The sequence below is a fragment of the Nonomuraea cavernae genome (assembly GCF_040655715.1).
Taxonomy (GTDB): domain Bacteria; phylum Actinomycetota; class Actinomycetes; order Streptosporangiales; family Streptosporangiaceae; genus Nonomuraea; species Nonomuraea cavernae_A.
The window spans coordinates 1-56,357 of the sequence record NZ_JBFAKL010000022.1 but is presented as its reverse complement, the minus strand read 5'-3'; the positions used below and the strand labels follow the sequence as shown (position 1 = coordinate 56,357).

Annotated in this window: 49 protein-coding genes, 1 tRNA gene and 2 pseudogenes (1 of these 52 running past the window's edge); 19 read left to right on the top strand and 33 right to left on the bottom strand. The window is 70.8% G+C overall.

Annotated elements, in window-relative coordinates:
* The 5 genes from AB0I38_RS28320 to AB0I38_RS28300 all read right to left on the bottom strand — a co-directional run.
* A protein-coding gene (locus AB0I38_RS28320) for a metal-dependent hydrolase (protein ID WP_358480384.1) crosses the window boundary here: on the bottom strand, window positions 1-747 show its 5' portion. 87 nt of this gene lie to the left of the window's left edge; 747 of the gene's 834 nt are visible here — the first part of the coding sequence; it begins with the start codon at window positions 745-747; its stop codon lies off the left edge, out of view.
* Window positions 744-1,961: an MFS transporter gene (locus AB0I38_RS28315; protein ID WP_358480377.1), complete on the bottom strand. Its 1,218-nt coding sequence runs from the start codon at window positions 1,959-1,961 to the stop codon at window positions 744-746. The genes AB0I38_RS28320 and AB0I38_RS28315 overlap by 4 nt, the downstream gene beginning before the upstream one ends.
* A gap of 129 nt (window positions 1,962-2,090) precedes the next feature.
* Window positions 2,091-2,705: an SRPBCC family protein gene (locus AB0I38_RS28310; RefSeq protein ID WP_358480368.1), complete on the bottom strand. Its 615-nt coding sequence runs from the start codon at window positions 2,703-2,705 to the stop codon at window positions 2,091-2,093.
* 31 nt (window positions 2,706-2,736) lie between these two features.
* Window positions 2,737-3,117 carry a hypothetical protein gene (locus tag AB0I38_RS28305; protein ID WP_358480359.1) on the bottom strand — a complete coding sequence of 127 codons (381 nt, stop codon included), beginning with the start codon at window positions 3,115-3,117 and terminating at the stop codon, window positions 2,737-2,739.
* The gene (locus tag AB0I38_RS28300) at window positions 3,114-3,479 is read right to left on the bottom strand and encodes a hypothetical protein (protein ID WP_358480355.1); all 366 of its coding nucleotides are present in this window, start codon (window positions 3,477-3,479) and stop codon (window positions 3,114-3,116) included. The genes AB0I38_RS28305 and AB0I38_RS28300 overlap by 4 nt, the downstream gene beginning before the upstream one ends.
* Before the next feature lie 116 nt (window positions 3,480-3,595).
* Here AB0I38_RS28300 and AB0I38_RS28295 point away from each other — a divergent pair.
* The 3 genes and pseudogenes from AB0I38_RS28295 to AB0I38_RS28285 form a co-directional block, all read left to right on the top strand.
* Window positions 3,596-4,790 (top strand): annotated as a pseudogene (locus tag AB0I38_RS28295) (RNA-guided endonuclease InsQ/TnpB family protein); the annotation flags it as partial.
* A 143-nt stretch (window positions 4,791-4,933) separates the two neighbouring features.
* On the top strand, window positions 4,934-5,428 hold the full coding sequence (locus AB0I38_RS28290) for a DUF523 domain-containing protein (RefSeq protein WP_358480351.1): 495 nt from the start codon (window positions 4,934-4,936) through the stop codon (window positions 5,426-5,428).
* A gap of 78 nt (window positions 5,429-5,506) precedes the next feature.
* Window positions 5,507-6,496: a helix-turn-helix transcriptional regulator gene (locus AB0I38_RS28285; protein WP_358480344.1), complete on the top strand. Its 990-nt coding sequence runs from the start codon at window positions 5,507-5,509 to the stop codon at window positions 6,494-6,496.
* Window positions 6,497-6,503: 7 nt separating this feature from the next.
* On the opposite strand, the gene AB0I38_RS28280 is transcribed toward AB0I38_RS28285, so the two are convergent.
* Complete coding sequence (locus AB0I38_RS28280) at window positions 6,504-10,118, bottom strand: S8 family peptidase (protein ID WP_358480337.1); 3,615 nt, start codon at window positions 10,116-10,118, stop codon at window positions 6,504-6,506.
* 192 nt (window positions 10,119-10,310) lie between these two features.
* The gene (locus tag AB0I38_RS28275; RefSeq protein ID WP_358480321.1) at window positions 10,311-11,153 is read right to left on the bottom strand and encodes an SDR family NAD(P)-dependent oxidoreductase; all 843 of its coding nucleotides are present in this window, start codon (window positions 11,151-11,153) and stop codon (window positions 10,311-10,313) included.
* 96 nt (window positions 11,154-11,249) lie between these two features.
* Here AB0I38_RS28275 and AB0I38_RS28270 point away from each other — a divergent pair, with 96 nt between their 5' ends.
* A complete protein-coding gene (locus AB0I38_RS28270; RefSeq protein WP_358480315.1) occupies window positions 11,250-11,831 on the top strand; it encodes a TetR family transcriptional regulator in 582 nt (193 codons plus the stop codon).
* A gap of 13 nt (window positions 11,832-11,844) precedes the next feature.
* On the opposite strand, the gene AB0I38_RS28265 is transcribed toward AB0I38_RS28270, so the two are convergent.
* Window positions 11,845-13,389, bottom strand: coding sequence for a M28 family peptidase (locus AB0I38_RS28265; protein ID WP_358480309.1), 1,545 nt, complete (start codon window positions 13,387-13,389; stop codon window positions 11,845-11,847).
* 219 nt (window positions 13,390-13,608) lie between these two features.
* Here AB0I38_RS28265 and nhaA point away from each other — a divergent pair, with 219 nt between their 5' ends.
* On the top strand, window positions 13,609-15,438 hold the full coding sequence (nhaA, locus tag AB0I38_RS28260) for a Na+/H+ antiporter NhaA (protein ID WP_358480305.1): 1,830 nt from the start codon (window positions 13,609-13,611) through the stop codon (window positions 15,436-15,438).
* Window positions 15,439-15,523: 85 nt separating this feature from the next.
* Window positions 15,524-16,282 carry a hypothetical protein gene (locus AB0I38_RS28255; RefSeq protein WP_358480300.1) on the top strand — a complete coding sequence of 253 codons (759 nt, stop codon included), beginning with the start codon at window positions 15,524-15,526 and terminating at the stop codon, window positions 16,280-16,282.
* On the opposite strand, the gene AB0I38_RS28250 is transcribed toward AB0I38_RS28255, so the two are convergent.
* Window positions 16,260-16,712, bottom strand: a complete 453-nt coding sequence (locus AB0I38_RS28250; protein WP_358480296.1) for a hypothetical protein — start codon at window positions 16,710-16,712, stop codon at window positions 16,260-16,262. The genes AB0I38_RS28255 and AB0I38_RS28250 overlap by 23 nt on opposite strands.
* 46 nt (window positions 16,713-16,758) lie before the next feature.
* Between AB0I38_RS28250 and AB0I38_RS28245 the strand changes: the two genes are divergently transcribed.
* From AB0I38_RS28245 to AB0I38_RS28190, 12 genes are all read left to right on the top strand, one after another.
* On the top strand, window positions 16,759-17,736 hold the full coding sequence (locus AB0I38_RS28245) for a helix-turn-helix transcriptional regulator (protein WP_358480295.1): 978 nt from the start codon (window positions 16,759-16,761) through the stop codon (window positions 17,734-17,736).
* Window positions 17,737-17,884: 148 nt separating this feature from the next.
* On the top strand, window positions 17,885-19,027 hold the full coding sequence (locus AB0I38_RS28240) for an ABC transporter permease (protein WP_358480290.1): 1,143 nt from the start codon (window positions 17,885-17,887) through the stop codon (window positions 19,025-19,027).
* Window positions 19,024-19,749 carry an ABC transporter ATP-binding protein gene (locus AB0I38_RS28235; protein WP_358480278.1) on the top strand — a complete coding sequence of 242 codons (726 nt, stop codon included), beginning with the start codon at window positions 19,024-19,026 and terminating at the stop codon, window positions 19,747-19,749. The genes AB0I38_RS28240 and AB0I38_RS28235 overlap by 4 nt, the downstream gene beginning before the upstream one ends.
* Before the next feature lie 24 nt (window positions 19,750-19,773).
* Window positions 19,774-20,364, top strand: coding sequence for a TetR/AcrR family transcriptional regulator (locus AB0I38_RS28230; RefSeq protein WP_358480257.1), 591 nt, complete (start codon window positions 19,774-19,776; stop codon window positions 20,362-20,364).
* 167 nt (window positions 20,365-20,531) lie between these two features.
* Window positions 20,532-21,419, top strand: a complete 888-nt coding sequence (locus AB0I38_RS28225; protein WP_358480240.1) for a dimethylsulfonioproprionate lyase family protein — start codon at window positions 20,532-20,534, stop codon at window positions 21,417-21,419.
* Window positions 21,419-22,654 carry a metal-dependent hydrolase family protein gene (locus AB0I38_RS28220; protein WP_358480234.1) on the top strand — a complete coding sequence of 412 codons (1,236 nt, stop codon included), beginning with the start codon at window positions 21,419-21,421 and terminating at the stop codon, window positions 22,652-22,654. The genes AB0I38_RS28225 and AB0I38_RS28220 overlap by 1 nt, the downstream gene beginning before the upstream one ends.
* Entirely contained in the window at window positions 22,654-23,763 is a 1,110-nt protein-coding gene (locus AB0I38_RS28215) for an L-2-amino-thiazoline-4-carboxylic acid hydrolase (protein WP_358480230.1), read from the top strand. Before AB0I38_RS28220 ends, AB0I38_RS28215 begins: the two co-directional genes overlap by 1 nt.
* 57 nt (window positions 23,764-23,820) lie before the next feature.
* Window positions 23,821-25,116 carry a PucR family transcriptional regulator gene (locus tag AB0I38_RS28210; RefSeq protein ID WP_358480220.1) on the top strand — a complete coding sequence of 432 codons (1,296 nt, stop codon included), beginning with the start codon at window positions 23,821-23,823 and terminating at the stop codon, window positions 25,114-25,116.
* A 258-nt stretch (window positions 25,117-25,374) separates the two neighbouring features.
* Window positions 25,375-26,280, top strand: a complete 906-nt coding sequence (locus tag AB0I38_RS28205) for an ABC transporter substrate-binding protein (RefSeq protein WP_358480216.1) — start codon at window positions 25,375-25,377, stop codon at window positions 26,278-26,280.
* Window positions 26,267-27,238, top strand: a complete 972-nt coding sequence (locus AB0I38_RS28200; protein ID WP_358480210.1) for an amino acid ABC transporter permease — start codon at window positions 26,267-26,269, stop codon at window positions 27,236-27,238. The genes AB0I38_RS28205 and AB0I38_RS28200 overlap by 14 nt, the downstream gene beginning before the upstream one ends.
* Window positions 27,235-28,020 carry an amino acid ABC transporter ATP-binding protein gene (locus AB0I38_RS28195; RefSeq protein ID WP_358480197.1) on the top strand — a complete coding sequence of 262 codons (786 nt, stop codon included), beginning with the start codon at window positions 27,235-27,237 and terminating at the stop codon, window positions 28,018-28,020. Before AB0I38_RS28200 ends, AB0I38_RS28195 begins: the two co-directional genes overlap by 4 nt.
* Before the next feature lie 23 nt (window positions 28,021-28,043).
* Entirely contained in the window at window positions 28,044-29,090 is a 1,047-nt protein-coding gene (locus AB0I38_RS28190; protein ID WP_358480186.1) for an agmatinase family protein, read from the top strand.
* 15 nt (window positions 29,091-29,105) lie between these two features.
* Here AB0I38_RS28190 and AB0I38_RS28185 read toward each other — a convergent pair.
* From AB0I38_RS28185 to nadD, 5 genes and pseudogenes are all read right to left on the bottom strand, one after another.
* Window positions 29,106-29,590, bottom strand: a pseudogene (locus AB0I38_RS28185) (ATP-binding cassette domain-containing protein).
* A 4-nt stretch (window positions 29,591-29,594) separates the two neighbouring features.
* Window positions 29,595-29,667, bottom strand: a tRNA-Ala gene (locus tag AB0I38_RS28180).
* A 112-nt stretch (window positions 29,668-29,779) separates the two neighbouring features.
* Entirely contained in the window at window positions 29,780-30,409 is a 630-nt protein-coding gene (locus AB0I38_RS28175) for a histidine phosphatase family protein (RefSeq protein WP_358480179.1), read from the bottom strand.
* On the bottom strand, window positions 30,406-30,801 hold the full coding sequence (rsfS, locus tag AB0I38_RS28170) for a ribosome silencing factor (RefSeq protein WP_189128907.1): 396 nt from the start codon (window positions 30,799-30,801) through the stop codon (window positions 30,406-30,408). The genes AB0I38_RS28175 and rsfS overlap by 4 nt, the downstream gene beginning before the upstream one ends.
* Before the next feature lie 90 nt (window positions 30,802-30,891).
* Window positions 30,892-31,512: a nicotinate-nucleotide adenylyltransferase gene (gene nadD / locus AB0I38_RS28165; RefSeq protein ID WP_358480145.1), complete on the bottom strand. Its 621-nt coding sequence runs from the start codon at window positions 31,510-31,512 to the stop codon at window positions 30,892-30,894.
* Between the two features lie 87 nt (window positions 31,513-31,599).
* Here nadD and AB0I38_RS28160 point away from each other — a divergent pair, with 87 nt between their 5' ends.
* Window positions 31,600-32,631, top strand: a complete 1,032-nt coding sequence (locus AB0I38_RS28160; protein ID WP_358480136.1) for a M48 family metallopeptidase — start codon at window positions 31,600-31,602, stop codon at window positions 32,629-32,631.
* 4 nt (window positions 32,632-32,635) lie between these two features.
* Here the strand turns inward: AB0I38_RS28160 and AB0I38_RS28155 are convergent, their stop codons facing one another.
* The 19 genes from AB0I38_RS28155 to AB0I38_RS28065 all read right to left on the bottom strand — a co-directional run bounded on the left by AB0I38_RS28155 (window position 32,636) and on the right by AB0I38_RS28065 (window position 55,907).
* Window positions 32,636-34,588, bottom strand: a complete 1,953-nt coding sequence (locus AB0I38_RS28155; RefSeq protein ID WP_358480118.1) for a serine/threonine-protein kinase — start codon at window positions 34,586-34,588, stop codon at window positions 32,636-32,638.
* A gap of 81 nt (window positions 34,589-34,669) precedes the next feature.
* Entirely contained in the window at window positions 34,670-34,846 is a 177-nt protein-coding gene (locus tag AB0I38_RS28150; RefSeq protein WP_358480105.1) for a hypothetical protein, read from the bottom strand.
* A gap of 66 nt (window positions 34,847-34,912) precedes the next feature.
* On the bottom strand, window positions 34,913-36,193 hold the full coding sequence (locus AB0I38_RS28145; RefSeq protein WP_358480099.1) for a glutamate-5-semialdehyde dehydrogenase: 1,281 nt from the start codon (window positions 36,191-36,193) through the stop codon (window positions 34,913-34,915).
* Window positions 36,194-36,322: 129 nt separating this feature from the next.
* Window positions 36,323-37,441: a glutamate 5-kinase gene (gene proB / locus AB0I38_RS28140; RefSeq protein ID WP_358480081.1), complete on the bottom strand. Its 1,119-nt coding sequence runs from the start codon at window positions 37,439-37,441 to the stop codon at window positions 36,323-36,325.
* A gap of 30 nt (window positions 37,442-37,471) precedes the next feature.
* Window positions 37,472-38,824, bottom strand: coding sequence for a GTPase ObgE (gene obgE / locus AB0I38_RS28135; protein WP_358480065.1), 1,353 nt, complete (start codon window positions 38,822-38,824; stop codon window positions 37,472-37,474).
* A gap of 174 nt (window positions 38,825-38,998) precedes the next feature.
* Window positions 38,999-39,256 (bottom strand): 50S ribosomal protein L27, encoded by a 258-nt coding sequence (gene rpmA, locus AB0I38_RS28130; RefSeq protein ID WP_012893687.1) that lies wholly within the window; start codon window positions 39,254-39,256, stop codon window positions 38,999-39,001.
* 15 nt (window positions 39,257-39,271) lie between these two features.
* Window positions 39,272-39,574, bottom strand: a complete 303-nt coding sequence (gene rplU, locus AB0I38_RS28125) for a 50S ribosomal protein L21 (RefSeq protein WP_049575732.1) — start codon at window positions 39,572-39,574, stop codon at window positions 39,272-39,274.
* Window positions 39,575-39,801: 227 nt separating this feature from the next.
* Complete coding sequence (locus AB0I38_RS28120; protein WP_358480058.1) at window positions 39,802-42,480, bottom strand: Rne/Rng family ribonuclease; 2,679 nt, start codon at window positions 42,478-42,480, stop codon at window positions 39,802-39,804.
* Between the two features lie 143 nt (window positions 42,481-42,623).
* Window positions 42,624-43,400, bottom strand: coding sequence for a TIGR03936 family radical SAM-associated protein (locus AB0I38_RS28115; RefSeq protein WP_358481678.1), 777 nt, complete (start codon window positions 43,398-43,400; stop codon window positions 42,624-42,626).
* Between the two features lie 151 nt (window positions 43,401-43,551).
* Window positions 43,552-45,462, bottom strand: coding sequence for a TIGR03960 family B12-binding radical SAM protein (locus AB0I38_RS28110; protein ID WP_358480055.1), 1,911 nt, complete (start codon window positions 45,460-45,462; stop codon window positions 43,552-43,554).
* Between the two features lie 54 nt (window positions 45,463-45,516).
* Window positions 45,517-46,683, bottom strand: coding sequence for a rod shape-determining protein RodA (gene rodA / locus AB0I38_RS28105; RefSeq protein WP_358480047.1), 1,167 nt, complete (start codon window positions 46,681-46,683; stop codon window positions 45,517-45,519).
* On the bottom strand, window positions 46,680-48,725 hold the full coding sequence (mrdA, locus tag AB0I38_RS28100) for a penicillin-binding protein 2 (RefSeq protein WP_358480040.1): 2,046 nt from the start codon (window positions 48,723-48,725) through the stop codon (window positions 46,680-46,682). The genes rodA and mrdA overlap by 4 nt, the downstream gene beginning before the upstream one ends.
* Window positions 48,722-49,186 carry a rod shape-determining protein MreD gene (gene mreD, locus AB0I38_RS28095; protein ID WP_358480029.1) on the bottom strand — a complete coding sequence of 155 codons (465 nt, stop codon included), beginning with the start codon at window positions 49,184-49,186 and terminating at the stop codon, window positions 48,722-48,724. Before mreD ends, mrdA begins: the two co-directional genes overlap by 4 nt.
* Complete coding sequence (gene mreC, locus AB0I38_RS28090; protein ID WP_358480018.1) at window positions 49,183-50,070, bottom strand: rod shape-determining protein MreC; 888 nt, start codon at window positions 50,068-50,070, stop codon at window positions 49,183-49,185. The genes mreD and mreC overlap by 4 nt, the downstream gene beginning before the upstream one ends.
* Entirely contained in the window at window positions 50,070-51,101 is a 1,032-nt protein-coding gene (locus AB0I38_RS28085) for a rod shape-determining protein (protein WP_358480002.1), read from the bottom strand. Before AB0I38_RS28085 ends, mreC begins: the two co-directional genes overlap by 1 nt.
* A 257-nt stretch (window positions 51,102-51,358) precedes the next feature.
* Window positions 51,359-51,769, bottom strand: a complete 411-nt coding sequence (ndk, locus tag AB0I38_RS28080) for a nucleoside-diphosphate kinase (protein WP_189129154.1) — start codon at window positions 51,767-51,769, stop codon at window positions 51,359-51,361.
* A 270-nt stretch (window positions 51,770-52,039) separates the two neighbouring features.
* Window positions 52,040-54,202 carry a hypothetical protein gene (locus AB0I38_RS28075; RefSeq protein ID WP_358479989.1) on the bottom strand — a complete coding sequence of 721 codons (2,163 nt, stop codon included), beginning with the start codon at window positions 54,200-54,202 and terminating at the stop codon, window positions 52,040-52,042.
* Between the two features lie 74 nt (window positions 54,203-54,276).
* Window positions 54,277-54,621: a DUF4233 domain-containing protein gene (locus tag AB0I38_RS28070; protein ID WP_358479985.1), complete on the bottom strand. Its 345-nt coding sequence runs from the start codon at window positions 54,619-54,621 to the stop codon at window positions 54,277-54,279.
* On the bottom strand, window positions 54,618-55,907 hold the full coding sequence (locus AB0I38_RS28065) for a bifunctional folylpolyglutamate synthase/dihydrofolate synthase (protein WP_358481666.1): 1,290 nt from the start codon (window positions 55,905-55,907) through the stop codon (window positions 54,618-54,620). The genes AB0I38_RS28070 and AB0I38_RS28065 overlap by 4 nt, the downstream gene beginning before the upstream one ends.
* Window positions 55,908-56,357: the final 450 nt, after the last annotated feature.

The window sequence follows — 56,357 nt, the reverse complement described above, 5'->3', positions numbered from 1 at the left end:
GCGCGTGACGTGGGTGCCGCCGCACGGGATCGACGCAGCCCCCTCGGGCAGCGAGCAGTGCCAGGTGCGGCGAGCGGTCAGCTCGGGCCCCGGCACGTCGAGCCGGACCGGCGCGTCGGCCGCCACCCAGGCCTTGAGCCGGTCGTTGGCCTCGCCGGCGATCTCGTCGAGGGCCCGGTCGAGGCCCTCGGCCGAGAAACCCTTCTTGCGCAGCGACTTGCCGAGCCGGTAGACGTCCACGCTGCCGTTGGGCGAGATCCGCGAGGAGGTGATCGCCGCCTGGTCGAAGTCGGGACGGCCGAGCCCGTCGAGCGCCACCTCCTTGCGCCAGCGGCCGGCGAGGGCGTGGTTGAGCGCGAGGGCGGCCAGGTGGCAGGCGGTGTGGCCGGCCGACAGGGCGGCCCGGTGGCCCGCGTCCACCTCCAGTTCGACGGTCGCGCCGACGGGCAGCGGGGTGTCGGTCACGTGCACGACGAGCCACTGCCAGCCCTCGGCGCCGCGCCGCGCCGGGATGTCCTCGCCCAGGTGGAGGCTGCCGGCCGACCAGGCGCCCGTGACGCAGTCGACGACCGGGAGACCGCCGATGGTGCCGCGGTCGGCGGGCTGGTCGGGCCAGGTGTGGTCGAGCGGGTGGAACGGGGTCTCGGCTACGACGAGGCCGTGCCGCACCCCCGCCGGCACGGCCCCGACGATCTCAGAGCGCCCGCTGATCCGGCCGTCCGGGAAGGTGACGATGGTCGACTTCATCCGGCCAGTCTGGCAGGCGCGAGCTCGTCCTCGAGGTAGCGGTCGCGGCCCGCGTACAGGCCGGCGAGCAGTTGCGCGCCGAGGACGGCGAAGATCAGCAGGTACGGGAGCGACCAGCCGCCGGCGGCCTCGTGCAGCACGCCCACGAGGAGCGGCCCGCCGCCCGCGATGAGGTAGCCGGCGCTCTGCCCGAAGGCCGACAGTGAGGAGGTCGCCTCCGCGGTGCGGGTGCGCAGGGCCAGCATCATGAGCGCCAGCGGGAACGACCCCATGCCCATCCCCACGAACACCACCCAGACCAGCGCGGTCGAGGCGGGCGCGAACCACAGGCCGAGGAAGCCGACCACGTAGCAGGCGATGAGGCCGACCACCACGGGCCGCTGGTCGCGGAAGCGCGAGGTGATCAAGGGCACCAGGATGGAGACGGGGATGCTCAGGGCAGTGAAGACGCCCAGGATGAGTCCCGCCTCGGCGGTGGTGTAGCCGCCGTCGGTGAGGATCGTGGCGAGCCAGCCGAACAGGATGTACGCGATCATCGCCTGAGTGCCGAAGTACACGGCGACGGTCCAGGCCAGCTTGCTCTTCAGCAGCTCAACGCCGCCGGACCGGCCGGTGCCCCGCTCCGGCTCGCTGCGCAGCAGCGCGAGCCACGGCAGTGTGGCCAGGGCGGCCAGCGCCGCCCATACGCCGAGCGCGACGTGCCAGTCTCCCGACGCGCGCTCGATCGGCACCGTGGCCGCGGCGGCGAGCATGGTGCCGGCGGCCAGCGACGTGGTGTAGACGGTGGTCATGATCCCGGTGCGGGCCGGGAAGTGACGCTTGATCAGCGCCGGGATGAGCACGTTGCCGACGGCACCGCCCGACAGTGCGACCGCGCTGCTCAGCAGGAACACCGGTGCCGATCCGGCCAGCGACCGGACGAGCAGACCGGCGCCGAGCGTGACGAGCGCGAGCAGCAGCAGCCGGTGCTCGCCTACGCGCCTGGCCAGCGTGGGGGTGATGGACCCGACCGTGGCGAACGCCAGGACCGGGAGCGTGGTGAGCAGGCCGGCGGTCACGCTCGACATGCCGAGCGCTCGGGAGAGCTCGTCGAGCAGCGGGCCGACGCTGGTGACGGCGGTGCGCAGGTTGAGCGCCGCGAGGACGATTCCCAGCACGAGCAGCCAGGCGAGGGGCGCGGCCCGGTCTCGGGACGCTCCGGCGAGCACACTCATACGGGGGCCAGTCCTCCATTCATCAAGTCATGGGATGAATCGCCATCCTAACAGCCGCAAAACTGGTCTTTGATCCTGCTTCCATGACAAAGCCCCCGATAACGGGGGCTTTGGGGGATGAAACCCTGCTTACAGGACGGGACGCGGCCCCTGAGGCGGGTCGTCGCGTGTGGGGAACGGCCCGGGAGGCGGGAGCGTGGAACCGGGGCCGGACGGCGGGTAGTCGGCACCGCCCACCGTGCCGGGGGGCACGGGCTGGTCGCCCGCGTCGTAGCCGGAGCCCTGCTGGTGCGGGCCGGGCACGTCGCCGCGCCACGCGCCGGTCTCGCCGCCGCGTGACTCGATGAACGACTTGAAGCGTTCCATGTCGTTCCTGATCCGGAGCCGGACGACCTGGAGCCAGTCACCGACGGTCTCGACCAAGCCCTCGGGGTCGTACTCCATCTGGAGCGTGACCCGGGTGGTGTCGCCGTTGAGCCGGTGGAACGTCACCACACCGGCCTGCCGGGGCCTGTCGACCGACTGCCAGGCGATGCGCTCGTCGGGGTGCTGCTCCGTGATCTCCGCGTCGAACTCGCGCTTCACACCCGCGATCTCACTGATCCAGTGCGTACGCGTGTCGGTGAGCTGTTTGACGGACTCGACTCCCTCCATGAACTCGGGGAAGCTCTCGAACTGGGTCCACTGGTTGTAGGCGACCCGTACGGGAACCCTGACGTCTACGGCGTGTTCGATGGCGCTCATGACGTCCGCCCCTGCCCCGGCGTCCGCGTCGTTAACGCCTGCGCAGCAGCCAGTAGAGGCCCACCAGGGGCAGCACCAGAGGGATGAACAGGTAACCCTTGCCGTAGACCGACCAGACGGTGGCCTCGGGAAAAGCCGCCGGATCGAGCACGCTGGCCGTGCCGATGACGAGGACGCCCGCCAGCTCGACGCCGAGCGCCACCAGCGCGAGCCGGCGCGCGCCCCGCACCAGGGCGACGGCGAGCAGCAGGTAGACCAGCGCGGCGAAGGCGGACAGCGAGTAGGCCAGAGGCGCCTCGTCGAACCGGGTGAGGATCTGCACGGTGGCTCGCGCCCCGGCCGCCAGGGCGAACAGCCCGTAGAGGGCGATCAACGCGCGGCCGGGGCCGGTGCCGAGCGAGGTGGCGGTCATGCGGCGCCCTGCCAGACCTGGAGCAGCCGCCCCGTCATGACCGCGATCGCGAACCCGGCCACGACGAGGATCCCCGAGCCCCAGCGGCTCCGCTCGGCCAGCGCCAGGAACACCCCGGCGGGCGGGATGACGGCCTGACCGCCGAGGTAGCCGTACAGGGTGCCCTTCGGGACGTGCGCGCCCTCACCGCCCACGACGGCCGCGATCACCATGCCCGCCTGGACCAGCACGGCCACCTCGAGCACGGCGAAGCCGATGAGCAGGACCATGCCCATGGGCCGGTTTCGGATCGCCACGATCAGGCTCGCCAGCGCGAGCAGCAGGGACCCGGCGATGACGATCGTCGCAACGGTGGTGTTCATCGAATCTCCTCAAGGCTGGAGACCCCGTCCTTCAGTGCGGGGAGGAAAGCCGGAACAATGCCATCAAATCGAACACATGTACGAGACTTGGCTGATCTTGCAGTAGGTTGTGCGGCGTGGCGCAGATCGTGAAGCGGGCCTACAAGTACCGCTTCCACCCGACCCCCGAGCAGGCAGTGGAGCTTGCCCGGACGTTCGGCTGCGTCCGCCTGGTCTACAACAAGGCGCTGGAGGAGCGGACCCGGGCTTATCGGCTGGAGGGCCGCGGCGTCTCCTATGAGGAGTCCTCGGCGGCGCTGACGACCTGGAAACGCACCGAGGAGTTGAGCTTTCTCGCCGAGGTGTCCTGTGTCCCGTTGCAGCAGGCGTTGCGTCATCTTCAGGCGGCGTTCGCCGGCTTCTTCGCCAAGCGGGCCGGATACCCGGTGTTCAAGTCCCGTAAGAAGTCGCGTCTGAGCGCGGAGTACACCCGGTCGGCGTTTCGCTGGCGTGAGGGCCGGTTGACGTTGGCGAAGATGGGCGAGCCTTTGGACATCGTGTGGTCGCGGCCCTTGCCTGAGGGAGCTGAGCCGTCCACGGTGACCGTGAGCAAGGACGCGGCCGGACGCTGGTTCGTGTCCATCCTGGTCGAGGAGAAGATCTCCCCACTGCCCCCGGTCACGCAGGTGGTGGGGGTGGACGCGGGCATCACCGCCCTGCTCACGCTCTCGACCGGCGAGAAGATCGCCAACCCGCGCCACGAACGGGCCGACCGGCGCAAACTGGCCCGTGCTCAGCGGGCGCTGGCCCGTAAACAGAAGGGATCGGCCAACCGGGCCAAGGCCCGGCTGCAGGTGGCCCGCGTGCACGCGCGGATCGCCGACCGCAGACGTGACTTCCTGCACAAGGTCAGCACCCGGCTTGTTCACGAGAACCAAGTGATCGCCGTGGAAGACCTGACCGTTCGCAACATGATCCGTAACCGTTCGCTGGCGCGCGCCATCTCGGACGCGTCCTGGCGGGAGCTGCGCGGCATGCTGGAGTACAAAAGCCGCTGGTACGGGCGCGAGCTCGTGGTCGTGGACCGCTGGTTCCCGTCCTCCAGGCTGTGCTCGGCGTGCGGGACACTCCAACCGTCCATGCCGCTGAACGTCCGGACCTGGGTATGCGCCTGCGGCGCATCTCACGACCGCGACGTCAACGCGGCCAGGAACATCCTCGCCGCCGGGCTGGCGGAGAGCTGAAACGCCTGCGGAGCCGATGTAAGACCTCAAGGGAAGTTCCTTTCCTGGCGGGCGACCGGCGATGAAACAGGAACCCTCACGGGCGACCGTGGGAATCCCCCTCGTTCACCAGGGGGAGGAGGTCAACGTGGGAAAGGCTATCGCCCGGCCGGGTCGCCCTCGATTCCGTCCGGCCCCACGTGACACCGGCCGCCGGCTCGCCGTGGCCGGCCACGCTCGTAGGATCGAAGGGTGGAGAGGATCCTCGTCAGCGCGTGCCTGATGGGCCGGCGGGTGCGCTACGACGGCGGTGCCAAGACCAGCTCCGACGCCGTGCTGGCCGCCTGGCGGCGCGAGGGCCGGCTGGTGCCGTTCTGCCCTGAGGTGGAGGGCGGGCTGGCGGTCCCGCGGCCGGCCGCGGAGATCGAGGGCGGTCTCGGGGGCGCCGCGGCCCTCGCGGGCGACGCCCGCGTGCTCACCGCCGACGGGTCCGACGTCACGGCGCGGTTCCTGGCGGGCGCGCGGGCCGCGCTCGACGCCGCCCGAGCGCGGGGGGTGCGGCTCGCGGTGCTGAAGGAGGGCAGCCCGTCGTGCGGCGCGCTGGCCGTCTACGACGGCACGTTCAGCGGACGGCGCGTCCCCGGCCGGGGCGTCACCACCGCCCTGCTGGAGCGCCATGGCGTCCGCGTGTTCACCGAGGACCATCTCGACGAGGCCGCCGCCTACCTGCGCACCCTGGAGCCGTAGCCGGCGCACCGGACCGGCCCCATATGTGCCGTTATATGCAGCATTTATCCCCTTTTTGGGCCATGCCATCATGGGGGGATGCTGAAGGTCGCCGGGCTGGACGAGGTGGAGGAGCGGGCGTACCGGTTACTGGTGCGGGCCGGTGAGGCTGATCTGACCGGGCTAGCCGAGGAGCTGGGCGTCACACCGGAGGCCGCGGCCACCGCGCTGGCGTCCATGGTGGGCATGGAGCTCGTCCGTGAGGTCGCGGACAGCGGGAGCCGCAGGTTCGCGCCGGTGGCGCCGGAGGTGGCTCTCGGGCCGCGGCTGGCGCGGCAGCAGGAGACGATCGACTGGGCGCGGCAGGCGGTCGACCAGCTCGCCGAGGAATACCGCGCCAGTTTGCGCCGCAGGGACGCCGACCGGCTGATCGAGGTGCTGCCGAGCGGGGCCGCGCTGCGCGAGCAGGTCCGCCATCTCCAGGACAGCGCCCGCGAGGAGGTCATGTACTTCTGCCGGGCCGGGCACGTGGTGATGCCGTCCACGGACAACACCGAGGAGCTCGAGGCGCTCGGCCGCGGGGTGGCCTACCGGGTCATCTACGAGCGGGCCCTGCTGGAGGAGCCCGGGATGGTGGCCAACGTGGCGTTCGGCATCAAACTGGGCGAACAGGCACGGGCCGTGCGGTCGCTGCCCGTGCGGATGATGATCGCCGACCGGTCCATCGCGCTGCTGCCGCTGGTGCAGTACGCCGGCCGGACGACCGAGCCGACGGCCGCGCTGGTGCGCGAGAGCAGCCTGCTGGAGGCGCTGATCGCGCTGTTCGAGGCCCAGTGGGAGCGGGCCACGCCGATCAGGTTCCTGGAGGACGGGCAGGTCATCGACACCGCGCCCGGCTGCCCGCTGGACGCCGACGAGCTCTACCTGCTCTCGCTGCTGGTCGCCGGGGTGCCGGAGAAGTCGATCGCCAGCCAGCTCGGGATCAGTCTGCGTACGGTGCAGCGCCGCGTCTACCACCTGATGCGGCTCGCGGGCGCGCAGACCAGGATGCAACTTGCCTGGCATGCGGCCCGCGAGCGCTGGTTGTAGCGTCGCGCTACTTGACCCCGTACGCCCGGGTGACGGTCTGCTCGAACCGCTCGCCCGAGGCGCCGGTCGCGGTGACCCGCAGGGTCACCCCGGTGTCGGTCACGCGGTGCGAGACCACCGCCTTGTACCGGCCCCGCCCCTGCGGGAGGAGCGTCAGCCGCTGCCAGCTCCTGCCGTCGTCGTAGGACATCTCGGCGGTCAGCTTCTTCGCGTCCCGCGCGGTGAAGCCCAGCGCGACTGGCAGCGTCCGGCGCACCTTCCCTTCCAGGTCGGCGGGCACGTCGTAGTCCACGCCGAGCAGCGGCAGCGGCTTGGTGCCCGCCGGACGGGCGGACCTGAACGTCCAGGAGCTCTCGGTGGCCGTGGCGTACCGCCACTCCTCCGAGGTCCGGGTCGTGGACAGCTCCAGGCGGTACTCGGCGTCCTCCGGCACGGCGGCGAGGTCGGCCCACAAGCCTTGCCGCTCCTCCAGCAGCTCACCGTCGCGGTAGACCCGGGCCGCGGTGGTGTCCTCGTCGTTGCTGCCGCCCGCGTGGCCGTAATGGCCGTCGGCGTCGACGAACTCGGGCACCCGTACCGACAGGACGTCGCCCGTGCGGGTGGCGGCCAGGGCGGCCGGGCGTACGACGGGGGCGAACCAGCGCTCCTTGACGATCTCGCCCGCCCGGTACGTCCTGGGCGGGTCGGTCAGGCCGCCGCCCAGCTGGTTGATCATCTCCCAGGTGAGCGTGTGCTGGACCACGTGCTTCCACTGGGTGTCGCCCGAACTGACGTACTCGGCCCTGTTCAGCGGGGTGCGCACCATGCGCTGGGTCTCCATCTGCAGGGCCAGGTCGTAGGTCTGCCACGGCCGCCAGCCGAACCGCTGGTCCTTGCCGTACGAACCGCCGCCGGACTCCTGGTAGCCCGTGTCGACCCGGGCGGTGTTGCGCCAGTTGACCTCGTGCACGATCCGCTTGGGCACCTGGCCGGAGGAGACCTGCATGACCTCGTACAGGTACGGCGTCGCGAACTGGCCGGTCACGTCGAGCACGGCACGGCCGGTGCGGGCGCTGTCCAGCAGCGCCTGGCCGCGGTCGTGCGTGACCATCATCGTGGGCAGCGGGTCGCGCTCGCCCACCGGCGACCACGGCTGCCACATGACCTCGCCGTCGGGCCCGACCACGAACACCACCGCCGCGCCGGCCGCGGCGATGCCCTCCAGCTTGTCCGTCCAGTCGTCGAACGCCTCGCTGGTGATGACCACCGCCTTGCCCTTGACGTCCAGCCCGGTCATGTCGCCGGTGCCGCCGTGGACCAGCGGCCAGCGCTTCCTGCCGTCGATCTCCGGTGAGCTGATCGTGGGGCGGACCACCAGCGGGTCGCGGCCCAGCCGGGCGGTCACCCGGGGCGCGGCCAGCTGCCAGCGCGAGGAGAACTCGAAGGTGCCGTTCCGCACCGGCGCGGTGGGGGTTACCGCGAGCGTCTCCATCGAGGGGAAGTTCATCGCGCTCAGGCTGATCTCGCGGGAGCCGTACGTGCGATGGGTGAAGAAGGTGGAGATGCCGTCCTGCATCACCTCCTGAGAGGTCTTGATCTCGATGGGCACGGCGGTCCTGGCGTCGAGCACGACCTCCATGTCCGACGTGACCGGCAGCTCGGGGTTGACGATGAAGGATCCGACGGGCAGCTCGCCCTTCGACTCATCCATGATCGCCTGCATGTGGTAGGTGCCCTCTGGCAGCTCCACCGTCCAGCCCTCGTGCTCGTGCAGGATGTGGCCGATGGCGTCGTCCCTGGCGGCGGCGCCGTACATGGTGATCAGCGGCACGCGGGCGGGGCTGCCGTCCCGGTCGACGCCGGTGAAGCGCACCGTGTGCATCCTGCCGCGCCGGGTCAGCGCGAGCGTGGTGTGCGCGGCCACCGAGCCGTCCGCCGTGGTGGCGGTGACGTATCCGACGTGCCTGCCGTGCGCGAGCCTGGCCAGGTCCACGGTGGTCTCGACGGCCGCGCTCGCCCCGGCGTCCACGGTGACGGTCGTCGCCGACAGCTTCACCGCCCCCTCTCCGGGGGCGGCGCCGTCCAGGTTGGTCAGGGTGGCGGCGACGGTCAGCGAGACGGGCTCCTGGCCGGTGTTGGTGTAGGTGACGGTGCCGCCGGGGGTGCCGGTTCCGCCCTCCTCGTGCACGCCCATGCTGAGCGACGCGGTGGCCGTGACGGCCTGCCGCACGGCGCGCGTCACGTCCAGGCGCCCACCGCCCTGCTCGTACGGCGTCTGGCCCGCGACGGTCTTCGCCGTGGACACGAGGGCGTCCTTGAGCTGCCCGGGCTTCCACTCCGGATGGCGCTGGGCCAGAATCGCCGCCGCGCCCGCCACGTGCGGCGTGGCCATCGACGTGCCGGACAGCTTCGTGTACCGGTCGTCGACGGGCGTGCCCAGCCCGGTGCCCGCGGCCCGCGCGGCGGTGATGCTCACGCCTGGGGCGGTGATGTCCGGCTTGAGCGCCTCGTCCAGCCGCGGACCGCGGCTGGAGAAGGGTGCCAGCGCGTCGTTGGCGTCGACCGCGCCGACGGTCAGCGCGGAGGTGGCGGCTCCCGGCGCGCCCACCGTGTAGTCGCCGCCCTGGTTGCCCGCGGCGATGACGAACAGGCTGCCGGTCTCCTCGGTCAGGACGTCCACCGCCGTGCTGAGCGGGTCGGTGCCGTCGGTGGGGCCGCCGCCGAGGCTCATGTTGACGATGTCGGCCCCGCTCTCCCTGGCGGCCCACTCCATGCCCGCGAGCACCTGCGACTCGGTGCCGCTGCCCCTGGCGTCCAGCACCTTGCCGATGAGCAGCTCGGCGCCGGGCGCGACGCCCTTGCGCAGCCCGCCGGACCCCTCGCCGGTGCCCGCCACGGTGGCGGCGACGTGCGTGCCGTGGCCGTGCTCGTCCTTGGCCGAGGCGTCGTCGGTGAAGTTGCGGCTCTGGGTCACCTTGGCCGCGACGTCGGGGTGGGTCTCGTCGATCCCGGTGTCCAGGACGGCGACCTTCACCCCCTTGCCGTCGTACCCGTCCTGCCAGGCCTGCGGCGCGCCCACCTGCGGGACGCTGTGCTCCAGCGACGCGGTGACCTTTCCGTCGAGCCAGATCTTGGCCAGCCCGTCGCGCAGCCGCGGCTCGCCTCCGTCGCGCTCGGCGGCCCAGAGCACGGGCAGCGCGTCCTTGTCCGCCCGCAGGGTGCGCGCGTTGACGCTCTTCAGCGTGACGGCCCGCTCGGTCTCCTTGTAGGCCAGGATCAGCGGCAGGACGTCGCTGCTCTCGTCGTCGTAGCCCTGCTCGATCAGGTCGCCGACCGCGAACAGCCGTTCGTCCATGAGGCCCCGCGAGAGGTAGGGGACCATGTCGGCGGGGGTGATCACCAGGTCACCGTTCTCTTCCCTGGTGAAGAACCTGATGTTCTCGCGGCCCTTGCCGGGCCGCACGGTCGCCGCTCGCTTGCCGCCCGCGAACTCCTGAACCGTCACCACGTCACCGGTGATCAGCGTCACCCGGTGCGGGTCTGAGCCGGCCGCTGGCTCGGGCGCCGCGGCGTGCGCGGGCACCGGTACGGCAATCATCGCCAGGCCCGCGCCGATGGCGGCGAGGCGGGGGATCCATCGCATGAACGAACCGATCTGTCGGTGGGGGTGGCCCCAAGCTTCATTCGTCCAAGACGATGGAGGATCACGCCTGCTCATAGGGGATTTTCGCGTGGGCAAACAGCGACATGTCGCGAACATGACAGCCAAAGCGCCTGATCACGCGTGGCGCGCCCACCCGCGCCGTCGCCGGCCACGGAGCGGGACCGGTCGCGGTCATCGCGTGGCGGGGAGGCCCGCCAGGAGGTCGGCGGTGACCCGGTGGAGCCGGTCCGCGGCGGCCGGGTCGAAGGCGGCGCCGGTCAGCGGGAGCGGCTTGCCGCGCATGAACGCCGTGGCGGCGGCCTCGGGCGGGTGGTCGAGGAGCCGCGCGATGGGCACGATCGCCTTGCTCACGGGCATGGCGAAGAACCTGGCGAGCACCTTGGTCAGGGAGCGCATCGGCTGGCGGAGCGGGTCCGCCATGCCGGTGTTCACGAACCCCGGGTTGTAGAGGACGTACCTCGTCCGGGCTCCGGGGTGCTGGGCGGGAAAGCCGGCTCCCAGCAGGTCGAGGCAGCGGGAGGACTGCATCGACGCGCGCATCCCCTTGTAGCCCTCGCGCAGTTGGAGGTCGTCCCAGAAGATCTGGCCGGGGAGGCCGCCGGGCCCGGCGAGGTTCATGATGACGGGCGCGTCCGCGCGCTCCAGCCGTTCCATCAGTCCTTCGCCGATGACGACCCGGCTGAGGTAGCTGAGCGCGAAGGTGAACTCCAGCCCGTCGGCGGTCTCCTCGCGGGCGGGCCGGAAGCGCTGCGCCCCGAAGACGAGCCCGTCCACCGCCTCCGTGGTCGCCGTCACCTCCTCGACCACCCGCCGCATGCCCGCCACGGTGCTCAGGTCGGCCCGCAGGAAGACCGCGCGCTCGCCCGCGCCGAGCGCCTCGGCCTCGGCGAGGAAGGCCCTGCCCTTCGACTCCCCGCTGGCGATGGCGATCACCCGGTCGCCGCGCTCCAGGAAGTGCAGACCCAGCCCTTTGCCCATCCCGTCCGTACCACCGGTGATGACATACGTGCGCATGCGTGAGCCTCCGAGAAATTAAGTCATCGGTCGATGACAAGAGACTCTAGATCGCACGGCAGACTAAGTCAACAACTGATGACTTATGCTGACTTCATGCAGCGACCCAAACGCCGTGACAAGGCGGCCACCCGCGCGGCCCTCCTCGACGCCGCGCGCCTCAGGTTCGCCCGGCAGGGCTATGACGGCACCGGAGTGCGCGAGATCGCCGGTGACGTGGGCGTGGACCCCGCCCTGGTGTTCCGCTACTTCGAGTCCAAGGACCGGCTCTACGCGGAGGCGGTGCACACCGAGCTCCCCACCGGCCTGGCCTCCGGGCGGCCACTCACCGACCTGGCCGCCACCCTGCTGCACGACGTGGTCTTCGCGGACTGGGAGGAGTTCGACGGCGAGCATCCGCTCCTGGTGATGCTGCGTTCCTCGGGCCGCGCCGCCGTACGCGACCGGCTGCGCCAGGAGATCTGCGAGGGCTACCTGAAGGACTTCACCGAGCGCATGGGCGGTGACAATCCCGCCCTGCGGGCCGAGTTGGTCGGCGCGCTGCTGCTCGGCCTCGGCGTGATGCGCTCGCTCGCCGGCACTCCCGCGCTGGCCGATGCCGGCTTCGAGGAGACGCGCGAGCTCGTCACCCGCGTGGTGGCCGCCCTTTCGGAGGAGGGTCCCCCAGCCGCCGGCTGAGGGACCCGCCACGTCACTGCTGGGTGATCTTGACGTCGTCCACGCCCGCCTCGACCAGGCTGGCGCCCGAGGCGTCGGCGGCCTCGATCACGATGCGGACGCTCTGCCCGGCGAAGGCGGAGATGTCCGCCGTGGCCGTGCCCCAGGCCCCGTCACGGTCGGTGGCCGCGCCTGCCTGGGTGAACACCGTGGCACTGGAGGAGCCCACGACCCGGACCCGGAAGAAGTCCGCGCTGGAGGAGTTGCTGCCGTGAGCCAGATACCACGACAGCGAGACCTTCAGCACCCCGCTGGAGGGCAGCGTGATCGCCGGTGACCGGATCGACGAGAGGCCGCCGTCGAGGTCGTTCGCGCCCGCGCTCGACCCGGCCAGCCGCCCGGTGACCAGGTCGTTCGTCCCGCTCACCGTGGTGCCGAGCTGCTTGGCGCCGCTGGAGGTGGTCGCCTCGGGGTCGCCCCGCTCCCACAGGCCCGTGGTCGCGGTGTCGGTGCCGTCGGGGTTGGTGACCCAGCCGGTGCTCGTCTCGAACGTGTCCGACCACACGGTGACCGGCGGCACGGCGGTGCCGAGCGTCCACACCGCGTGGGCGACGGCGTCGGCGTTGCGGTCCAGCGCCGTGTCGTTGATGTTGGCGGTCGTGTCGCAGGCGCGGTGGTAGCAGGGGTCGAACGCCTGCCCCGCCGTGCCTCCCCAGAGCTGGGCCTGGGCGGTCGACTTGATCCCCTCCGCGCCGGTGAACGTGCCGCCGGCGGCGATGCCGACCGCGATGAACGGGCCGTAGTCGGAGCGGCCGTCGAAGTCGGTCCCCCGGGTGGGCACACCGATGGAGCCGAAGTAGGACGCCAGCGTCTGCTCCAGCTCGGCCGACCCCGCCGGTCCGGGGCCCGAGCCGACGCCGTCGGAGTTGTCGCCGTCGTACAGGAAGTAGCCGGCGTTGGGCGAGCCGACCATGTCGAAGTTCAGGTAGCCCTTGATCTTCGCGCGTTCGGTGGCGGGCAGGTTGTTGACGTAGAACTGCGAGCCGCGCAGCCCCAGCTCCTCGGCGCCCCACCAGGCGAACCTCAGGTGCTTGGACGGCTGCAGCGCCTGACGCGAGACCTCCAGCGCGACCTCCAGGATCGAGGCCGACCCGGAGCCGTTGTCGTTGATGCCGGGCCCTGCCGTCACGCTGTCGAGGTGGGCGCCGGTCATCAGGATGTCGTTCGGGTCGCCGCCGGGCCAGTCGGCGATGACGTTGTAGCCGGTGGCGCCGTTGTAGGTGAAGGACTGCAGCGTGGTGGTGTACCCGGCGGCGTCGAGCCGTCCCTTGACGTAGTTGGCCGAGGCCAGGTAGCCGGGGCGGCCGTGCGCCCGGTTGCCGCCGTTGGCGGTGGCGATCGTCTGGAGCTGGGTGAGGTGGGCCTTGACGTTCGCCAGCGGGATGTTGGGCGGCGCCACGGCCACGGCCGCCGCAGGGGACGCCACCGTGGACGCAGCTGGGGACGCCGCCGCCGGCGCGGTCAGCGCCAGTGGGACGAGCAGGACTAATGCGCCTAACGTGGTGTGGAGCAGCTTCATGGCTTCCTCCGTTTGGGGGGTAGGACAGAGGAGTGCTCGCCAAGGGGGCGGCCGGGGGTGCGCCGCTCCGTCCTGGCCTATCTGCGCGCCGCCCGAACGTAACGAGCCACGCTCATCTTGAGAAGGCCCAGAAATCACTCCGCGCCCCGGCCGGCCGGAAATCAGAACGGGCGGCTTCGCGTTCAACATCCGTATCATCGGACATCGGAGGTTTGAGGGATGTTGCGGGCGTTCTTCAGGACCGAAGCGGGAAGCACCAGCGTGCTTCTGGGCGCGACCCTGCTGGCTCTCATCTGGGCCAACTCACCCTGGGGCGACACCTACGACGCCTTCTGGCACACCCAGATGGGCCTGTCGTTCGGCACCGCCGACTTCTCCCTCGACCTGCGCCACTGGGTCAACGACGGCCTGATGGCGATCTTCTTCTTCCTCATCGGGCTGGAGATCTCCTACGAGGTCCGGCTGGGTCAGCTCACGGACCGGCGGCTGATCGCCGTCCCGGCCATCGCCGCGCTCGGCGGCATCCTGCTGCCCGCCGGCGTCTACCTCGCGCTGAACGCCGGCGGGCCCGGCGCGGGCGGCTGGGGCATCCCGATCGCCACCGACACGGCCTTCGTGCTGGGGCTGCTCGCCATCGTGGGAGCCAGATGCCCCGACCCGCTGCGGGCGTTCCTGCTCACACTGGCGATCGTGGACGACGTGCTCGCGATCATCGTCATCGCGATCTTCTACACCGAGAGCCTGTCCGTCGTCGCGCTGCTCATCGCCGCGGCGCTGCTGGCCGCGATCATGACGTTGCGGTGGCTGAAAATCTGGCGGGCGCCCGCGTACATCGTGCTGGGGTTCGGGTTGTGGGTGGCGACGCTGGAGAGCGGCGTGCATCCCACGCTGGTCGGCATCGCGCTGGGCGTGCTGGTCTTCGTGTACGCGCCGAGCGAGTACAAACTGCTGGCCGCGGGCGAGGCGGTGCACGAGTTCACCAACGACCCCAACCCCCGCGCGGCGCGCGAGGTGGCGCGGCGGGTGCAGCGGGCCGTCTCGGTCAACGAGCGGCTGCAACTACGGCTGCATCCGTGGAGCGCGTACGTGATCGTGCCGGTGTTCGCGCTGGCCAACGCCGGGGTGCGGCTGGACGCCGAGACGCTGCGCCAGGCCGCGACCTCGCCCATCGCGATCGGCGTGGCCCTCGGCCTGCTGTTCGGCAAGTTCGCCGGCATCGCGCTGGGCACCTGGCTGCCGCTGCGCCTCAACTGGGGCGTGCTGCCGGGAAACCTGGTGTGGGGGCAACTGTTCGGCGGCGCGGCGGTGTCGGGCATCGGCTTCACGGTGTCGCTGTTCATCGTCGACCTGGCCTTCGACGACACCGCGCTGCACAACCAGGCCAAGATCGGCATCCTGGCCGGCTCCCTGCTGTCGGCGCTGGCGGGCTGGATCATCTTCCGGATGGCCTGGGACCGTGGCGGGGTGTGCGCGCCGCCCGAGGCCGAGCCGGAGGAGGAGCTGCCCGACCGGCTGAGCGTCCCGGTGGGCCCCGGCGACCACGTGCGCGGCCCGGCCGGCGCGAAGGTGACGATCGTCGAGTACGGCGACTTCGAGTGCCCCTACTGCGGCCGGTTGCACCCGATTCTGCGGGAGCTGCTCAACGAGCGGCGCGACGTGCGGCACGTGTTCCGGCACCTCCCGCTCCGCACCATCCACCCGAGGGCCTTCCCGGCGGCGCTGGTCGCCGAGGCGGCGGCCGAGCAGGGCAGGTTCTGGGAGATGCACGACGTCCTCTTCGCCAACCAGCGGGCCCTGACCGACGCCGACCTGGCCCGCTACGCCGCCGAACTGGGCGTGGACCCCTGGCCCGACCCCGCCCGGCAGACCGCGCGGATCGCCGCCGACGAGGAGTCGGGCCGCACGAGCGGGGCGCGCGGCACGCCCACGCTGTTCGTCAACGGGGTCCGCTACCAGGGCAAGCTGGACCGCGTCTCGATCTCCCGGGCCATCGACGAGGCCCACGCTCGGGCCAACGTGGCCGCGGCCGAATCCGATCCCAGCAGTTAACCGATATGTCCAGCCGCACTGGGCATAGCGTACGAATGTGACAATGGCCGTGTAGCCCAGCCCCCTGCCCGCGTTCCGAGGAACCATGACTCCAGAGCGTCCCGGCCCCCAGGAACCCGATCCCAGCCGGACCGTCAGGCACCGCTGGCCGCATCCCGCCCCGCCGGAGCAAGGCGAGCACGGCACGCAGCGCCTGCCCTACACCCCCGACATGCTGCCCGACGTCCCCCAGTACGAGGCCAGGCCCAGCAGGTCCGGCTGGTGGTGGGCGATCGTGGTGGGCGGCCTCGCGGTGCTCGTGGCGGCGCTGGCCGTGGCCGCGATCCTGTGGATGCGGGCCCAGGACGATGCCCAGGCGCCGAAAGGGCCGGTGGGAGCGCCCGCGGGCCCGCCGCGCGTGACGGACACGCGCGCCCACGTCTCCTACCTCTTCCCGGCGGGCTGGGCGAAGGCCGGCGACCCGGCGTTCACCTCGGGCATCTCGCGTGACGGCGCGACCGTGGTCGCGTTCCGGCAGGAGGGCCCCGCGCTGAGCCCCGAGCAACTGCAGGCCAGGGCCGGAACCGTCGCGATGGAGACCGCCCGGCGCCTGCTGCCCGCCATCGACAGCGGCGAGGACACGCGCACGCGGCCGCTGGAGCTCGGCGGCCTGCCCGCGGCGACGGCGTCGTTCCGGGTGGTCTTCGCCGGCGCCGGCGAGGACCCCGCCTACGTCCGCCTGGTGGCGGTGCAGGCGGATGGCGCGATCTCCTTCGTCTACGGCAACGCGAAGCCCGACGGCGAGGCGGCCCGCCAGGCGCTCGACGCGATCCTGGACAGCGTCACGCCCGCACGAACTCCATGATCCAGTTGGTCTCCCAGGTCTGCTCGCCGTCCACCGAGAAGGCCTGCTCCCACCGGCAGGCGTCCTCCCCCAGGACGGTCCAGACGAAGCGGCAGCGCACGGGCCTCCCCTCGTCGGTGTCGTCGGCGTAGAACTCGCCCCGGTGGCCCTCGAATCGGCCGACCATGGGCGGCAGGCCGAGGATCCCCGTGACGCTGCTCGCCCAGTAGATCGACCACAGCTCGGTGGCCGGGTCGTAGATCCGGAGCGTCAGGCCGGCGTAGCCCTTGGTCGGGAAGACGATCTCGTCGAAGTTGGCGGCGCCGTCGAAGGCGCGGGTGATGACGGACCGGCCGGGGAACTCGTCCCACTCGTCGCTGCCCGCGAGCCGCTTGACGAGCCGGGTGTTGGTCACGTTCCAGGTGCCGATGAGGAAGTCGAAGTCGTTCATGGGCGAAACCGTAGGGCAGGGTCACTGACAGGTAATGTCAGTGAATATGCGCGCATCTCGCCTCGTTTCGATCCTGCTCCTTCTGCAGACGCGCGGCCGTATGACCGCCCAGGCCCTCGCCGAACGGCTGGAGGTCTCGGTCCGGACGATCTACCGCGACGTCGAGTCGCTGCACGCCGCCGGCATCCCCCTGTACGGCGACGCCGGCCCCAGGGGCGGCTACCAGCTGCTCGACGGCTATCGCACCAGGCTGACCGGGCTGACCCCCGACGAGGCGGAGTCGCTGTTCCTGGCCGGGCTGCCGGGACCCGCGGCCGAGCTGGGGCTGGGCGCGGTGGTGACGGCCGCGCAGCTCAAGCTGATGGCCGCGCTGCCCGAGGAGCTGCGTGACCGGGCGGGACGGATCCAGCAGCGCTTCCATCTCGACGCCCCCTCCTGGTACCGCGACCAGGCCCCTGTCCCCCACCTGCCCGCCGTGGCCGACGCCGTGTGGAACGAGCACGCGCTCCAGGTCAGGTACCGCCGGTGGAAGGCGCCCCAGGAGGTGGACCGGCGGCTGGAGCCGTACGGGCTGGTGGTCAAGGCGGGGCGGTGGTATCTGGTGGCGCGCTCCGGCGAGCAGGTGCGCACCTACCGGGTCTCGCAGATCCTTCGCCTGCGGCCGTTGCCCGAGCGGTTCACCCGGCCCGCGGACTTCGACCTGGCCGCCTACTGGCAGGGCTACCTCGCGGAGTTCGAGGCCCGGCTGCGCTGGGGGCGGGCGGTGGTCCGGCTGTCGCCGGACGGGCTGCGCCGCCTGGCCGACCTGATGACGCCCGGTGTGGTCACGGCGGCGGGGGCCAGCGCCGAGCCGCCCGACGCGGAGGGCTGGACCCGGGTGACGGTGCCGATCGAGTCGATCGACCACGCGGTGGGCGAGTTCCTCAGGCTGGGGGCCGACGCCGAGGTGATCTCCCCGCCGGAGCTACGCGAACGGGTGCGCGCCGCCGCCGGACGGATCGCCCTGCTCTATCGCGCCGAGTAAGCGGCCCGCAAGCGCGGCCGGGATTCTGGACGATCAGGGCGAATCTGGAATTTCATCTTTCCGACTTTGTGTTGGTATCTTGCCAACGGCGCGTCGGCAAGTCGGGGCGCTCGTCCGTCCCCAAGAATCCCTTCCGTGAAGGAGTGCCATGTTCCTGGCCTGGCGCGAGCTGGTCTTCGCCCGCGCACGTTTCGGCCTGATGGGCGGAGTCGTCGCACTCATCGCGATCCTCGTCGTACTGCTGTCCGGGCTCTCCTCCGGGCTCGTCAACGACGGCGTCTCCGGGCTCCAGCGGTTGCCCGTCACCGCGTTCGCGTTCGCCGAGGGCACCAAGACCGACTCCGCCTTCTCCCGCAGCACCGTCAACGTGAACCAGGCCGAGGCGTGGAAGGGCCGCGACGACGTCGGCGACGCCGCGCCGTTCGGCAACATGCTCGTCAACGCCAAGGCCACGACCGCCGCCGGCGCCCAGGTGCCGATCGACCTGGCCCTGTTCGGCGTCGACCCCGGCTCGTTCCTCGCGCCCACCGTCTCCGACGGCGCCGGGCTCGGCGACCCCAACGGGATCGTGGTCAGCCAGACCGTCCTGGACGAGGGCCTGGCCATCGGCGACACCATCGTCATCGACCGGCTGGGCACCCGGCTCAAGGTCGTCGGCACCACGGGCGACCAGCGCACCTTCGGGCACGTCGACGTGGCGTACCTGCCGCTGCGCGCCTGGCAGCAGGTGCACGCCGGGGCCGGGCCGGGCGACGAGGCGCGTGAGGGGGCGTACGAGGAGGCCACGGCCATCGCCCTGCGCGCCCGGGACGGCGACCGGATCGACCTGCCCGGCGGCGACGCCGCGGCGGGCACCACGAGCATGACGCTCGACGCGTCCTTCAGCGCCTCCCCCGGCTACTCCGCCGAGACCTCCACCCTCACGCTCATCCAGGTCTTCCTGTACGCCATCTCCGCGCTCGTCGTCGGAACGTTCTTCACCGTGTGGACGATCCAGCGCAAGCACGAACTCGCCGTCGTACGGGCCATGGGCGCCTCGACCGGCTACCTCATGCGGGACACGATGATCCAGGCGACCGTCATCCTGACCGTGTCCACCGCCGTGGGCTTCCTGCTGGGGCTGGGCGGCGGCACGCTGCTCACCACGACCCCCATGCCGTTCGCGCTGGAGGCGGGCCCTCTCGTCTTCGCCGCCCTGCTCCTCATCGGCCTCGGCCTCGCCGGTGCCGCGGCGGCCGTGGGCCGCATCGTCCGCGTCGACCCGCTCGCAGCCCTGGGAGGGCAACGATGACCACCCGCTCCACGTCCCCGCACCCCGACTCCCGCCGGGCCGGCGCCCAGGAACGGGCTGGCCTGCTGGTGGAGGGTGTCACCCTGCGCCTCGGCGACGGCGACGCCACGGTCACCGCGCTCGACGACGTCGACCTCGACGTGGCGTCCGGCGAGTTCGTCGCCATCGTCGGGCCGTCCGGCTCCGGCAAGTCGAGCCTGCTCGCCGTCGCCGGCGCGCTCACCACACCCGACACCGGCCGGGTCCTGCTCGACGGCGCCGACATCTCCCGGGCGAGCTCCCGCGAGAAGGCGCGCCACCGCCGCGAACGGATCGGCTTCGTCTTCCAGTCCGGCAACCTCATCCCGGCCCTCACCGCGCTCGACCAGCTCCGCTTCGCGCTCGACGTGGCGGGCAAACGCGCTGGTGACGGTCATGACCCGCGAGAGCTGCTCGACCGGGTCGGCATGGGTCACCGCGCCGGGCACCGCCCCCACCAGCTGTCCGGCGGCGAGCGGCAGCGGGTGGGCATCGCCCGCGCGCTCGTCACCCGCCCGGCCGTGCTGCTGGTGGACGAGCCGACCGCCGCGCTCGACCGCGCCCGCAGTGACGACATCGTCAAGCTGCTCGCGCACGAGACGCACGAGTCCGCCGTCGCGACGATCATGGTCACCCACGATCACGACGTGCTCGGTCACTGCGACCGCGTCCTGTCGATGGTGGATGGGAGACTGTCGGAGTAAGCCGACCATGCTGGAGGAGGGCAGGTGCCACGCATTCAGGCGTCGACCGTCGCCGAGCATCGGGCCGCCCAGCACCGGGCGCTGCTCGACGCGGCAAGGGAGATCCTCGCGGAGACCGGCCGGCCTCCGACGCTGAGCCGGGTCGCGGCGCGCGCCGGGCTGGCCCGGCCCAGCCTCTACCAGTACTTCCGGTCATCGGAAGACCTGCTCAACGCCGTGGTGGAGGACGTCTTCCCCCGCTGGTCGGCCCGGGTCGCCGCCGCGATGGGCGCCGCCGCGACCCCCGCCGACCGCGTGCTCGCCTACGTGCTGACCAACTTCGAGCTCATCACCGAGGGCGAGCACGCGCTGGCCACCGTCCTCGCGGAGGTCGCGCCGGGCGACACGGTCGCCGAGCAGAGCCGTGCCATGCACCGGCAGTTGCTGGAGCCGCTCGTGGAGGCGCTGGGCCACCTCGGCGTCCCCGCGGTGCCCGAGACGGCGGAGATGATCAACGCCATCGTGTTCGCCGGGTCCCGGTTGATCGAGTCCGGCACCGAGCTACAGACCACCTGGGAGTCCGCGCGGGCCCTGCTGGAGCCGTTCGTGCGCAGCGCGGGCGAGACGACGTCCTGAGCGGGCCGTCTCGTCTCCACCAGGACGAGACGGCTCGACAGATGTTGTGCCGCCCGCCGGATGCACGCGACGAATACCCGGTCCGTGAGCTCCCGCCCCCCACCTAGCATCGTCGGCGAAACGGGCTCTATGCCCGATAACGGCTTATGTCGCACTGGGAGCTTTTGTTGCCCGCTTCGATGCACTTTCCGCGATCTGTCGCCTCGCGTTCCGGGGACAACCTTCACCAACTGCCTGAATTCCGCGACACGCAGGTGCTCGGCCTGCTGCCGGACACCCTCGGGGCTGACGCGGACATCACCTTCGGCGAGGTCACGATCGCGCCCGGCCAGGTCGTGCCGACCCACAGCAACGGGCACGCCGAGGCGATCTTCATCGCCGAGGGCACGCTGCGGCTGTGGCGGCCGGGCGGTTCGGTGGAGCTGTCGGCTCCGGGCGCCGCCTACTTCCCGCCCGGCGAGGCGCACTCCATCGCCAACATCGGCGCCGAGCCCGCGCGGTTCCTCGTCGCCTACGCCACCGGCGGCCACGAGAAGACCGTGACCTCCCGACTGCTGCCCGACACGGCGCTGATATCGGGCGCGAACCCGAACACCGCCCCGTCCACGGCCCTGTTCGACCGGTGGGCGGTCGCCGAGGACATGGTCTCGTGGGTCCCGGTCGAGCCGTCGAAGGGGATGCGGCTGCGCTGCCGCTACCTGCTGGAGCCGGCGTCCGGCACCAAGGAGTTCGTGATCGGCACGGCGGGCGTCGACCCGCACCTGCACTACACCATCCACCGCCACGCCCCGGCGGAGATCTACCACGTGCTCGAAGGCACCGCGACGATCTACGTGGATGACGACGCCTACGAGGTGGGACCGGGTGACACGGTGTACGTGCCGGCCTGGGCGCCGCACGGCATCGACACCGGCGACTCCGAGCTGCGCATGTACTGGTTCTACACACTCGACGCCTGCGACGGCACCTGGGCCTGGGAGCCGCTGGAGCCGGTCTACTCCACGCCCCCGCGCCGCCCGCTGGAGACGGGACCTCGCCGGGGATGTCACATCTGATGGGCCGCATCCTCTTCACCGGCGGCCAGGTCTTCGACGGCACCGGCAGCGCTCCCGAACGCGCCGACGTGCTCGTCGAGGACGGCGTCATCGTCGCGGTCGGCACCGGCCTCGCCATCGGCGACGGCGACCGGGTGGTGGACGCGACCGGCAGGATCGTCCTTCCCGGTCTGATCGACACGCACGTGCACCTCACGCTCTCCGACATCAACCTGGTGAACCGCGTCTCCAACCCGTTCTCGCTGCACTTCTTCCAGGCGGTGGTCAACTGCCGCAAGACGCTGGAGACCGGCATCACGACCGTGCGTGACGCGGCGGGCGCCGACCTCGGCCTGAAGCAGGCGCTGGCGCGCGGCCTGATCGAGGGTCCGCGCACCCTGATCGCGGTGAACATGATCAGCCAGACCGGCGGGCACAACGACGGGCACCTGAGCTGCGGCGTGGACCTGGCCCTCTTCGCCCAGCATCCGGGCGTGCCGTCGGGAATCGCCGACGGCCCCGACGAGATGCGCCGGACGGTCCGCGCCATGCTGCGGGCCGGCGCTGACGTGATCAAGGTCGCGACCACGGGCGGCGTGCTGTCTCCCTCGGACGACCCGCGCCACGCCCACTTCCGCCCCGATGAGCTCGCGGTGCTGGTCGCCGAGGCCAACGCGGCGCACGTGCACGTGATGGCGCACGCCCAGGGCGTGGAGGGCATCAAGAACGCCGTACGCGCGGGGGTCCGCTCCATCGAACACGGCATCTTCCTCGACGACGAGGCCATCGGCCTCATGCTGGAGCACGGCACCTGGCTGGTGCCCACCCTGATCGCGCCGACGTCGGTCATCGAGGCGGCCCAGCGCGGCGAACTGCACGAGCCCGCGGTGCTCGACAAGGCGCTCGAAGTCGCGTCCGTGCACCGGGACGCCGTCGCCAGGGCCATCGAGGCGGGCGTCAACATCGCGCTCGGCACCGACACCGGAATCGGCCCACACGGCGACAACCTGCGCGAACTACCGCTGCTGGCGGAGTGCGGGCTGCCCCCGTACGCGGTGTGGGCCGCGGCCACCTCCCGGGCCGCGGAACTGCTCGGCCTCGCGGACCGGATCGGCCGCGTCGCGCCGGGCCTGACGGCGGACCTGGTGCTGCTTGAGGGCGAACTGACCGATCTGTCCGACCTGCGGGGCCGAGTGACCGAGACCTGGCAGGCCGGCCGCCGCGTGTACAACCGAGGAGAGGACGGCACCCGCTGATGACCGCCGACCAAGTCACGACGTCCGGGGCGCACGAGCAGGGAGCGTCGTCTCTCGCGTCGCTGCGGTCCTTCCAGGACTACCACTGGCTGAAGCTGAAGGTGTTCTACCAGGCGGTCGAGCGCCAGCACGGCGCTCCCGGCCTGGAGGCGATCGCCCGGGGAGTCCGCCAGGAGGGCGTCTTCCGCGGCACGGCCATGCGCGATCAGGCCGCCTCGTTCGTCACCGGCCGCGACCCGGCCGCGCTGCTCGAACACTGGGACAGCGGCGAATGGGAGCTGGCCGCCGCCGATGGCGAGCTCTCGGTCGCCACCGACGGGCCGGCCGTCGTGCTGACCCTGCCGGAGGCCCCCGGCCGCGCGTACCTGACCGAGCAGATCGGCGAGAGCGCCGCGCTGTCCGCCCTGCGCCTCTACTGGCCGGAGCTGTCGGCGGGCATCGCGACGGGTTACGGCGCCGGGGTGGGCATCGAGGCCGACGACGCCGCCGCCCGTCCCTGGCGCCTGCGCGTCACGGGCGCCGACCCGGCGCAGCGGGCGCCGCGCCTCGGCGCCCTGGCGGCGGATCCGGTCCGGCTGATCGAGGTGAACCGGCGCACCACCGGCCTGCTCGCGGCGATGCAGATGTACATCTCGCGGGAGCTGGTACGGGCCTACGACGCCTCCGGCGAGGAGACGATCCGGCAGGCGGCCTACCGTTTCGGCGCCGACCGGGGCGGTGCGATCCGGGACCGCATGCTCGCCCTCGGCAAGCCGCTGACCATGGCCAACTTCGCGAGCACCGAGGGCCTGCAGGAGCGCGACCCGAGCGAGGCGGTCTTCGTCTTCAAGGAGCGCCAGCACATCAGCGACGGCGCCTACTACCTCGACTGCACCTACTGCCCCCTGGCGGAGGTCTGGGCGTCGGAGGGCGAGGAAGGACTGCGGCTCGGCTACCTGTTCGACTCCTCCAACCACCGGGGGCTCTTCCAGGGCTACAACCCAGAGACCGAGGTGCGCTGGACGTCGGTGAAGTCCCGCGGCGACCAGATCTGCAGGTTCCGCTTCACCGTTCCCGGGCTGCTCACCGAGGACGATCCCACCCCCGAGGAGTTCGACCGTCTGGGCTAAATATCGCTTTAATTGCTATTTGCCCAGGTAAGAGGGTTTTGCCCCTACGATGGCGGCATGATTGCCGAGCTGCAACGCATCGCCGACCGGCTGGGGGCGGCCCTTGACCGGCCGGTGGCGATCGACGACACGCAGCTCCGGCAGTACGTCTACACCTACCATCCCAGCGGCAACGACCCGGCCCGTGAACAGGCCATCCTGCGCCGTCACGCCGGGCCCGACATCCTGCGCTGGATCACCGTCCACCGGGCCCCGGAACGCAAGGGCGCCTTCCTGCTCCCCGCCAACCCCACCATCGGGATGACCTGCCCGCGCTGGGCCGCGGTCGCGCGCGTCGGCGGCAAGGCCGTGGCCTACATCTGGGTGCAGGTCGACGATCCCGAGCTGGCCGAGTCGCGGCGACGGCGGATCGAGGCCGCCGCCGCGAGCGTCGCCGAGGTTTTCCAGCGCCAGCGGCACATCGACGAGCTGCGCAGCCTCAGCGAGCGGGAGAGCCTGATCCGGTTGCTGTCCGACGACACCGAGGCCCGGGTCCGCGCGGTCGAGCGCATCGCCGACGCGGACCTCTTCCGGCACGAGTGGCCGGCGGCCGTGGCGGTGTTCCTGCCCGTCTCCGGCACCGGCGCGGGGCTGGGCGAGGCGGAGCGGGCGAGCCTGTCGGCGGCCCTCGAATCAGTGCGGATGACGCTTCCCGCGAGGCAGACCCTGAGCCTGGTACGCCAGAACCACGGCCTCCTGGTGATGGCCAGACCGGACGACGGGGCGACGCCGAGGCACACGCTGGACCAGAGACTCGCCGAGACGGCCCGGGAGAAGATCGAACTGGCCCTGTCGGCGACCGGTCCGTTCACCGTCTGGGCCGGCGTGGGCAACGCGTGCCCGCGGCTCACGGAGCTGGTCGCCTCCTACCGGGAGGCGCTGCGCGGCGCCCAGGTGGCCGCCTCCCTCGGCAGTATGGCCCGGACCGTGCACCACACCGGCCTCGGGGTGTACTCCCGCATCGCGCAACTCGTGAACGACCAGCCGGAGGAGGTCGTCCTCCACCCCGGGATCCGCCTGCTGATCGACCGCGAGAGCGTGGGCGCCCCGCTGGCCGAGACGCTGGAGATCTTCCTCGACAACGCGGGAGACGTGGCGCGCTCCGCCCAGCGGCTGCACCTGCACCGCGCCTCGCTCTACGGGCGGCTGCGCCGCATCGAGGAGCTCACCGGCCTGGACCTGGGCAACGGCCACGATCGCCTGGTCGCCCATCTGGAGCTGAAACTGGCGCGGCTCCTGCGGTTGCGGCAGCCGTCCGGCATGGACGCGACCGGCGCCGCGAGCACCGGCGCGCCCACGTTAGGCGACTCGTAGTCGAGCGTACGCCGGCGGCCGGAACGCCCGCCGGTCCTGATCCCTGCCCTCGGCGCGCCTGCCGGTTCGCGTCGCGTTGACAAATGTCGCTCCACCCGTCGCGACGTGCAACATCTGTCGGCAGTCAGCGGAATGTCACTCTGCGAAGATTCCGGCAATCCCACCCCTTCCCTGGAGGTTCGATGACTGCTCTCCACCGGATCCCGCCCCGGCGGGCACTGCGCGCTCCACTGTCGTGTTCCAGGTAAGGGGCGGACGATGAACCGTACGACGAAGCTGCTCGGCCTCGCGCTGACCGCCACGCTCGCACTGACCGCGTGCGGCGGCTCCGGCGACGCCGGCGCAGGCTCGGGCGAGACCACCGCCAAGCCCGCCGGGACCTGGGCCAGCGCCGATCCGGCGCTGGCCGAGGAGCTCAAGGCGGCCGGGTTCACCGGCGCCCTCAAGGGCGCGACCGACCTCACGATCGGCATGCCGTGGGCGGTGGACGAGGGCGGCAAGCCCGCCGGACTCGACATCGACCTGGCCGAGGCCCTGGGCGACGTGCTGGGCACCAAGCTCGACCTGCAGAACACCAGTTTCGACAGCCTGATCCCCGGGCTGGCGGCGGGCCGCTACGACGTGACGATCTCCGCGATGCTCGACAACAAGAAGCGCCAGGAGCAGGTGGACTTCGTCGACTTCATCATCGACTCCTCCGGCTTCGTCGTCCCCGCCGACAGCGACATCACCGACCTGACGCTGGAGACCAGCTGCGGCCGGACCATCGGCGTGGTGCGGGGCAGCGCCGAGGAGATGTACCTGTCCGAGCAGAGCACCAAGTGCGAGCAGGACGGCAAGCCCGCCGTCAAGCTGCAGGTGTTCCAGCAGCTCCAGCAGGGCATGCTGGCCGTCACCAGCGGCCGCATCGAGGCGCTGTGCGGCGACAGCCTGCAGAACGCCTACCTGGAGGCCAAGCCCGACTCCAAGATCAAGCAGGTCGGCGGGGCGATCAACGAGGCGCCGGTGGGCATGGCCCTGCCCAAGGGCAGCAAGCTCGTGCCGGTCCTGCAGAAGGCCCTGCAGAAGCTCGTCGACGACGGCGCCTACCTCAAGATCCTGGAGAAGTACGGCGTCGCGGACGGCGCGCTGACCAAGATCACCGTGAACGATGCCCGCAGCTGACCGTACGACCACCCTGGACGACGGCAACGCGGCGGGGGACCCGCAGGGGCACGGCGACGATGTGCGCGCCGTGCCGCTGCGGCACCCCGGCCGCTGGGTCGCCTCGGCACTCGTGCTCGTCGTCGCGGTGGCGGTCGCCTCCTCCCTCGTCACCAACGAACGGTTCCAGTGGGACGTCGTCGGAGAGTACTTCTTCTCCTCGGCGATCCTGTCCGGCCTGTGGACCACGCTCTGGCTGACCGCGGTGTCCATGACCATCGCGGTGGTCCTCGGCATCGTCATCGCGCTGATGCGGCTGTCGCCCAATCCGGTGCTGAAGGGCGGCGCCAACTTCTACACGTGGTTCTTCCGCGGCACTCCGCTGCTGGTCCAGTTGATCTTCCTGTTCAACATCTCCGCGCTGTATCCCGTGCTGACCGTCGGCGTGCCGTTCGGCCCCGAGTTCTTCGACATCCCGGCCAACGACATCCTCACTCCGGCGCTGGTCGCCATCATCGGACTGTCGCTCAACGAGGCCGCCTACATGGCCGAGATCGTGCGGGGCGGCATCAACTCCGTCGAACACGGCCAGACCGAGGCCGCCCAGGCGCTCGGCCTGCGCCGCTCGGTCATCATGCGGCGCATCGTGCTGCCACAGGCCATCCGGGTCATCCTGCCGCCCACCGGCAACGAGACGATCTCGATGCTGAAGTACACCTCGCTGATCAGCGTGATCGCGATGCCCGAGTTGCTCTACTCGGCGCAGGTCATCTACTCGCGGACGTACGAGACGATCCCGCTGCTGATGGTGGCCAGCCTCTGGTACCTCATCGTGACCAGCGTGCTCACCCTCGGCCAGGCCTACCTGGAACGCAGGACGTCACGCCACCGGCGGACGACCGAGACCTTCCTCGGCGGCCTGCTGCGCCGCCTCCGGCCACACGACACGCGGGTAGCCGCGGGGAGGGAACGCCCATGACGACTTCCCAAGCGTCCGCGACCCCGCCCGCGGTCCGCATCCGCGGCGTCCGCAAGTCCTTCGGCCGGCTGGAAGTGCTGCGCGGCATCGACCTGGAGGTCTGGCCCGGCGAGGTCGTCTGCCTGATCGGGCCGTCCGGCTCGGGCAAGTCCACGCTGCTGCGCTGCGTCAACCACCTGGAGAAGGTCGACGGCGGCCGGATCGAGGTGGACGGCGAGCTCGTCGGCTACCGCCGCAAGGGCGACAAGGTCTACGAGCTGAAGGACCGCGAGATCTGCCGCAAGCGTGAACAGATCGGCATGGTCTTCCAGCAGTTCAACCTCTTCCCCCACATGACCGTCCTCGGCAACGTCGTCGAGGCGCCGGTACGGCTCGGCAAGATGCGGCAACGCGAGGCCGAGGCCGCCGGCCGCGCACTGCTGGCCAGGGTCGGCCTCGCGGAGAAGGAGGCGGCGTACCCGAGGCAGCTCTCCGGGGGCCAGCAGCAGCGGGTGGCGATCGCCCGCGCGCTGGCCATGCGCCCGCGCCTGATGCTCTTCGACGAGCCGACGTCGGCGCTGGACCCGGAGCTGGTGGGCGACGTCCTGTCGGTGATGGGCGACCTGGCCCGTGACGGCATGACCATGATCGTAGTCACCCACGAGATGGGATTCGCCCGCGAGGTCGCCGACCGGGTGGTGTTCATGGACCAGGGGCGGCTCGTCGAACAGGGCCACCCATCCGAGATTTTGGAACGCCCGAGCCACGAACGGACCCAGGCCTTCCTGCGCCGGGTCCTCTAGCTCGGGACAGGAAGGAGACAAGGATGACCGCACGCGAGGAATGGCTGCGCGCACATGACGTGGCACACCTCAAGGAGCCCGGCATCGTGCTCAACGGCAAGTTCGAGGACCGTTTCGAGCCCCGGGTGTGGAACTGGCTGCGTCCCTGGGACTTCGACTCGTCCTTCGACGTCGGCCTGGTGGGCGTGGGCCTGTCGACGACGTCGATCCTGCCGACGAGCTGTTTCGCGGCGCCGGACGCGCTGCGGCTGTCCACGCCGTCCTTCACCACCTACAGCCCCGACTTCGACGTGGACCTGACCAGCATGACGGCCCGGGACCTCGGCGACATCGCCGTGCCGGTGCTGGACCAGTACGAGGGCCTGCGCCGGATCGAGGACACCATGTCCGCGCTGTGGCAGGCCTCCGGTGACTCGTTCCTGGTGCTGATCGGCGGAGACCACGCCATCACGGCGCCGGCCGCCCGCGCCTTCGCCCGCACGCATCCCGGGCAGAAGCTCGGCCTCATCCACTTCGACGCGCACAACGACGTACGGGTCATGGACCACGGCCCGACCAACGGCACGCCGATCCGCCAACTCCTCGAATCCGGCCTCCCCTTCTCGGGCAAGAACCTGGTGCAGGTCGGCATCCACGGCTTCATGAACGCCAGCTACTACAAGCGGTGGGTGGAGGGCCAGGGCGGCACCATCATCACCGGCCGCCAGGTGCGCCGCGCGGGCATCGACGCCGTGATCGAGCAGATGGTGCAGATCGCCGGCGACGGCACCGACGCGATCTACGTCACCGTGGACGTCGACGTGCTGGAGCTCGGCTACGCGCCCGGCACCGGAGCGGCCACCCCCGAGGGCCTGCACCCGGTCGACCTGTACGAGGCGCTGTACGCGCTGGGTCAGCATCCGAAGGTGGCGGCGATCGACTTCGTGGAGCACGACCCGTCGCGGGACGTCTCCGCCATGACGGGCCGCACCATGACCGGCGGCCTGCTCAGCTTCCTCGCCGGCCTCTTCCTGCGCCGCAACGACGGCTGGCGCGGCTACGACCCGACCCCCATCACCGACGGCGACTGACCATCCACCGCACGGTCACCGCCACCCGGTGTGCTGTGGCCGGACGTGGTGACGGCCGATGGGGAGCATCAGCGGGCGGCCGGAGACGGGGTCTTCGATGACGCGGCTGTCGAGGCCGAAGACGGTGCGGACGCTGTCCTCGGTGAGAACCTCGGCCGGCGTGCCGGAGGCGGGGAGACCACCGTCGGCCAGGGCGACGAGGCGGTCGGCGTAGCGGGCGGCGATCACGATGGTGGTGCGTCTGGGCGGCCTCCAGGGCGGCCGCCACCACGGCGTCGTCCTTGTCGTTCCACCGGGAGAAGATCCCCTGGTGGGGGTGGCGGCCCACGGCCGACGAGGTCGAGCCGGGCCAGGGAGCGCAGGAGCGTCGATTTCCCGCAGGCGTTCGCGCCGACGATGACCGCGATCTCGCCGGGCGGCACGAGCAGGTCGAGGAGGCCTCCGGCCGAACAGAAGAGGGCCGGTAGCGAGCAAGAAACTCGCCACCAGCCCTCAACCAGAACGTGGAGCTATGGGGATTCGAACCCCAGACCTCCTCCATGCCATGGAGGCGCGCTACCAACTGCGCCATAGCCCCTGGTCACCGCCACGAGTGTGCTCGCGGGCGGCGCTCCGGCAGCATATATCCAACCCCAGGATTCGCCTAATCGCACGAGCCGCGCACCACGCGGCTCGTGCGCATGGTGTCGTCAGGCCACGGCGTCGGGACGGTCGTCACTGTTGACGGGCTCCGGCAGCGTGCCCGCGTTGTGCTCCAGCAGGCGCCACCCCTTGCGCCCCTCCTGCAACACCGACCACGAGCAGTTGCCCAGCCCGCCGAGGGCCGGCCAGAGCTGCTCGGGCAGGCCGAGCAGCTCGCAGATGCCGAGCCGCAGCGCGGCGCCGTGCGAGGCGATGACCAGCAGGCCGTCGTCCTCGAGCCGGGAGGCCCAGCGGCGCATGGCCGCGGCGACCCTCAGGGCGACATCACCGACCGCCTCACCGTCGGGCGCCTCCCAGGCCACGTACTCCTCCGGCCAGCGGGCGGCGATCTCCTCACGGGTGAGCCCCTCCCACTGGCCGCCGCCCCGCTCCCGGAAGTCCTTGTCGACCAGCACGTCCAGGCTGGCGATCCGGCCGAGCGCGAGCGCGGTGTCGTTGGCCCGTTGCAGGTCGGAGGAGACGATCAGGGTGGGACGCAGCGACGCCAGCAGTGAGGCCGCCCTGGCCGCCTGGGCCTGGCCGGTCTCGTCGAGCGGGATGTCGGAGTGGCCTTGGAAGCGCTGTTCGACGTTCCACAGTGTCTGGCCGTGCCGCAGGCAGACGATACGCCTGCTCAAGTGCGGGCCCGCTGAATGTTGGCCTGCATCACGCTCTCCGGCAGCGCGATGGCCGGGCAGTCCTTCCACAGGCGCTCGAGCGCGTAGAAGGTGCGGTCCTCCTCGTGCTGGACGTGCACGACGATGTCGATGTAGTCGAGGAGCACCCAGCGGCCTTCGCGCTCGCCCTCGCGGCGCACCGGCTTGGCGTCGGCCTCGGTGCGCAGCTTGTCCTCGATCTCGTCGACGATGGCGCGTACCTGGCGGTCGTTCGTGGCGGAGCAGAGCAGGAACGCGTCGGTGATGACGAGCTGCTCGCTCACGTCGTAGGCGAGGATGTCATCGGCCAGCTTGTCGGCCGCGGCTTCGGCGGCGATCTGCACCAGCTGGACGGCTCTCTCAGATGCGGTCACGATGCGGGTCTGTCCTCCTGTGTCGGCAGCATGCCCTTGCCTTGAGCCTACCCTTCCTGGCCCAGACACCTCACGTACGGCTCGAAGACCCTAGGCGCCCGCAGCCCGGTAGAGCCCGCGCTTGTTGATGTACTGGACGATGCCGTCGGGCACCAGATACCAGATCGGCTCCCCCTTGCCCACACGCTGCCTGCACTCCGACGACGAGATGGCCAGCGCCGGGATCTCCAGCAACGTGACCTTGCCCTCGGGCAGCCCGGGATCGTGCAGGGTGTGCCCAGGTCTGGTGCAGCCGACGAAGTGGGCGAGTTCGAACAGCTCGTCCGCGTCCTGCCAGGTGAGGATGGCGCCGAGCGCGTCGGCGCCGGTGATGAAGTAGAGCTCGGAGTCGTGCCGGTAGATGTCCGAGATGTCACGCAGGGTGTCGATGGTGAAGGTCGGCCCGGGACGGTCGACGTCGACCCGGCTGACCGAGAAGCGCGGGTTCGACGCGGTCGCGATGACCGTCATCAGATAGCGGTCCTCGGGCGCCGACACCTCGCGCTCCGCCTTCTGGTACGGCCGGCCCGTGGGCACGAAGACGACCTCGTCGAGGTCGAAGTGATGGGCCACTTCACTGGCGGCGACCAGGTGACCGTGGTGGATGGGATCGAACGTCCCGCCCATGACACCAACGCGTCGCTTCCCCTGAGCATCAGGAGCGTTCATCATGAAACGGACCTTACGCGGAAGCCGTACCACAACATGATGGCACCCCCCTTCGTGATGAACGCGCATCCCTTCCCCTGCGGACGTAGCATGCCGGGCATGACGACCACCCCGGACCGCAACCGCGTCCAACTGCCCGGCATCTCGTCCCGTGCCTACGAACACCCCGCAGACCGGTCGGCTCTGGTCGCTCTGCGCAAGTTGAGCGGGTTCGACACGGTCCTCAAGCAGATGTCCGGCTTGATCAGCGAGCGGCGGCTACGCCTGATGTACCTCGCGTCGGCCGTGCGCGTGAGCGAGACCCAGTTCCGCTCCCTCTACGACATGGGCCGCGACGCCGCCTACACCCTCGACCTGCACCGGATCCCCGAGATCTACGTTCAGCAGGACCCCCAGGTGCAGGCCAAGGCCATCGGCTTCGACGACCCGTTCATCGTCGTGACCACCGGCCTGCTCAACCTCATGAACGAAGAGGAGCAGCGCTTCGTCATCGGCCACGAGACCTCCCACATCCTGTCGGGTCACGCGGTCTACCGGACGATGCTCGACATCCTCACCCGCCTCGCCACCCGCGTCGCCTGGATCCCGCTCGGTTACATCGGCCTGCGCGCGATCGTCGCCGGGCTCGAGGAGTGGTATCGCAAGTCCGAGCTGTCCTCCGACCGCGGCGGCCTGCTCACCGGCCAGGACCCCGAGGCGGCCAAGCGCGCGCTGATGAAGCTCGCCGGCGGCGCCTACATGCACGAGATGAACATCGAGGCGTTCCTGGAGCAGTACCACGAGTACGACACCGCGGGCGACCTGCGCGACGGCTTCCTCAAGGTCCTCAACCTGCTCGGCACCACCCACCCGTTCGCCGTGGTGCGCGTGGCCGAGCTCGACAAGTGGCACCGCAGCGGCGAGTACGACCGCATCCTGGGCGGCGACTACCCCCGCCGGGAGGACGACTCCAACGCCAGGGTCACCGACGAGGTCAAGGCGGCGGCCGAGTCCTACCGCGAGTCGTGGTCACAGTCGCAGGACCCGTTCATCGGGGTGCTGCGCGACGTGGCCGAGGGCGCGGTCAACGCGGGCGAGCGCATCTTCAACCGCTTCTCCCGCCGCGACGGCGGCCAGGGCTGATCCGTCAGAGCAGCAGGGCGATCGCGCGCACGGCAGCCGCGCACAGGGCGACGAACCCGCCCAGCACGGCCAGTGCGCGCAGTCCCTCCCGGCGTAGCTCCGGCAGGCGCTCGCCGATCCGCTCGATCTCGCGGCCGGTGATGCCGCCGCACAGCATGCCGAACACCACGCCCGCGGCGGTGACCGGAGCGGGCTGCTGCCACCAGTCGGCGGCGATCTGACCGCCGCCGATGAGCCAGAGCGCTCCGCCGGCCGCCACCGAGACGGGCACACCCGGCCAGACCACCGCGGTCACGGCCGACCCGGCGAGCGCGAACGGGAACAACAGCACCCGCAGTGTCGTCCGCCACCGCCGTGACGCGCGTTTGCGCACCATCCAGTGGCTCATCCAGACCAGCCTGATGAGCACCACGAACACCGTGGTGATGACGATGGTCGCGATCGGCCAGATCACGGACGCCACCACACACGGCACGGCGAGCACGGCCAGCAGCAGCAGCGCCGTGTTGCCCGCCGGCAGCGTGGTGGCGCCCGACTCGGCGCGGCGCTGCTTGGCCGCGCCGGTCGCCGCCTTGGTCCGGGCCCGTCCCGCTTTGGCGGCCTCCGCCGTACGAGCCCGGACCCTGGCGTCATTCACCCGCCCGCGCGGCGCGGGCACCTTCCCCTCGGCGGCCGTACGAGGCCGCGCCGCCCCCTCGGTCGCCGTACGGCTCCGCGCAGCCCCGTCGGCGGTCGGACGACCACGCGTCACACCCTCGGCGGCCGTACGACCGCGTGCTCCCTCGGCGGCGGCCCGGCCCCGGCCGGGCGCTTCGGCGGCGGCGCCACGTCCGCGCCCCGCGTCGTCGGCGGAGGCGGCCGCGCGTCCCCGGGCGTCGGCGCCGCCCCCACGCCCCGGCTCGTCCGCGGACGTCCGGCCACGCGCCTCGGCCGCGCCCCTGCCACGCGCCTCCCCCGCGCCACGCCCATCGGCATTGGTACGGCTCCGCGCCGCCCCATCCGTGCTGGCCCGCCCCCGCGGCGCCGGAACCTTGCCATCGGCCACGCGCCCCCGGCCGGGACGCGGCGTGGCGTCACCGCCCGTCGAGCGGGACGCGGCGTCGTCACCCGTGCGGCCGTCGGCGAGCGCGGCCCGCTGGCCCGGCGGGTCGGGATCGGGCGCCCCGGTCGCCTTGGCCAGCCGCGCCAGCCGATCGGCCAGCAGCGCGGCCGTGGGGCGCTTGCCGGGCTCGCGGTTGAGGGCGGCCCGCACCAGCGGCAGCAGCGCCACGGGCACGCCCTTGAGGTCGGCCTGCCCGTTGAGCACGGCGTACATCTGCGCCTCGGCGGTGCCCCGCCCGAACGTCGGCCGCCCGGTCGCGGCGAACGCCACGGTCGCGGCCCAAGCGTGCACGTCGGCGGGCGACTCGACCTGCTCGTCGGCGAAGATCTCGGGCGCGGTGTAGCCGGGGGTGCCGAGGAAGGTGCCGGTCATGGTCAGCCGGGTGGCGTCGATCACCTGGGCGATGCCGAAGTCGATCAGCACGGGCCCCTCGGCCCCCATGAGAATGTTGGCCGGCTTCAGGTCACGGTGGACGACCCCGGCCGCGTGGATGATCGCCAGCGCCGTGGCGATGCCCTGCGCCAGCTCGACCAGTTGCGCGAGGTTGAGCGGGCCGCTGTGCCGTACCCGGTCGAGCAGGGTGGCGCCCTCGATGTGCTCCATGACGAGGTAGGGACGGGGGCTGTCGAGGTCGGCGTCGAGCACCCTGGCGACGTAGGGGCTCTCGACCCGGCGAAGCGCACGCACCTCGCGCTCCAGCCGGATGCGGGACGAGTCATCCTCTACGAGGTCATGCAACACCTTGAGCGCGACCCGCTCGCCCCGTCGGGCACTGGCGAGATAGACCTCGCCCATGCCACCCCGGCCAAGCCGCTCGAGCAAGGTATACGGTCCGACCCTGCCGAGCTTGGTCACCGTCCCTCCCTGCTCGGCGCACCCATAAGGACACAACTCTAGCGGTGGGACGGCAGGTTACGTCTGAGGCGCGCCGAGACTTTACCGGCGAGACGACTCCGCGAGCAGGCTGTCGAGCGTCGCCCGCGGCTCCAGCGACAGGTCTCTACGGCCCTTCCTGCGCCAGCGGACGTGGCCGCGGCTCTCCAGCCAGAGCATCAGGCGATCAGCACCGAACAGCACGACGGCCGCGAAGGCCAGAGCGATGACGATCTGCATGCGGGCCAGTGAAACCGGGCCGCGGCCGCCGGACGGGCCGACACACCGCAGCCTTACCCGATCCGGTCAGTCCGCTGACCGAGCGATGACCGTGCCTTCGGACGTGCGCAGATGGCCCTCACCGGTATAGACCCACTTGGTGGAGGTCAATTCAGGCAGCCCCATCGGGCCCCTCGCGTGCAGTTTCTGGGTGGAGATGCCGATCTCGGCGCCGAACCCGAACTCACCCCCGTCGGTGAACCGGGTGGAGGCGTTGACGGCCACGGCGGCCGAGTCGACCAGTGACACGAACCTGCGGGCGGCCCGCTGGGACCGGGTGACGATGGCGTCGGTGTGCCCCGAGCCGTACCGCCGGATGTGCGCCACCGCCTCCTCCAGCGAGCCGACGACGGCGGCGGCGATGTCGAGCGAGAGGTATTCGGCGTAGAAGTCGTCCTCGGTGACGGGCACGACCTCCCCGAACCGGCCGATCCGCTCGTCGCCGTGCACGGTCACCCCGGCGTCGCTGAGCGCCGCGAGCGCCCTGGGCACGAACGTCTCCGCGATGTCGGCGTGCACCAGGAACGTCTCGGCCGCGTTGCACACCGACGGCCGCTGCGCCTTGGCGTTGACCAGGATCTCCACGGCCAGGTCCGGATCGGCGTCGGCGTCCACGTACACGTGGCAGTTGCCCACACCGGTCTCGATCACCGGCACGGTGGACTCCTCGACCACCGAGTTGATCAGCGAGGCGCCGCCCCGCGGGATCAGCACGTCGACCAGACCGCGAGCCCGCATCAGCTCCTTGACGGAGTCACGCGAGAGGCCCGGCACGAGTTGCACGGCGCCCGCGGGCACCTCGGTCTCCTGGAGCGCCTCCTGCATGATCCGCACCAGCGCGGTGTTGGAGGAGTAGGCGCTGGACGAGCCGCGCAGCAGCACGGCGTTGCCGCTCTTGAGGCAGAGCGCGGCGGCGTCGACGGTGACGTTGGGACGACCCTCGTAGATGATGCCGATCACGCCCAGCGGCACGCTGACCTGGCGCAGCTCCAGCCCGTTGGGCAGGGTGCTCCCGCGGATCACCTCGCCCACCGGGTCGGGCAGGTCGGCCACCTGGCGCACGGCCTCGGCGATGGCCGTCACCCGGGCCTCGTCGAGGCGCAGCCGGTCGATCATCGCCTCGGACGTGCCCCGCTCCCTGGCCTGCTCGACGTCGGCGGCGTTGGCCTCGACGATCTCGGCGGCGCGTGCGACCAGGGAGTCGGCGACGGCACGCAACGCCCGGTCCTTGGGCGCCCGCGGCAGCGGGGCCAGCTCGGCGGCGGCCTCTCGTGCCGCACGGGCCACCTTCAGGAACTCTGTACTCATCGCTTCGCTCCGCTCCGCTGCTCGGGGCTCTTCGGGCCCCGCTCATCCCTTGCCACTCCGGCCGCTCCCCTGCTCTCCTCCGCCAGAACGGAGCCGCACAGGCTCCTCCTGGTCTCACCGGGCGAGCGACTAACCGTGGGACTCCAGTATGACGATGTCGTCACGGTGGATCAGTTCGCGTTCATATTCCGGACCGAGCTCGCTGGCCAGCTCGCGGGTGGACCGTCCCAGCAGCCCGGGGATCTCGACCGCGTCGAAGTTGACCAGGCCCCGGGCCACCACTCCGCCCTGGGGCCCGCACAGGTCCACCGGGTCTCCGGCGGCGAACTCGCCCTCCACCGAGGTCACCCCGGCCGGCAGCAGCGACATGCGCCGGCCCACGATGGCCTCGACCGCGCCGTGGTCGAGGAGCAGCCGCCCCCGCCCGGTCGTGGCGTGCGCCAGCCACAGCAGCCGGGTGCCGGGATGGCGCCCGCCGGGATGGAAGTAGGTGCCGACGTCGGCTCCGGCCAGCGCCTGCGCCGCGTGGGCGGCGGCGGTCAGCACCACGGGCACCCCGGCGCCGGTGGCGATGCGCGCCGCCTGCACCTTGGTGACCATCCCGCCGGTGCCCACACCCGCGCCGTTCCTGCCCAGCTCGACCCCGGCGAGGTCCTCGGGCCCGCGGACCTCGGCCAGCCGCCGGGACCCCGGCCGGCTCGGCGGCCCGTCGTAGAGCGCGTCGACGTCGGACAGCAGCACCAGCGCGTCGGCGTGGATCAGATGGGTGACCAGCGCCGCCAGCCGGTCGTTGTCGCCGAAACGGATCTCGTCGGTGGCGACGGTGTCGTTCTCGTTGATGATCGGCATGATGCCGAGCTCCAGCAGCCGGTTGAGGGTGCGCTGGGCGTTGGCGTGATGGGCGCGGCGCATCATGTCGTCGGCGGTCAGCAGCACCTGGCCGACGCGCAGGCCGTAGCGGGCCAAGGAGGAGGTGTAGCGCGCGACGAGCACGCCCTGGCCGACCGAGGCGGCGGCCTGCTGCGTGGCGAGGTCGCGTGGCCGCGCGGACAGCCCCAGCGGGCCGAGGCCGGCCGCGATCGCTCCCGAGGAGACCAGTACGAGCTGCGTGCCGGCACGCCGACGCGCGGCCAGGACGTCGACGAGCGCGTCGACCCGGTCGACGTCGATCACGCCCTGCGGGGTGGTGAGCGACGAGGAGCCGACCTTGACGACCACTTTCGACGCTGCGCTGATCCGATCTCGCACGACAAAACCCTACCCAAGCCCTCGGAACCCCTACGCCAGCCTGCGGTCGGAACCCCGTGGTCCCTGACGTACGGACTCGGCGTTGAGGGTGGGCTGCCAGTCGAAGACGTAGCCGCCCTCCATGGGCCCGATGACCACCTCGGCTCCCGCGGTGGCGCCGGCCTTGACCAACTGCTCCTCCACGCCGAGCCGCTCCAGCCGGTCGGCCAGGTAGCCGACGGCCTCGTCGTTGCTGAAGTCGGTCTGCCTGATCCAGCGTTCGGGCTTCTCGCCGGTGACCTGGAACAGGTTGTCGTTGACCCGGCGCACCGAGAACCCGGCATCACCGAGCTGCTTGGGCCTGATCACGAGCCGCGTGGGCTCCTCGACCGGCTTGGCGGCCCGGGCGGCGGCGACCCATTCGCCCATCGCGTAGGTCAGCTCGCGCAGCCCGGCGTGGGTGGCGGCGGAGATCGTGAACACCCGCAGCCCCCGCTCCTCGAACTCGGGCTTGACCAGGTCGGCCAGCTCCCGCGCGTCGGGCACGTCGGCCTTGTTCAGCACGACCATCCGCGGCCGGCCTTCGAGCTTGCCGTAGGCGTGCAGCTCGGCCTCGATCACCTCGAAGTCGGTGACGGGGTCGCGGCCGGGCTCCATGGTCGCGCAGTCGATGACGTGCACGAGCATGTCGCACCGCTCGACGTGTCGCAGGAACTCGTGCCCCAGTCCCTTGCCCTGGGAGGCGCCCGGGATCAGGCCCGGCACGTCGGCGACGGTGAACACGGTCTCGCCCGCCGTCACCACGCCCAGGTTGGGGATGAGGGTGGTGAACGGATAGTCGGCGATCTTGGGCCGAGCGGCGCTCAGCGCGGCGATCAGCGACGACTTGCCCGCGCTGGGGAAGCCGACCAGGGCCACGTCGGCCACGCTCTTGAGCTCCAGCATGACGTCGAGCGCGTCACCGGGCTCTCCGAGCAGCGCGAACCCGGGCGCCTTGCGCTTGGTCGAGGCCAGCGCGGCGTTGCCCAGCCCGCCGTGCCCGCCCTGCGCGATCACGTAACGGGTGCCGACGCCGATGAGGTCGACCAGCACCTCCCCGGTGCCGGCGTCCTTGACCACGGTCCCGTTGGGCACCGCCAGGACGACGTCGGCGCCGCCCGCCCCGTCGCGGTTGGATCCCTGCCCCTGCTTGCCGTTGTCGGCTTTGCGGTGCGGGCGGCGGTGATAGTCGAGCAGGGTCGCGGTGTTGGGATCCACTTCGAGGATCACGTCACCGCCCCGCCCGCCGTTGCCGCCGTCGGGGCCGCCGAGGGGCTTGAACTTCTCACGGTGGATGGAGGCGCAGCCGTTTCCTCCGTCACCGGCCCTGACATGCAGAACCACCTGGTCCACGAAGTCCGGCATTTCCGCCTCTCCCTTACGCCCCTGACGAGGCTTCTTCTCTGATGCTCCTCAGCCCCTCGCCTGCCGGTGCCGGACCGCGAACCCGCCGGTCTCCGCACCACGCAAGGGGGCTACGAACGCGAAAAGGGGTGGATCGCACCGATCCACCCCTTGTCAACGCTCTCCGGTGGCGGATTACTCCGCGACTGGGACGATGCTCACGGCCCTGCGGCCGCGCTTGACGCCGAACTGCACGTGACCCGCGGCCAGCGCGAACAGCGTGTCGTCGCCACCACGGCCGACGTTGTCGCCGGGGTGGAAGTGGGTGCCACGCTGACGGACGATGATCTCGCCCGCGTTGACCAGCTGGCCGCCGAAGCGCTTGACGCCCAGGCGCTGAGCATTGGAGTCACGGCCGTTCCGGGTGGACGACGCGCCCTTCTTGTGTGCCATCTCTCAAACTCCGAATCAGGCCTGGTCGATACCGGTGATCTTCACCTGGGTGTACCGCTGGCGGTGACCCTGGCGCTTCTTGTAACCGGTCTTGTTCTTGTACTTGAGAATCCGGATCTTGGGGCCCTTGGTCTCGCCGAGAATCTCGGCGCTGACCGTGAACTTGCCCGCCTCCGTGGTCACATCGCCGTCGTTGACGACGAGCACCGTCGGCAGCGAAACCGAAGAGCCGACCTCGCCGGCGACCTTGTCCACCTCGAGGACGTCACCGACGGAGACCTTCTGCTGCCTGCCGCCGCAACGAACGATCGCGTACACCGCGGAACCCTTCTGCTGTCTGCTGTTGCAACCTCGACCATCCCGAAGGAACGGCCATTGACCGCCGAGTGCTGCGCCCACACCCGAGTCCTGTCTGAAAACCCAACGAACCTAGTGGGCGCGCCAACAGGGCACGTCACCTGACGCACCGATCCACAAGAGTACCGGATTAACGGTGCCCTAGGCGAACCGGCGGATCGTCGGACAGTCCGCCGAACAGCGCTTGGCTAGTCGGCGGACTTGGCTCGGCGAGAGCGTCGCCGCCCTCTGCCGGAAGTCTGACTGGCCTGGTCGTCCTCGACCGGGACGTCTTCAAGCGCACCGGTCACAGTATCACGACCAGCGGAGTCCTTCGCCGCGGAGACCTTTTCGGACACCGCCTTCTCGACCGCCATCTTGCCCTGCGTGCCACGCGGCTCCGGCTTGGCCTCCACCGGCTCCGTGGAGACGATGAGACCCCTGCCGTTGCAGCAGTCGCACGGCGTCGAGAACGCCTCCAGGAGGCCCTGTCCGACCCGCTTACGGGTCATCTGGACGAGACCCAGCGACGTCACCTCGGCCACCTGGTGCTTGGTCCTGTCGCGCGCCAGGCACTCCAGCAGCCGCCGCAGCACGAGGTCGCGGTTGGACTCCAGCACCATGTCGATGAAGTCGATGACGATGATGCCGCCGATGTCGCGGAGCCGGAGCTGGCGGACGATCTCCTCGGCCGCCTCCAGGTTGTTGCGGGTGACAGTCTCCTCGAGATTGCCACCCTGCCCGGTGAACTTGCCGGTGTTGACGTCGACGACGGTCATCGCCTCGGTGCGGTCGATCACCAGCGAGCCACCGCTCGGCAGCCAGACCTTCCGCTCCATCGCCTTGGCCAGCTGCTCGTCGATCCGGTACGACTCGAACACGTCGCCCTGCTCGGAGTCCCAGCGCGTCAGCCGCTCGGCCAGGTGGGGCGCGACGTAGTTGACGTACTCGTCGACCGTCTCCCACGCCCCCTCGCCCTGCACGACCAGCGAGGTGAAGTCCTCGTTGAAGACGTCACGCACCACACGGACGGTCAGGTCGGGCTCGGCCGAGAGCAGCTCGGGCGGGCTGGCCGACTTGGCCTTCTTCTGGATGTTCTCCCACTGGGCCGACAGCCGGGCCACGTCACGGGCGAGCTCGTCCTCGGAGGCGCCCTCGGCGGCGGTGCGCACGATCACACCGGCGTTCTCCGGCATGACCTTCTTCAGGATGCTCTTGAGCCGGGTGCGCTCCTTGTCGGGCAGCTTGCGGCTGATCCCGGTCATCGAGCCGTCCGGCACGTACACGAGGTAGCGGCCGGGCAGGCTGATCTGCGAGGTCAGGCGGGCGCCCTTGTGACCGATCGGGTCCTTGGTGACCTGGACGAGCACCGACTGGCCCGACTTCAGCGCCACCTCGATGCGCTTCGGCTGGCCCTCCAGGCCCGCGGTGTCGAAGTTGACCTCGCCGGCGTACAAAACGGCGTTGCGGCCCTTGCCGATGTCGACGAACGCCGCCTCCATCGACGGCAGGACGTTCTGCACCTTGCCGAGATAGACGTTGCCGACGTAGGACTGGCTGGCCTCGCGGTTGACGTAGTGCTCGACGAGGACGCCGTCCTCCAGCACCGCCATCTGCGTGCGGTCGCCCTGGCGGCGCACCACCATCATCCGGTCGACCGACTCGCGCCGGGCGAGGAACTCGGACTCGGTGATGATCGGCGGCCGCCTGCGGCCCAGCTCCCGGCCCTCGCGGCGGCGCTGCTTCTTGGCCTCCAGCCTGGTGGAGCCGCGCACGCTCTGCACGCCGTCGGCGGAGACGTCGTGCGAGGCGGCCCGGCCGGCGCGGGGCGCGCGAATGCGCACGACCGTGTTGGGCGGGTCGTCGACCGCGGGCTCGGCCACCTCCTCGGAACCGCGACGGCGACGGCGACGACGACGGCGCGAGCCGGTCATCTCCTCTTCCCGCGACTCCTCGGCCTGCTCCTCGTCTCCCTCGTCCTCGGACTCGTCGGACTCATCGGACTCGTCACGCTCACGCGCCTTGCCGCGTCCCCGGCCGCCACGGCGGCGGCGACGGCGACGGCTGCCGCCCTCGCCTTCGTCCTCGTCCTCCGCGCTCTCGTCGTCGGTGACGGTCTCGTCGGCGAGCTCCTCCTCCTGCTCGGCGACCGGCTCCGGCTCGGGGCGTACGGGCTTGGCCTGGCTCGGGTCGGGCGCCTGGAACAGCGGCGCGAAAATGGCCGCCGGGCGCTGGAAGCCGGTGCCGGGCTGGTCGTGCCGGCGCACCGACAGGCCGAACGGGTCGGACAGCAGGCTGCGCCGGTCGACCTCCTCGTCGAGGTCCTCGCCGGCGGGCTCGTCGTCGAGCGGCTCGTCCTCCGGCAGCACCTCCAGGATGTCCTCCTCCGGCAGGACCTCCTCCTGCGGCGGGGTCTCCTCGACCGCGGCGGCCGCGACGGGCTCGGCCTTCTTGCGAGTACGGCGGCGCGGAGCCGGCTCGGCCTCCTCCGTCACGGCGGCGGCCGCCTCGGGCGCGCCCATGGGCTCGGCCTCGGCGACCTCGGCCTCGGCGGCCTTCTTGGTGGCGCGGCGGCGCGGCGCGGTGGCCGTGGAGCGCGTCCGTGTGCGCTTGGGCGCCTCCTCGACGGCCTCCGCGACCGCGGCCTCGGCCGGGCTCTCGACGACCGCGGACGGCTCCGCCGGAGCCGGGGGTGAGGCCGGAGCCTGGACCGGCTGCTCCGCCTGGGCGGCCGCGACCGTCACGGGCGCGGGAACGGGCTCGTCGGGGATCTCCGGTGGCGGCCCCGCCGGCCGGCTCGCGGCACGGCGACGCTTGGTCACCTTGTTCTGTTCAGATGTTTCGCCGTCGGGGCCAGTGGCCCCGGTGTTGGGCTCGTTCTCGAGCATGCGGGCGCTCTCCCGTCAGCCCCCGGGCGCGTCGCCGCGCCGCGCAGGAGCCATCGTGTCTCGTTGTCCGCCCGCGTCCCCGCCAGGGGGCATGGGCGCCAAGTCCTGTCAGCGGTCGTGCCCGGCTCGCGCAAGGCACTCCCTTAGCCGACGACGTGCTCACCCGCCGGTCCCGCTTCGCCGCCGCGCGTAGTCTCGCGGTCAAGGTCGAACGGGTCGGCAAGCGCACCGGTGCTGGCGTCGAGCGGCCCCTGCGCCAGCCTGGTCACCTCGGGGGGGACCGGCGGCGCGAAGTCGGCCACAAGGCGCAGCCCTGTGAGCACATCGTCAGGTCGAACGGCAGGAGTCATGTGCCGAACAACCATGCGCAGTATGACACACGACTGTCCATGCACTTGAGCTGCGGTTCTCTCTGTCCCCTCGGGCATCACGAGCCTCACCACGGCCTCGCGCGCGTCGAAACGGCGCAGGCCCTTCTTGGTGAGGCGCTCGACCTCCACGGCGTCGGCGGCGAGAAACTTCTCGACCGCCACCCCCGCGAGCTCGCGATCCGCGCCGGGCAGCCGTACTTCCCATTCGGAGGCCTCCAGGCGGTCGGCCAGCCCTCCGGGGCCTGCCTCGGCGACGTCGAGCACGACGAGCACGTCGAGACCGGGCGGCAGCGAGCCGTCCAGATCGGCCCGGACACGCTCGGGGTCGCACGGCGTGGTGACGCCGATCTCGAGGTATTCGGCTTCGCTGGCCACGCCGGTCGGCGCGGCCCCCGCGTAGGAGATCTTCGGATGAGGTGAGAAGCCCGCGCTGTAGGCCACCGGAATGCCGGCACGACGAACCGCTCGTTCGACGGCCCGCGAGATGTCGCGGTGGCTGGTGAAGCGCAGGCGGCCGCGTTTGGCGTAGCGCACACGCAGGCGCTGCACCGTAGGCGCGGGCGGAGGCCCATCGGGAACAGGTTTCAGAGCTGTATCGTCCTTCCCGTGTTCAGAGTTCCTTCGTCCCAGGATATGCCGCTCCCAGGCCCGCAGGACCAGGATCATGTACGGCGGGGCATGGACCGGCCACCGAGCGCGGTCAGACCACCGTGAGAGGCAGCAGTTTGCGCCCTGTGGGACCGATCTGGATCTCCGTGCCCATGGTCGGGCAGACCCCGCAGTCGTAGCACGGTGTCCACCGGCAGTCCTCGACCTCGGCCCCGGAGACGGCGTCCTGCCAGTCCTGCCAGAGCCACTCGCGGTCGAGCCCGGCGTCGAGATGGTCCCAAGGCAGGACTTCGTTCTCCTCCCGCTCGCGCACGGTGTACCAGTCGATGTCGACGCCGGCCTTCTCGGCGCAGGTCATCCAGCGCTGGTAGGAGAAGTGCTCGCTCCATCCGTCGAAACGACCGCCGTCCTCCCAGACGGCCCTGATCACCGCGCCGACCCTGCGGTCGCCTCGCGAGAGCAGGCCCTCCACGATGGACGGCTTGCCGTCGTGATAGCGGAACCCGACGGCCCTGCCGTACTCGCGGTCGCCCCTGAACGAGTCGCGCAGCGCCTTGAGCCGCCGGTCGACGGTCTCGTGATCGGCCTGACTCGCCCACTGGAACGGCGTGTGCGGCTTGGGCACGAAACCGCCGATGGACACGGTGCAGCGGATGTCGCGCGAGCCGGTGGCCTCGCGGCCCGCCTTGATGACCTTCTTGGCCAGGTCGGCGATGCCGAGCACGTCCTCGTCGGTCTCGGTGGGCAGCCCGCACATGAAGTAGAGCTTCACCTGCCGCCAGCCCTGGGAGTAGGCGGTGGTGACGGTGCGGATCAGGTCTTCCTCGGTGACCATCTTGTTGATCACCTTGCGCATCCGCTCGGACCCGCCCTCGGGCGCGAACGTCAGCCCGGAGCGGCGGCCGTTGCGGGAGAACTCGTTGGCCAGGTCGATGTTGAAGGCGTCGACCCGGGTCGAGGGCAGCGACAGCGAGGTGTTGGTGCCCTCGTAACGATCGGCCAGGCCCTTGGCCACCTCGCCGATCTCGGAGTGGTCGGCGGACGACAGCGACAGCAGGCCGACCTCGTTGAAGCCGGACTCCTTGACGCCGTTGTCGACCATGGCGGCGATCGTGGTGATCGACCGCTCGCGCACCGGCCGGGTGATCATGCCCGCCTGGCAGAACCGGCAGCCCCGGGTGCAGCCCCGGAAGATCTCCACGCTGAACCGCTCGTGCACGGTCTCGGCCAGCGGCACCAGCGGCTTCTTCGGGTAGGGCCACTCGTCGAGGTCCATGACGGTGTGCTTGTGCACCCGCCACGGCACCTCGGACCTGTTGGGGGCGACCCGCTTGATCCGGCCGTCGGGGTGGTAGTCGACGTCGTAGAACTTGGGCACGTAGACGCCGCCCGACTCGGCGAGCCGCATGAGCAGTTCGTCGCGCCCGCCCGGCCTGCCCTCGGCCTTCCACTCGCGGATGACCTCGCTGATGGCGATGGCGATCTGCTCCCCGTCACCCAGCACGGCCGCGTCGAGGAAGTCGGCGATCGGCTCGGGATTGAACGCCGCGTGGCCGCCCGCCAGCACGATCGGGTCGTCCTCACCGCGATCGACGGCCATCAGCGGGATGCCCGCGAGGTCGAGCGCGGTCAGCATGTTGGTGTAGCCGAGCTCCGTGGAGAACGACAAACCGAGCACGTCGAAGGCCCGCACCGGGCGGTGGCCGTCGACGGTGAACTGCGGCACTCCCTCGGCGCGCATCAGAGCCTCAAGGTCGGGCCAGACGGCGTAGGTGCGCTCGGCCAGGGTCGCGGGCAGCTCGTTGAGGATCTCGTAAAGGATCGCGACGCCCTGGTTGGGCAGGCCCACTTCGTAGGCGTCGGGATACATCAGCGCCCAGCGAACGTCGGCGGAGTCCCAGTCCTTCACGGTCGAGTTGAGCTCACCCCCGACGTACTGGATGGGCTTCTGCACCTTGGGCAGGAGCGCTTCCAGGCGGTGGAAAATCGACTCGACAGGCATGAAACCCAGCGTAGCGGCGGTCAGCGCATGGCAGGTCCGAGGACTCGGACATTTCTAGTCAAACGACTGCTCCCGGATCCGGATCGACTGGAGGATCCCCACCGCGATCAGGTTGGCGAAGGTCGCGGTGCCGCCGTACGACACGAACGGCAGCGGCAGGCCGGTGATCGGCATGATCCCGATCGTCATCCCCACGTTGATGAACGTCTGGAACGCGAACCAGCAGACGATCGTCCCTGCGGCCAGCATGCCGAACCGGTCGTCACACTGCCTGGCGATCTTGAGGCCGCGCAGCAGCACCACGCCCAGCAGCAGCACGATGGTGACCGAGCCGAGAAAGCCGAACTCCTCCCCGGCGACGGTGAAGATGAAGTCGGTGTGCTGTTCGGGCACGAACCTGCCGGTGGTCTGCCCGCCGCCCAGCAGCCCCTTGCCGAACAGTTGCCCCGAGCCGATCGCGATCAGCGACTGCGTGCTGTTGTAGCCGACGCCGCGCGGATCGACTCCCGGGTCGACGAAGGCCGTGAACCTCGCCACCTGGTACGGCTCCAGCATCTGGAAGTGGAACACCGAGAACACCCCGGTGCCCGCGACCAGCACCAGCAGGGCGATCCACCGCTTGCGCACCCCGCCGATGATCAGCGCGGCGGCGGTGATGACCGCGAGCACCAGCGCGGTGCCAAGGTCGGGCTGCAGCATCACCAGCCCCATCGTCAGCAGCGAGGCCACCAGGGCCAGCACCACGTCGAGGTCGCGCGGCCGGTCACTGCCCTCGGCGGGCTGCGCGAGCAGCATCGCGATGATCAGCAGCAGGCCGAGCTTGGCGAACTCCGACGGCTGCACGGCGAACCCGCCGCCGAGCAGGATCCACGAGTGCGACCCGTTGATCGTGGCGCCCAGCGGGGTGATCACCATGACCAGGCCGGTCAGGCTGAGCAGGAACACCAGCGGCGAGTAGGCGCGCATCGCGCGGTGGTCGATCATCGCCGCCGCGCCGCACAGCAGCGTCCCGATGAGCAGGTTGAGGATGTGCTTCTTGACCAGTCCGGTCGATCCGGGCGCCCAGGTCCTGGTGGACGACCACACCAGCAGTGTGCCGATCACGCAGAGCGCGGCGACCGCGACCAGCATCACGCCGTCGAGCCGCCAGACCGCCGACTGCGCTCCGACCGCCCGCCGCGCGAACGACCGTCGCGCGCCCACCACCGCCCGTGTGGTCATCCGCCCGCCACCGTCCCGTCCGGCGAGAACTTCGGCAGCTTGGTGGCGGGCTTCCCGTCAGGCAGCACGGCCTGCCGTTTGATGCCGTAGATCCCCTCGTAGATCTCCCGTACCGCGGGCGCCGCGGTCTGCGCGCCCATCCCGCCCTGCGAGACCATGGCGACCACGACGAACCGGGGATTGCTGGTCGGCGCGAACGAGGCGAACCAGGAGGTGTCCTGCTTGCCCCAGACCTCCGCGGTGCCGGTCTTGCCGCCGATGCTGATCTTGTCCATCGGGAACCCGCTGAACGCGCCGGCCGCGGTGCCGTCGGAGGGCACCTGGCTGAGCGCGTTCTTGATGTAGAGGCGCTCCTTCTCGCTGATCGGCAGCCTGCCCACCACCGGCACGTCGTACTTCTCGACCAGAGTGCCGTCGGGCCGCACCCGCGCCCATCCGATGCGCGGGCTGCGCACCTTGCCGTCGTTCACCAGCGCCGCGTACGCCCTGGCCAACTGGAGCGGTGTCACCAGCACGTCACCCTGCCCGATGGAGAAGTTGGCCGAGTCGCCGGGCCGCAGCACGAACCCCTCGGCGCAGTTCTCCTGAGCCAGCAGCTTGAGGAACGCCGCCCGCGCGGCGTCGGTCACCTCCGGATAGCCCGTCTGTGCCCGCTTGCAGTTGGTGGCGCTGGTCAGGGCCCACATGTTCTTCTTCCAGGCCCGGTCGGGGATGCGCCCTGACGACTCTCCCGGCAGGTCGATGCCGGTCGGCTTGCCGAACCCGAACGCCCGCGCCGTGTTCGCGAACACCTCCTTGGCGTTCTTCTTCGGGCTGCGCCCTCCGTCGCGCAGATACTGCTCGTACGCCGACCGGTAGAAGATCGTGTCGCACGACTTGACCAGTGCCGTGTGCAGCGAGAGCGTGCCCAGGCCGATGCCGCGGAAGTTGTTGAACGCCCGGTCGCCCACCATGTAGGAGCCGGGGCAGTCGTAGGTGCCGTTGAGCGGATAGCCGGCCCGCAACATCGACGCCACCGACGACACCTTGAACGTCGAGCCGGGCGCGAACTGCCCGTTGATGGCCCGCGACACCAGTGGCTTGCCCGACTCCTCCGACAGCAGGCGCTTGTAGCCGGTCGTGGTGATGCCGTGGGCCCAGACGGCGGGGTCGTAGCTGGGCGCGCTGGCCAGCGCCAGCACCCGCCCCGTGCGCGCGTCGAGCACCACGGCCGCACCACCGTCGGCCTTCGGCGCGCCCTTCATCGCCCTGTGCAGCGCCCCCTCCACCACTTCCTGCAGACGCGCGTCGATGCTGGTGATCAGGTGATCGCCGGCGAGCGACGACACCTGCTGCTCGACCCCGATGGCCTTGCCCATCCGGTCGACCTGCACCCTGCGCAGCCCCGACTTGCCGCGCAGCACCTCGTCGTAGACCTCTTCCAGGCCGTCGCGCCCGGCCAGGTCGACCCCGGAGAACGAGGCCTTGAGCCCCTCGCGCTTCTCCAACTCGGCCTCTGTGACCGGCTGCAGGTAGCCGAGCATCTGCGCGCCGGCCTTGCCTCCCGGATACTGCCTGACCGACTGGATCTCCGCGGTGATGCCCGGGAACTCCTCCTGCCGCTCCAGGATCTGCAGCGCCTGGCGGGTGTCGGCCTTGCGCTCGATCGGCACCGGTTGGTACGGCGAGCCGGTCCAGCACGGCTTGGAGATGCCCGGCCCGCACGGCCTGATCCGGTCCTGCAACTGCTTGACCGGCTGGCCCAGCACCGTGCTCAGCTTCCGCAGCACCTCGACGCCGCCGTCCTTCATCCGCAGCAGGGCGTTGCGGTCGACCGAGACCACCAGCGAGGTCTGGTTGCGCACCAGCGGACGTCCGACCGAGTCGAGGATCTGGCCGCGGACGGCGGGCACGATCACCGCGCGGGTCCTGGTCTCCGTGGCCTTGGTCACGAACTCCTCCCCGCGCACCACCTGCACCTGCCAGAGGCGTACGGCGAGGACCACGAGCAGCGCCAGCACGAGCACGTGCAGCATGAACAGCCGGGTCCGCATCCGCGTCATGCCGCGTACCTCAGCTGTCCGCCACGCCCGTTCAGCCACATCACCACAGGCGAGGCGATGAGCGTGTAGACGATCGTGATCGGGATCTGCTCGGTCAGCGTGGCGATCGTCACCCGCGGATCGGAGATCAGCCCGCCCAGCCCGGCGGCCAGCAGCGGCGCGATCAGGACGCACACGATGACGGTGGTGACGGGGCTGCCGACCCCGCGCCCGGCCAGATAGCCGACCAGGGCCAGCACGAACGCGTACTGCCCGAGCAGATGCGCCGTCGGCGGCACCACGTCGACCAGCAGCCCGGCGCAGAACCCGATCACGGTGCCCGCGACCGGCCCGCGGGCCATCGCGACGCCCACCACGGCGAGCAGCACCAGGTCGGGCGCGGCACCACCCGGCAATCCCAGCCGGTTGACCACGATGACCTGCACCAGCACCGTGACCAGCACGATCAGCACGCCTATCATCGCGCTCCCTCCTTACGCGGGCGCTCCGGCAGCACGGCGTCCCTCGGGTCGCGCGCGGGCGCGCCCACGACCACACCGACGACGTCGAGCGCCGTCAGATCGGCGTACGGCCGGGCGAAGGCGACCCGGGTCAGCTCGCCCGGCGTCGCTTCGACCCGCTCGATCACTCCGATCGGCACACCCGGCACGTAAGGGGCGCCTCGCTGGGAGCCGAAGCTGACGATGCGCCCTCCACGGGTCATCGGCGCGGTCGAGTCGAGCAGCCTGAACTGCACGAGCCGCCCGTTCTCCCCCACCCCGTGGACGACGCCGATCTCCTCGCCGCCCTCCAGCCGGGCTCCCGCGGCCGACGCCCGGTCGCTGATGAGCACCGCCGTCGAGGTGCTGCGGGACACGTGAATGACGCGGCCGACCAGGCCGTCACCGTTGAGCACGGTCATCTCGGGACGTACGCCGTCGTCGGTGCCGGCGTCGAGCTGGACCGCGTCCTCGAAGCCGGGGACGCCGCGCCGGGCGATCACGTTGGCCGACACGACCTTGTAGCCGCCTCGCCCGGCCAGGCCGAGCATCCGCTTGAGCTGCGCGGACCGGGCCGCGTCGAGCCGGTTCGCGTCGAGACCGGCGCGCAGCCTGGAGTTCTCCGCCTGAAGTCGCTTGATGTCGCGCTGGGCGCTGGGAGCGCTCGCCACCGCGTGCAGGAAGTCGCTCACCGGGCGGCCCACGGTGCCGACGACCTGCTCGGCCCCGCCGAAGAACCACGCGCCCGCCGTCCGCACCGGCTGGAACGGCGAGCCCTCACCGGTGCGATGGTCGATGGTCAGAATGATCAGCGCCGCCGTCAGCAGCGTGCCTAGGATCAGCCGGGCGCGGCGCGACTCTCCCATCAGCGGCGCGACTCCGGCACGAGCACCTGCTGCAACGCCTCGAACTCCTCGACGCACCTGCCGGAACCGAGCGCGACCGAGTCAAGGGCGTTCTCGACCAGGTGGACGGGCATGCCGGTCTCGGCCTTGATCCGCTCGTCCATGCCCTTGAGCAGGGCTCCGCCGCCGGTCAGGGCGATGCCGCGGTCCATCAGGTCGCCGGACAGCTCGGGCGGGCACTTGTCGAGCGTGGTCTTGACGGCGTCGACGATGGAGTTGACGGGCTCCTCGATGGCCCTGCGGATCTCACCGCCGGACACCACGATCGTCTTCGGCAGGCCGCTGACCAGGTCACGGCCGCGCACCTCGGCGTGCGGCTCCTCGCCGAGGGCACAGGCCGAGCCGATCGCCATCTTGATCTCCTCGGCGGTGCGCTCGCCGAGCATGAGGGAGAACTCCTTCTTGGCGAAGGTGATCACCGCCTGGTCGAGCTCGTCGCCGCCGACCCTGATCGACTGGCTGGCCACCACACCGCCCATCGAGATGATCGCCACCTCGGTGGTGCCGCCTCCGATGTCGACGACCATGTTGCCGGTCGGCTCGTGCACCGGAAGTCCGGCGCCGATCGCCGCGGCCATCGGCTCCTCGATGATGTAGACCTTGCGGGCTCCGGCCTGGTAACCGGCCTCTTTCACGGCCCGCTGCTCGACGCTGGTGATGCCGCTGGGCACCGCGACGATGATGCGCGGCTTGGCAAAGTGGCGCCTCTTATGCACCCTTTGGATGAAATATCGCAGCATCCGCTCGGTGACGTCGAAGTCCGCGATCACCCCGTCCTTGAGCGGTCGAACGGCCACGATGTTCCCAGGGGTGCGGCCGATCATGCGCTTGGCCTCGACGCCCACCGCCACGATCTTGCCGGTCGCGGTGTTGATGGCGACGACCGACGGCTCGTTCAGCACGATGCCCCGACCGCGCACGTACACCAAGGTGTTGGCCGTGCCAAGGTCGACGGCCATGTCCCGGCCGAGAAAAGCGAGCTTGCTGCCCATGGGGAACGGAGCCTTCCGTAATGTCGTACGCATAATGACTACGGATCGAATTCGAATCGTAACGGTACGTACCCCGGGGCACTTGGAATGAGCCCACGCGCCCTACAAAAAACTTCCGCCCCTCCGTAAAGTCCTCTTTTGCGGTCGAATGCCCCCTACGCCCTAGAAATTCCATTTGAACGCAAAAGTGCCCGCGCGGCACTGTGGCCGGCGGGCACCTGTGAAGCGTGGCCGGGAGGGACGAACCTCCGGAAACGCTAGAAACGGTCCGGGAAGAAGATCTTGATCTCGCGGGCGGCCGACTCGGCCGAGTCGGAACCGTGGACGACGTTCTCGCCGATCTCCAGGGCGTGGTCACCGCGGATCGTGCCGGGAGGCGACTTGACCGGGTCCGTGAGCCCGGCCAGCGCGCGGAACGCCTCGACGGCACGCGGGCCCTCCAGCACCATGGCGACGAGCGGAGCCGAAGTGATGAACTCGACGAGCTCGCCGAAGAACGGGCGCTCGGAGTGCTCGGCGTAGTGCGCCTTGGCGGTGTCGACGTCGAGGGTGCGCAGGTCCATCGCCACGACCTTGAGGCCCTTGCGCTCGACGCGGGCGATCACGTCACCGATGAGGCCGCGCTTCACCCCGTCGGGCTTGATCAGGACAAGAGTGCGCTCGGACACTTGAGGTTCTCCTTCGAACAGGGTCTGGGGTCGCGAATGCTGCTACCGGGCGCCGGGATCACTCCAGTGAGAACGCTCCGCGGCACGGAGGACCTCGCATCGGCTGTAGCTGCGGCTCAGCTTACCGTCCACGACGGCACCCCGGTCTCCCCGAACCCGCGTCCAACCCCCGAACCAGCATCGGAACCGGGCCCCGGCAGGACCCCGCAGAGCCCTGCGGAAACCCGCGGCGACCACCGATGACGGACAATCGTCGTTGACCGGCTCGACCTACGGAGATCCGTCGTCCTCCGGCGACGGCGTCGGAGGCGGCACCGGCGGCAGCGGGCCCGTGGACTCGGTCGGCGCATCCCCCTGCTCAGGTCCACCCTGGCGTGGTACGGACGCTTCAGCCCCCGGGCGTGCTCCACGCCCACGACCGGCTCCAGACCGCCCAACGCCCTTGCCCTCACGGGTCACGCCGGGCTTCTCATCCCCCGACGTCGCCGTAGGCGTCTCCTCCCCACCCTCAGAGGACGCACCAGCCTTCACGTCCCACCTGACCTCAGGAGAGCCCGCGCCCCCGCCAGCCCTCTTACTTCCATCATCGGAGCCGCCCACTCCCGCGCCTCCACCAGCCACGCCGCCGACGCTTTCGCTCTCGGAGGACGACGACTCCGTCCCGCCCACCTGCGACGTCTCCAACGCCGATCGCCCGCCTCCATCGGGTGCCCCGGACCCAGCGGCTCCCTTGCTCACCGGCGGCGTCGCGGACGAAGAACTCCGCCTACCGGCCCGCCGAACCGGGGAAGGCGCCTCCCCACCCTCATCGGGTGCCCCCTCGGAGATACGGGAATCGCTGATCATGGGAGAGGGAACGCGAGGAAGCGCTCCCGTCGGCTCGTCATCCTCGACGGGTCGCGCAGGCTCCCCGGCGGAACCGGCCTTCGTGGACGGCTTCGTCCCTCGTTGGGAGCCCACCGTGGGAACCGGCCGGTCGCCGGACGCCGAGACATCCCGCCCAGCGGCGTCCTCACCGCTCGGCGCGACCACCGCCGCCCCGTCCGGCACCGGTACGGGATCGATCTCCTCCACCGAACCGCCGCCAGCCGCAGCAGAGGAGCCGTCGTCGGCGACAGATGCGCGGCGAGCCAGAAGTGAGGCCAGCAGGATCACCACCACCACGACGAAGCCACCGATCAACGCCCACAGATGAAGAGCGCCCACGAACCGGTCGACGAGCTCCTGCGTCGACGTCACCCCGCGCAGCATCGCCATCTGCACTCCCGTGCCGAGCAGATAGCCCGCGAGCACCCCGGGAAAGCACAGCGCCAGACCGAACAGGGCGGACCCGAGCCCTGCCTTGCCGAGCGCGGCGGTGACGGCCACGGCGGCGCCGACCGCGAGCAGAGTGAACGGCACGATCATCACCAGCCCCTGCGGGGCGGGCACCACCACGCGAACCGAACACAGACCGACGACCATGGCCAGCAACCCCAAGGGCGTGAGCCACCGCGTCGCCGCCCCCGCGAACAGCCGGACCACCACGGCGGCGGCCACCGCGAGCAGGCCCGCGACGACGAACGGGATCCACAGCCCCTTCAGCCCCGGCCCGCCCAGCCCCTTCATCTCGACATAGGTCATCTGGGCGACACTGGGCAGCAGCACGGTGCCGACCGCGACCATGGTGTAGGCGAAGGTACGGCCCTCCCGGGCGCCGGTGGACGCCAGCGCGAGCAGCGCGCCCACCGCCAGGACCGCCACCACGATCACCAGGTTGGCCCGCCAGTCATCGGTCGCGGTGCTGATGGCTAGGACCGAGATGCCCGCCGCGGGCACGGTCGCGAGCAGCAGACGGCTGCGTTCGCTGGCTCGCGGCGCGGCCGCGGGCTGACGGCCGTGCAACTGCCAGACGACGAGGTAGGCGGCCGCGAGCCCCAGCGCGATGCCGGTCAGCATGGGGTACGGCTGGAGAGTGACCTTCCAGTTGTGGATGCCGTCGAGCGGCCACAGGGCGAGCGCCTGGGCCGCGAGCAGGCTCAGCGAGAGCATGCCGGTCCAGATGGCCCGCAGCACCGGCGGACGCTGCCAGACCGCGACCAGCGTGGCCGGGATGAGCAGTCCTGCGCCGATGCCGTGGAGCACGCGCAGGACGCCGACCAGGAACGTCGACCCGGCGTAGCCGCCGGCGGCGTCGGCCACCGCCAGCAGCGCGAGCCCGCCGACCAGGACGTAGGCGACTCTCATCCGTCCCAGCGCCACGGACGCGAGCGGCACCGTCAGGATCATCGCCGGCAGCGCCAGCCCGTGAGCCCGCATGAGCTCGAGCCGGTCGAAGCCCTCGGGCAGCAGGGCGCCGACCACGGAGACGGTGTTGGGGATCGCGACGATCGCCAGGGGAAGCGCCGCCACGATGAGCAACGCGAGCACGGTGTCGAGCAACCACGGGTACATGACGCCCGCGGTGGGTCCCGGGGCTGGCGCTCTGGGGGACCGCTGAATCGGGGGGACGGCCATGTAGGCCGACTTTAGCGGGAAGTCACGCCCTCGACACGGCGAGCGACGAATATCGCGGTGATCCAGAGCGCCGTGAAGATCGCTCCGAGGAAGAACATGGCCGATACGAGGAACCCCGTACCGATCGCAAGGACTTGTACGACGCTGCCCAGGATGTAGCCGATCGGCCGTTTGAGCATCCCGGCCGCGACGACACAGAGCACGGCGAGTCCCAGACCGACCGTCGCCGCCACGGCGGGCTCGACGCCGCCGACACTGATCGCCACCGGTGTGACGAGGCCCGCGACAATGGCCTCCATACCGAGGACACTCGCGCCGAGCCGGCGCATACCCGGTGTGACCTGGAAGCTCATCATGAGCCTTCCGCCTTCATCAGATGGCGGGCATCGCCTGCGGTCACCACGGACCCGACGATGAACACCCCGGTGCCGCTGAACTCGCCCTGTGCGTCGGCGATCGCGATGCCCCTGTCGATGGCGTCGTCGAGGCGCTCGACCAGGTGTACGCGATCTTCTCCGAAGAGGGGCGTGGCCAGCTCGGCGAGCTCCTCCGGAGCCATCGACCGCGGTGAGGAGTTTCTGGTGACGACGATCTCGTCGACCATGGGTTCGAGCAGCTCGAGCAGCCCATGGACGTCCTTGTCGCGCATGACCGCGACGACGCAGATCAGCTTGGCGAAGTCGAACGCCTCGTGCATCGCCTCGAGCGTGGCCTGCATGCCACCGGGATTGTGCGCGGCGTCGACCACGACGGTGGGATTGCGCCGCACGACCTCCAGCCGCCCCGGCGACGACGCCTCCGCGAACGCCTGCCGTACCAGCTCGATGTCGAGCGGGTCGTCACCGCCGCTCAGCGCCTCCACAGCGGCCAGTGCGGTGACCGCGTTGCTCGCCTGGTGCGCGCCGTGGAGCGGCAGGTACACCTCGTCGTAGACGCCCTTGAGGCCGCGCAGCGTCATCAGCTGACCGCCCAACGCGATCTCACGGCTGAGCACTCCGAACTCCAGGCCCTCCCGGGCGACGACCGCGCCCACGTCGGCGGCCCGCCGCATCAGCACCTCCGCCGCTTCAAGCTCCTGCTGGGCGAGCACCGCGGTGGCCTCAGGCTTGATGATGCCGGCCTTCTCCCCCGCGATGCTCGCGATGTCGGGTCCGAGCCGGTCTGTGTGGTCGAGCGAGATGGGGGTGATGACGCCGACCGTGCCGTCGGCGACGTTCGTGGCGTCCCAGGAGCCCCCCATGCCCGCCTCGACCACCGCGACGTCGATCGGGGTGTCGGCGAACACCGCGAACGCCATGGCCGTGAGCAGTTCGAAGAACTGGATGCGCCGCCCCTGCGTGTCGGCCAGGTCGACGTAGGGCGCGATCTCCTCATAGGCCTGGGCGAACTGCTCCTCGCTCAACGGCGTGCCGTCGACTGTGATGCGCTCGCGCATCGAGACCAGGTGGGGGCTGGTGAAGCGCCCCACACGCAGGTTGCGCTCCTTGAGCAGCGCCTCCGTGAGCCGCGCCGTACTCGTCTTGCCGTTGGTGCCCGCTATGTGAATGACAGGGTATGCACGCTGGGGCGAGCCGAGCAGATCCATGAGAGCCGCGATCCTGTCGAGCGTCGGCTCGAATTGCCACTCGACGCCTCGTTCCATGATCGCGCGTTCAACCGCACGATAGTCCACCCCTCAACCCTACTGACCGCACAGACCGCTCCCCACCTTGCGCCAGCCCATGCGGCATATGGCCGTACAGCCCTCGATCGGGAGCCACGGAATCGCCTCGGCAGCATCAGCTCGAATCACACCGGCCCCGTTGCGCATCTCCAACGCCGGCACCATCCGTTGTCACGGAGGCAGCACCGGAAGACGCCTTCTCAAGGACCGGCCCACCCCTCTGAACACGAAATCCAGCACAAACGAAAAGGCCCCTTCCCTGGGCCCAGGCGGACGGTTGCAATGGCGCCCCCGTAACGCAAAAAAGGCCCCGACTGGAGCCCGCCCAACACAGCCCGTAAACGCGAGAAGGGCCCCACCAAACGGTGGAGCCCTCCTCAAACAATTGTCCGGCGGTGACCTACTCTCCCACACCCTCCCGAGTGCAGT

Excerpts from the sequence above, each read along its gene's own strand:
- AB0I38_RS28070 (WP_358479985.1), bottom strand. The coding sequence starts at position 54,621 with ATGATGAGCTTCCAGGTCACACCGGGTATGCGCCGGCTCGGCGCGAGT.
- AB0I38_RS28255 (WP_358480300.1), top strand. The coding sequence starts at position 15,524 with ATGACTCCAGAGCGTCCCGGCCCCCAGGAACCCGATCCCAGCCGGACC.
- AB0I38_RS28160 (WP_358480136.1), top strand. The coding sequence starts at position 31,600 with ATGCCGGGCATGACGACCACCCCGGACCGCAACCGCGTCCAACTGCCC.
- obgE (WP_358480065.1), bottom strand. The coding sequence starts at position 38,824 with ATGCCGGACTTCGTGGACCAGGTGGTTCTGCATGTCAGGGCCGGTGAC.
- AB0I38_RS28250 (WP_358480296.1), bottom strand. The coding sequence starts at position 16,712 with ATGAACGACTTCGACTTCCTCATCGGCACCTGGAACGTGACCAACACC.
- AB0I38_RS28235 (WP_358480278.1), top strand. The coding sequence starts at position 19,024 with ATGACCACCCGCTCCACGTCCCCGCACCCCGACTCCCGCCGGGCCGGC.
- AB0I38_RS28305 (WP_358480359.1), bottom strand. The coding sequence starts at position 3,117 with ATGACCGCCACCTCGCTCGGCACCGGCCCCGGCCGCGCGTTGATCGCC.
- AB0I38_RS28215 (WP_358480230.1), top strand. The coding sequence starts at position 22,654 with ATGACCGCCGACCAAGTCACGACGTCCGGGGCGCACGAGCAGGGAGCG.
- rpmA (WP_012893687.1), bottom strand. The coding sequence starts at position 39,256 with ATGGCACACAAGAAGGGCGCGTCGTCCACCCGGAACGGCCGTGACTCC.
- AB0I38_RS28270 (WP_358480315.1), top strand. The coding sequence starts at position 11,250 with ATGCAGCGACCCAAACGCCGTGACAAGGCGGCCACCCGCGCGGCCCTC.
- AB0I38_RS28200 (WP_358480210.1), top strand. The coding sequence starts at position 26,267 with ATGCCCGCAGCTGACCGTACGACCACCCTGGACGACGGCAACGCGGCG.
- AB0I38_RS28265 (WP_358480309.1), bottom strand. The coding sequence starts at position 13,389 with ATGAAGCTGCTCCACACCACGTTAGGCGCATTAGTCCTGCTCGTCCCA.
- AB0I38_RS28190 (WP_358480186.1), top strand. The coding sequence starts at position 28,044 with ATGACCGCACGCGAGGAATGGCTGCGCGCACATGACGTGGCACACCTC.
- AB0I38_RS28145 (WP_358480099.1), bottom strand. The coding sequence starts at position 36,193 with ATGAGTACAGAGTTCCTGAAGGTGGCCCGTGCGGCACGAGAGGCCGCC.
- AB0I38_RS28310 (WP_358480368.1), bottom strand. The coding sequence starts at position 2,705 with ATGAGCGCCATCGAACACGCCGTAGACGTCAGGGTTCCCGTACGGGTC.
- AB0I38_RS28300 (WP_358480355.1), bottom strand. The coding sequence starts at position 3,479 with ATGAACACCACCGTTGCGACGATCGTCATCGCCGGGTCCCTGCTGCTC.
- AB0I38_RS28275 (WP_358480321.1), bottom strand. The coding sequence starts at position 11,153 with ATGCGCACGTATGTCATCACCGGTGGTACGGACGGGATGGGCAAAGGG.
- AB0I38_RS28085 (WP_358480002.1), bottom strand. The coding sequence starts at position 51,101 with ATGGGCAGCAAGCTCGCTTTTCTCGGCCGGGACATGGCCGTCGACCTT.
- AB0I38_RS28315 (WP_358480377.1), bottom strand. The coding sequence starts at position 1,961 with ATGAGTGTGCTCGCCGGAGCGTCCCGAGACCGGGCCGCGCCCCTCGCC.
- AB0I38_RS28065 (WP_358481666.1), bottom strand. The coding sequence starts at position 55,907 with ATGGAACGAGGCGTCGAGTGGCAATTCGAGCCGACGCTCGACAGGATC.
- AB0I38_RS28280 (WP_358480337.1), bottom strand. The coding sequence starts at position 10,118 with ATGCGATGGATCCCCCGCCTCGCCGCCATCGGCGCGGGCCTGGCGATG.
- AB0I38_RS28240 (WP_358480290.1), top strand. The coding sequence starts at position 17,885 with ATGTTCCTGGCCTGGCGCGAGCTGGTCTTCGCCCGCGCACGTTTCGGC.
- nhaA (WP_358480305.1), top strand. The coding sequence starts at position 13,609 with ATGTTGCGGGCGTTCTTCAGGACCGAAGCGGGAAGCACCAGCGTGCTT.
- nadD (WP_358480145.1), bottom strand. The coding sequence starts at position 31,512 with ATGATGAACGCTCCTGATGCTCAGGGGAAGCGACGCGTTGGTGTCATG.
- AB0I38_RS28075 (WP_358479989.1), bottom strand. The coding sequence starts at position 54,202 with ATGTACCCGTGGTTGCTCGACACCGTGCTCGCGTTGCTCATCGTGGCG.
- AB0I38_RS28245 (WP_358480295.1), top strand. The coding sequence starts at position 16,759 with ATGCGCGCATCTCGCCTCGTTTCGATCCTGCTCCTTCTGCAGACGCGC.
- AB0I38_RS28285 (WP_358480344.1), top strand. The coding sequence starts at position 5,507 with ATGCTGAAGGTCGCCGGGCTGGACGAGGTGGAGGAGCGGGCGTACCGG.
- AB0I38_RS28220 (WP_358480234.1), top strand. The coding sequence starts at position 21,419 with ATGGGCCGCATCCTCTTCACCGGCGGCCAGGTCTTCGACGGCACCGGC.
- AB0I38_RS28195 (WP_358480197.1), top strand. The coding sequence starts at position 27,235 with ATGACGACTTCCCAAGCGTCCGCGACCCCGCCCGCGGTCCGCATCCGC.
- AB0I38_RS28120 (WP_358480058.1), bottom strand. The coding sequence starts at position 42,480 with ATGCTCGAGAACGAGCCCAACACCGGGGCCACTGGCCCCGACGGCGAA.
- AB0I38_RS28150 (WP_358480105.1), bottom strand. The coding sequence starts at position 34,846 with ATGCAGATCGTCATCGCTCTGGCCTTCGCGGCCGTCGTGCTGTTCGGT.
- rodA (WP_358480047.1), bottom strand. The coding sequence starts at position 46,683 with ATGACCACACGGGCGGTGGTGGGCGCGCGACGGTCGTTCGCGCGGCGG.
- mrdA (WP_358480040.1), bottom strand. The coding sequence starts at position 48,725 with ATGACGCGGATGCGGACCCGGCTGTTCATGCTGCACGTGCTCGTGCTG.
- AB0I38_RS28110 (WP_358480055.1), bottom strand. The coding sequence starts at position 45,462 with ATGCCTGTCGAGTCGATTTTCCACCGCCTGGAAGCGCTCCTGCCCAAG.
- AB0I38_RS28205 (WP_358480216.1), top strand. The coding sequence starts at position 25,375 with ATGAACCGTACGACGAAGCTGCTCGGCCTCGCGCTGACCGCCACGCTC.
- AB0I38_RS28210 (WP_358480220.1), top strand. The coding sequence starts at position 23,821 with ATGATTGCCGAGCTGCAACGCATCGCCGACCGGCTGGGGGCGGCCCTT.
- mreD (WP_358480029.1), bottom strand. The coding sequence starts at position 49,186 with ATGATAGGCGTGCTGATCGTGCTGGTCACGGTGCTGGTGCAGGTCATC.
- mreC (WP_358480018.1), bottom strand. The coding sequence starts at position 50,070 with ATGGGAGAGTCGCGCCGCGCCCGGCTGATCCTAGGCACGCTGCTGACG.